General features: G+C 58.0%; 56 protein-coding genes and 1 tRNA gene (1 of these 57 running past the window's edge). 20 read left to right on the top strand and 37 right to left on the bottom strand.

The annotated features are described in order from the left end of the window. The 4 genes from NT137_06615 to NT137_06600 all read right to left on the bottom strand — a co-directional run. Positions 1–530, bottom strand: partial view of an ABC transporter permease gene (locus NT137_06615; protein MCX6653007.1) — the 5' portion only. 487 nt of this gene lie to the left of the window's left edge; only the first 530 of its 1,017 coding nucleotides appear in the window; its start codon is at positions 528–530; its stop codon lies off the left edge, out of view. 494 nt (positions 531–1,024) lie between these two features. Then, positions 1,025–2,902 (bottom strand): ABC transporter substrate-binding protein, encoded by a 1,878-nt coding sequence (locus tag NT137_06610; GenBank protein ID MCX6653006.1) that lies wholly within the window; start codon positions 2,900–2,902, stop codon positions 1,025–1,027. A gap of 545 nt (positions 2,903–3,447) precedes the next feature. Continuing rightward, positions 3,448–4,113 carry a DUF115 domain-containing protein gene (locus tag NT137_06605; GenBank protein ID MCX6653005.1) on the bottom strand — a complete coding sequence of 222 codons (666 nt, stop codon included), beginning with the start codon at positions 4,111–4,113 and terminating at the stop codon, positions 3,448–3,450. A 9-nt stretch (positions 4,114–4,122) separates the two neighbouring features. Continuing rightward, complete coding sequence (locus NT137_06600; protein MCX6653004.1) at positions 4,123–5,271, bottom strand: DUF373 family protein; 1,149 nt, start codon at positions 5,269–5,271, stop codon at positions 4,123–4,125. A 242-nt stretch (positions 5,272–5,513) separates the two neighbouring features. Between NT137_06600 and NT137_06595 the strand changes: the two genes are divergently transcribed. Together NT137_06595 and NT137_06590 are read left to right on the top strand one after the other, a co-directional pair. Next, positions 5,514–6,353, top strand: coding sequence for a zinc ribbon domain-containing protein (locus tag NT137_06595; protein ID MCX6653003.1), 840 nt, complete (start codon positions 5,514–5,516; stop codon positions 6,351–6,353). A gap of 16 nt (positions 6,354–6,369) precedes the next feature. After that, positions 6,370–7,005 (top strand): MBL fold metallo-hydrolase, encoded by a 636-nt coding sequence (locus NT137_06590; protein MCX6653002.1) that lies wholly within the window; start codon positions 6,370–6,372, stop codon positions 7,003–7,005. A gap of 38 nt (positions 7,006–7,043) precedes the next feature. On the opposite strand, the gene NT137_06585 is transcribed toward NT137_06590, so the two are convergent. Genes NT137_06585 through NT137_06565 form a run of 5 tightly spaced genes read right to left on the bottom strand, consistent with a single transcriptional unit; the run spans position 7,044 to position 8,913 of the window. Beyond that, complete coding sequence (locus tag NT137_06585) at positions 7,044–7,703, bottom strand: translation initiation factor IF-6 (GenBank protein MCX6653001.1); 660 nt, start codon at positions 7,701–7,703, stop codon at positions 7,044–7,046. Positions 7,704–7,714: 11 nt separating this feature from the next. Then, positions 7,715–7,978 (bottom strand): 50S ribosomal protein L31e, encoded by a 264-nt coding sequence (locus tag NT137_06580; GenBank protein ID MCX6653000.1) that lies wholly within the window; start codon positions 7,976–7,978, stop codon positions 7,715–7,717. Positions 7,979–7,983: 5 nt separating this feature from the next. Beyond that, positions 7,984–8,139 (bottom strand): 50S ribosomal protein L39e, encoded by a 156-nt coding sequence (locus tag NT137_06575; GenBank protein MCX6652999.1) that lies wholly within the window; start codon positions 8,137–8,139, stop codon positions 7,984–7,986. Between the two features lie 5 nt (positions 8,140–8,144). Beyond that, positions 8,145–8,474 (bottom strand): DNA-binding protein, encoded by a 330-nt coding sequence (locus NT137_06570; GenBank protein ID MCX6652998.1) that lies wholly within the window; start codon positions 8,472–8,474, stop codon positions 8,145–8,147. A 10-nt stretch (positions 8,475–8,484) separates the two neighbouring features. Beyond that, positions 8,485–8,913, bottom strand: coding sequence for a 30S ribosomal protein S19e (locus tag NT137_06565; protein ID MCX6652997.1), 429 nt, complete (start codon positions 8,911–8,913; stop codon positions 8,485–8,487). Between the two features lie 120 nt (positions 8,914–9,033). Between NT137_06565 and NT137_06560 the strand changes: the two genes are divergently transcribed. Together NT137_06560 and NT137_06555 are read left to right on the top strand one after the other, a co-directional pair. Next, complete coding sequence (locus NT137_06560; GenBank protein MCX6652996.1) at positions 9,034–9,183, top strand: hypothetical protein; 150 nt, start codon at positions 9,034–9,036, stop codon at positions 9,181–9,183. Positions 9,184–9,236: 53 nt separating this feature from the next. After that, the gene (locus tag NT137_06555) at positions 9,237–9,779 is read left to right on the top strand and encodes a UbiX family flavin prenyltransferase (GenBank protein MCX6652995.1); all 543 of its coding nucleotides are present in this window, start codon (positions 9,237–9,239) and stop codon (positions 9,777–9,779) included. Between the two features lie 49 nt (positions 9,780–9,828). Here NT137_06555 and NT137_06550 read toward each other — a convergent pair whose 3' ends face one another. Both NT137_06550 and leuS read right to left on the bottom strand, forming a co-directional pair. Further along, positions 9,829–13,089, bottom strand: coding sequence for an MMPL family transporter (locus NT137_06550; protein ID MCX6652994.1), 3,261 nt, complete (start codon positions 13,087–13,089; stop codon positions 9,829–9,831). Between the two features lie 148 nt (positions 13,090–13,237). Continuing rightward, entirely contained in the window at positions 13,238–16,120 is a 2,883-nt protein-coding gene (leuS, locus tag NT137_06545) for a leucine--tRNA ligase (GenBank protein MCX6652993.1), read from the bottom strand. A 202-nt stretch (positions 16,121–16,322) separates the two neighbouring features. Here leuS and NT137_06540 point away from each other — a divergent pair, with 202 nt between their 5' ends. From NT137_06540 to NT137_06530, 3 genes are all read left to right on the top strand, one after another. Further along, positions 16,323–16,682 (top strand): ribbon-helix-helix domain-containing protein, encoded by a 360-nt coding sequence (locus tag NT137_06540; protein ID MCX6652992.1) that lies wholly within the window; start codon positions 16,323–16,325, stop codon positions 16,680–16,682. Between the two features lie 120 nt (positions 16,683–16,802). After that, positions 16,803–17,612: a hypothetical protein gene (locus NT137_06535; GenBank protein ID MCX6652991.1), complete on the top strand. Its 810-nt coding sequence runs from the start codon at positions 16,803–16,805 to the stop codon at positions 17,610–17,612. Between the two features lie 135 nt (positions 17,613–17,747). Continuing rightward, positions 17,748–18,848 carry an ATP-NAD kinase family protein gene (locus tag NT137_06530; protein MCX6652990.1) on the top strand — a complete coding sequence of 367 codons (1,101 nt, stop codon included), beginning with the start codon at positions 17,748–17,750 and terminating at the stop codon, positions 18,846–18,848. Between the two features lies 1 nt (position 18,849). On the opposite strand, the gene NT137_06525 is transcribed toward NT137_06530, so the two are convergent. From NT137_06525 to NT137_06500, 6 genes are read right to left on the bottom strand one after another with little or no spacing between them, the layout of a single operon-like run. Further along, entirely contained in the window at positions 18,850–19,455 is a 606-nt protein-coding gene (locus NT137_06525) for an indolepyruvate oxidoreductase subunit beta (protein MCX6652989.1), read from the bottom strand. After that, positions 19,452–21,251, bottom strand: a complete 1,800-nt coding sequence (gene iorA, locus NT137_06520; protein ID MCX6652988.1) for an indolepyruvate ferredoxin oxidoreductase subunit alpha — start codon at positions 21,249–21,251, stop codon at positions 19,452–19,454. The genes NT137_06525 and iorA overlap by 4 nt, the downstream gene beginning before the upstream one ends. Positions 21,252–21,273: 22 nt before the next feature. Continuing rightward, entirely contained in the window at positions 21,274–22,155 is an 882-nt protein-coding gene (locus tag NT137_06515; GenBank protein MCX6652987.1) for a thiamine pyrophosphate-dependent enzyme, read from the bottom strand. Position 22,156: 1 nt separating this feature from the next. Further along, positions 22,157–23,344 carry a pyruvate ferredoxin oxidoreductase gene (porA, locus tag NT137_06510; GenBank protein ID MCX6652986.1) on the bottom strand — a complete coding sequence of 396 codons (1,188 nt, stop codon included), beginning with the start codon at positions 23,342–23,344 and terminating at the stop codon, positions 22,157–22,159. Next, positions 23,338–23,616, bottom strand: a complete 279-nt coding sequence (locus NT137_06505; protein ID MCX6652985.1) for a 4Fe-4S binding protein — start codon at positions 23,614–23,616, stop codon at positions 23,338–23,340. The genes porA and NT137_06505 overlap by 7 nt, the downstream gene beginning before the upstream one ends. Then, positions 23,616–24,206 carry a 2-oxoacid:acceptor oxidoreductase family protein gene (locus tag NT137_06500; protein ID MCX6652984.1) on the bottom strand — a complete coding sequence of 197 codons (591 nt, stop codon included), beginning with the start codon at positions 24,204–24,206 and terminating at the stop codon, positions 23,616–23,618. Before NT137_06500 ends, NT137_06505 begins: the two co-directional genes overlap by 1 nt. Positions 24,207–24,328: 122 nt before the next feature. On the opposite strand from NT137_06500, the gene NT137_06495 reads away from it, so the two are divergent. Together NT137_06495 and NT137_06490 are read left to right on the top strand one after the other, a co-directional pair. Further along, complete coding sequence (locus tag NT137_06495; GenBank protein MCX6652983.1) at positions 24,329–24,772, top strand: hypothetical protein; 444 nt, start codon at positions 24,329–24,331, stop codon at positions 24,770–24,772. Between the two features lie 53 nt (positions 24,773–24,825). Further along, a tRNA-Leu gene (locus tag NT137_06490) sits at positions 24,826–24,909 on the top strand. 70 nt (positions 24,910–24,979) lie between these two features. Here the strand turns inward: NT137_06490 and NT137_06485 are convergent. Beyond that, the gene (locus tag NT137_06485) at positions 24,980–25,189 is read right to left on the bottom strand and encodes a PF20097 family protein (protein MCX6652982.1); all 210 of its coding nucleotides are present in this window, start codon (positions 25,187–25,189) and stop codon (positions 24,980–24,982) included. A gap of 238 nt (positions 25,190–25,427) precedes the next feature. Between NT137_06485 and NT137_06480 the strand changes: the two genes are divergently transcribed. From NT137_06480 to NT137_06470, 3 genes are all read left to right on the top strand, one after another. After that, entirely contained in the window at positions 25,428–25,802 is a 375-nt protein-coding gene (locus NT137_06480) for a hypothetical protein (protein ID MCX6652981.1), read from the top strand. A 49-nt stretch (positions 25,803–25,851) separates the two neighbouring features. After that, positions 25,852–27,081, top strand: a complete 1,230-nt coding sequence (locus tag NT137_06475) for a 2,3-bisphosphoglycerate-independent phosphoglycerate mutase (GenBank protein ID MCX6652980.1) — start codon at positions 25,852–25,854, stop codon at positions 27,079–27,081. Positions 27,082–27,150: 69 nt separating this feature from the next. Further along, positions 27,151–27,534: a hypothetical protein gene (locus NT137_06470; protein ID MCX6652979.1), complete on the top strand. Its 384-nt coding sequence runs from the start codon at positions 27,151–27,153 to the stop codon at positions 27,532–27,534. Here NT137_06470 and NT137_06465 read toward each other — a convergent pair. From NT137_06465 to NT137_06455, 3 genes are read right to left on the bottom strand one after another with little or no spacing between them, the layout of a single operon-like run. Then, positions 27,514–28,017 carry a hypothetical protein gene (locus tag NT137_06465; GenBank protein MCX6652978.1) on the bottom strand — a complete coding sequence of 168 codons (504 nt, stop codon included), beginning with the start codon at positions 28,015–28,017 and terminating at the stop codon, positions 27,514–27,516. The two genes, NT137_06470 and NT137_06465, sit on opposite strands and share 21 nt — an antisense overlap. Continuing rightward, entirely contained in the window at positions 28,011–28,481 is a 471-nt protein-coding gene (locus NT137_06460) for a hypothetical protein (GenBank protein MCX6652977.1), read from the bottom strand. Before NT137_06460 ends, NT137_06465 begins: the two co-directional genes overlap by 7 nt. Positions 28,482–28,535: 54 nt before the next feature. Next, the gene (locus tag NT137_06455; protein ID MCX6652976.1) at positions 28,536–30,452 is read right to left on the bottom strand and encodes a U32 family peptidase; all 1,917 of its coding nucleotides are present in this window, start codon (positions 30,450–30,452) and stop codon (positions 28,536–28,538) included. A 106-nt stretch (positions 30,453–30,558) separates the two neighbouring features. Here NT137_06455 and NT137_06450 point away from each other — a divergent pair, with 106 nt between their 5' ends. From NT137_06450 to NT137_06440, 3 genes are all read left to right on the top strand, one after another. Further along, positions 30,559–31,161 (top strand): hypothetical protein, encoded by a 603-nt coding sequence (locus tag NT137_06450; GenBank protein MCX6652975.1) that lies wholly within the window; start codon positions 30,559–30,561, stop codon positions 31,159–31,161. A 139-nt stretch (positions 31,162–31,300) separates the two neighbouring features. Next, positions 31,301–32,830, top strand: coding sequence for a type II/IV secretion system ATPase subunit (locus tag NT137_06445; protein MCX6652974.1), 1,530 nt, complete (start codon positions 31,301–31,303; stop codon positions 32,828–32,830). Between the two features lie 2 nt (positions 32,831–32,832). Next, positions 32,833–34,605 carry a hypothetical protein gene (locus NT137_06440; protein MCX6652973.1) on the top strand — a complete coding sequence of 591 codons (1,773 nt, stop codon included), beginning with the start codon at positions 32,833–32,835 and terminating at the stop codon, positions 34,603–34,605. Here the strand turns inward: NT137_06440 and NT137_06435 are convergent. Further along, positions 34,556–34,993: a formylmethanofuran dehydrogenase subunit E family protein gene (locus tag NT137_06435; GenBank protein MCX6652972.1), complete on the bottom strand. Its 438-nt coding sequence runs from the start codon at positions 34,991–34,993 to the stop codon at positions 34,556–34,558. The two genes, NT137_06440 and NT137_06435, sit on opposite strands and share 50 nt — an antisense overlap. Positions 34,994–35,115: 122 nt before the next feature. On the opposite strand from NT137_06435, the gene NT137_06430 reads away from it, so the two are divergent. From NT137_06430 to NT137_06420, 3 genes are all read left to right on the top strand, one after another. Further along, the gene (locus NT137_06430; protein ID MCX6652971.1) at positions 35,116–35,661 is read left to right on the top strand and encodes a DUF2085 domain-containing protein; all 546 of its coding nucleotides are present in this window, start codon (positions 35,116–35,118) and stop codon (positions 35,659–35,661) included. 114 nt (positions 35,662–35,775) lie between these two features. Beyond that, positions 35,776–36,435: an archaeal proteasome endopeptidase complex subunit beta gene (psmB, locus tag NT137_06425; protein MCX6652970.1), complete on the top strand. Its 660-nt coding sequence runs from the start codon at positions 35,776–35,778 to the stop codon at positions 36,433–36,435. Positions 36,436–36,510: 75 nt separating this feature from the next. Continuing rightward, the gene (locus tag NT137_06420) at positions 36,511–38,427 is read left to right on the top strand and encodes a beta-CASP ribonuclease aCPSF1 (GenBank protein ID MCX6652969.1); all 1,917 of its coding nucleotides are present in this window, start codon (positions 36,511–36,513) and stop codon (positions 38,425–38,427) included. 10 nt (positions 38,428–38,437) lie between these two features. On the opposite strand, the gene twy1 is transcribed toward NT137_06420, so the two are convergent. Continuing rightward, positions 38,438–39,364: a 4-demethylwyosine synthase TYW1 gene (gene twy1 / locus NT137_06415; GenBank protein ID MCX6652968.1), complete on the bottom strand. Its 927-nt coding sequence runs from the start codon at positions 39,362–39,364 to the stop codon at positions 38,438–38,440. A 9-nt stretch (positions 39,365–39,373) separates the two neighbouring features. Next, positions 39,374–40,807: a replication factor C large subunit gene (locus tag NT137_06410; protein MCX6652967.1), complete on the bottom strand. Its 1,434-nt coding sequence runs from the start codon at positions 40,805–40,807 to the stop codon at positions 39,374–39,376. 152 nt (positions 40,808–40,959) lie between these two features. Between NT137_06410 and NT137_06405 the strand changes: the two genes are divergently transcribed. After that, the gene (locus NT137_06405) at positions 40,960–41,625 is read left to right on the top strand and encodes an HAD-IB family phosphatase (protein MCX6652966.1); all 666 of its coding nucleotides are present in this window, start codon (positions 40,960–40,962) and stop codon (positions 41,623–41,625) included. Position 41,626: 1 nt separating this feature from the next. Here NT137_06405 and NT137_06400 read toward each other — a convergent pair whose 3' ends face one another. From NT137_06400 to NT137_06370, 7 genes are all read right to left on the bottom strand, one after another. Then, positions 41,627–42,460, bottom strand: a complete 834-nt coding sequence (locus tag NT137_06400) for a DUF6159 family protein (protein MCX6652965.1) — start codon at positions 42,458–42,460, stop codon at positions 41,627–41,629. Between the two features lie 290 nt (positions 42,461–42,750). Further along, positions 42,751–45,285 (bottom strand): fibronectin type III domain-containing protein, encoded by a 2,535-nt coding sequence (locus tag NT137_06395; protein MCX6652964.1) that lies wholly within the window; start codon positions 45,283–45,285, stop codon positions 42,751–42,753. A 1,043-nt stretch (positions 45,286–46,328) separates the two neighbouring features. Beyond that, positions 46,329–46,466: a hypothetical protein gene (locus NT137_06390; protein MCX6652963.1), complete on the bottom strand. Its 138-nt coding sequence runs from the start codon at positions 46,464–46,466 to the stop codon at positions 46,329–46,331. 318 nt (positions 46,467–46,784) lie between these two features. Next, on the bottom strand, positions 46,785–46,907 hold the full coding sequence (locus NT137_06385; protein MCX6652962.1) for a hypothetical protein: 123 nt from the start codon (positions 46,905–46,907) through the stop codon (positions 46,785–46,787). Positions 46,908–46,983: 76 nt separating this feature from the next. Further along, positions 46,984–47,565: a hypothetical protein gene (locus NT137_06380; GenBank protein ID MCX6652961.1), complete on the bottom strand. Its 582-nt coding sequence runs from the start codon at positions 47,563–47,565 to the stop codon at positions 46,984–46,986. A 404-nt stretch (positions 47,566–47,969) separates the two neighbouring features. Next, the gene (locus tag NT137_06375) at positions 47,970–48,854 is read right to left on the bottom strand and encodes a recombinase family protein (protein ID MCX6652960.1); all 885 of its coding nucleotides are present in this window, start codon (positions 48,852–48,854) and stop codon (positions 47,970–47,972) included. Beyond that, positions 48,847–49,680, bottom strand: coding sequence for a recombinase family protein (locus NT137_06370; protein ID MCX6652959.1), 834 nt, complete (start codon positions 49,678–49,680; stop codon positions 48,847–48,849). The genes NT137_06375 and NT137_06370 overlap by 8 nt, the downstream gene beginning before the upstream one ends. A 235-nt stretch (positions 49,681–49,915) precedes the next feature. On the opposite strand from NT137_06370, the gene NT137_06365 reads away from it, so the two are divergent. Continuing rightward, entirely contained in the window at positions 49,916–50,350 is a 435-nt protein-coding gene (locus NT137_06365; protein MCX6652958.1) for a hypothetical protein, read from the top strand. Between the two features lie 225 nt (positions 50,351–50,575). On the opposite strand, the gene thsA is transcribed toward NT137_06365, so the two are convergent. From thsA to larB, 6 genes are all read right to left on the bottom strand, one after another. Continuing rightward, positions 50,576–52,213 carry a thermosome subunit alpha gene (gene thsA, locus NT137_06360; protein ID MCX6652957.1) on the bottom strand — a complete coding sequence of 546 codons (1,638 nt, stop codon included), beginning with the start codon at positions 52,211–52,213 and terminating at the stop codon, positions 50,576–50,578. 121 nt (positions 52,214–52,334) lie between these two features. Next, complete coding sequence (locus NT137_06355) at positions 52,335–53,717, bottom strand: aldehyde dehydrogenase family protein (protein MCX6652956.1); 1,383 nt, start codon at positions 53,715–53,717, stop codon at positions 52,335–52,337. A 53-nt stretch (positions 53,718–53,770) separates the two neighbouring features. Next, a complete protein-coding gene (locus tag NT137_06350) occupies positions 53,771–54,616 on the bottom strand; it encodes a radical SAM protein (GenBank protein ID MCX6652955.1) in 846 nt (281 codons plus the stop codon). Further along, the gene (locus NT137_06345) at positions 54,603–55,892 is read right to left on the bottom strand and encodes an Nre family DNA repair protein (GenBank protein ID MCX6652954.1); all 1,290 of its coding nucleotides are present in this window, start codon (positions 55,890–55,892) and stop codon (positions 54,603–54,605) included. Before NT137_06345 ends, NT137_06350 begins: the two co-directional genes overlap by 14 nt. Before the next feature lie 65 nt (positions 55,893–55,957). After that, the gene (locus NT137_06340; protein MCX6652953.1) at positions 55,958–56,896 is read right to left on the bottom strand and encodes a GNAT family N-acetyltransferase; all 939 of its coding nucleotides are present in this window, start codon (positions 56,894–56,896) and stop codon (positions 55,958–55,960) included. A 10-nt stretch (positions 56,897–56,906) separates the two neighbouring features. Continuing rightward, positions 56,907–57,671 (bottom strand): nickel pincer cofactor biosynthesis protein LarB (gene larB / locus NT137_06335; GenBank protein MCX6652952.1); only part of this gene is annotated, 765 nt, incomplete at its 5' end.

The raw sequence follows: 57,671 nt of genomic DNA, 5'->3' as shown, positions 1-57,671 counted from the left end.
CCTCCGGCCTCGAATATGTATGTGTTGCTGACCCTTCCGCCGTCCGGGAACCATCCGAGGTTGAAACTGAACACGTAAAGCAGGAGGAGTCCGAGAACGAATATCGGGAGCGAAACGCCGATAAGGGAAACCACCCTCGTCACGTGATCGAACGGCTTGTTCCTCTTGACGGCCGCGGTGGTGCCCAGCGCGATCCCGACGACGATCGCGATGACCATGCTCACCGCCGCGAGTTCAAATGTTGCCGCAAATTTCTCCCCGATCGCCTTGGTGACCGGCTCATCCGCAGAAGTGGACCATCCCCAGTCACCCTGGAACAGGCCATTGAGCCAGTAAAAATATTGGTTTATCGCCGACTGGTCGAAGTGGTATTTCGCGTAGACCTGTTGTATCTGGCTCTCTGACATCTTCGGGTTGATGTAGGCGGCGCCGGGATCGCCAGTGAATCTTGTCAACGCGAAAACGATGATCGAAACACCAATCAGCACCGGAATGAGTAGGAAAAGCCTTCTGATCACAAACTGGTACATCCTCATTTACAGATCCCCCTTCCGAAGAGCCCACTCCTATCGCGCTTCGATAATGCAGGGCAATTTCTTGAACGCGATGCCGCTAGATAAACCATAGCCAAACCCTGCCTGACTTACTGTTTCTGAACACGGCGCCGCTATTTAAACAATGTGCGTTCAGCGGGCGCGCCACACGGAAGAATCGTTGCCGCGAGCGGCTCCGCCCTGCATACGTTGAGCCGGGCTCTCGAAGCCGAAACCGACATCACAGTGGCTCGGGCTTTGCCTCGCCTTTCCACGCAGGCGTCGAGCGGCCACTGAATGCACGGCGTAGTCCGCTTTCAGTGGTCAGTGCCAGTCCGCCGGAAATGGTCTGTGATCCGAGGAACGCTAAAGGAACGGAATAATCGGCTAGAATTAGGCTTTCGCATCGGTTGGAATCGGCGGAACCCGGACGGATGGGTTGAGCAAGCGAGAGGCAAGAAAAAAATGAGATATGAGGGCCAGAAGCCCTCTCAAATTGATAGCGTTTGGTCCCTGGCGATAAGCTCAGCGAGAATCGAGATCTCGAACTGACTATCTGTCGGAATCTTCGTGCCCTTCAACATCGCCGCCGCTTTCACGAGGTCGAACTCGTACGCGGGGACGTCGTCGAAGTAGCCAAACATGCCCTTCGGCACCACACCGTTCGGTTGGATTGCCATGCCCTTCATCACCTGGTCGTTGTAGGTGTCGAAGTCGAACGCATACGCGAACGCCTTCCTGACGGTCAGGTCGCGGAAGAAGTCAGCCGGGATGTTGTTCAGCTCCTTGTTGAGTCCAGTTGTGTTGATGTTCTGGTTCAGACCCAAGAAGTTCACGTTGAACGTCGAACTGTTAATCAGTTCTATATTAGTGTGGCTGTACAGTGTCTCCTGGATCGCCCTTGGGATGATCGCCGCGTCCAATGTGCCCGCGATCAGGCCACTGGCCCTCGCGTTGTCGGTCGGTACCTGCAGGACCAGAACGTTCTTGATCTTAGCAGGCGCGCGCCAGTATCCGTCCCAGCGGTCCATGGCCACGTGATCGTTCGATATGAACTCCAAGAACTTGTAGGCACCAGTGCCGATCGGGTTGGTGTTGACCCAGTCGAACGCGTCTTCCGAGAAGGGCAGGTCCGACGAGTGCGCCTTCGTGTTGTTCAGCGAAAGGACAGAGGCCGAGTTGAACGCCAGCCTGGAGACAAACGCCGGGTCGTTGACCGTCAGGTTGATCATGATGGTGTGGTCGTCCATGACCCACATGGCGTTGTCGAAGATCGACTGGTCGCTGATTCCGCCTGTCATAGTGCCGCTGCTGTCGAAGATCGCTGAGCCGTAGTCGTAGTAGTCCGGAATCATCACTTCACCGAGGATCCAAGCCGGCCCGGCACCGTCGTTCAGGCGCAGCTCCCTTTCGAAGCTGAACTTCACGTCCTGCGCGATGAGGTCGCTGCCGTCGTGGAACTTCACGCCGTCCCGGATGTGGAACGTGTAGTGCAGGCCGTCTGCGCTGATGCCCCCATTCGCCACCGTTGGTATTTCAGTGGCGAGCATTGGGATGAACTCCGAAGCGTGGGACCCGTTGTAGAACACCAGGGTCTCGAACACGTTCTGGAGTACCTCGCCGCCCGCCGTCTCGTAGTCCTGAGCCGGGTCGAGGTAGTCGGGGTTGCCTGCGATCGTACCAAAGGTGAAGGTGTCGATCGGGTTAGCGGGTATGCTAGAGGTCTTGTTGAGCAGGTAGTAGTACAGGTTGGAGTACATTGGGTTGAACTCAAAGCCGGTGATCCACTTGTTGCCCGCGTACAGGTTCGCACCCTGAGCCATCCAGACGTACAGGCATTCCTTCTGCACCGCCAGGGCTATCTCGTGCAGCTGGTTTGAACGCACCGTCTCGTTGAGTTCGGTCGCGCTCTGCCTCACCATGGAGTCCAGGAATGGGCTCGAGTAGCCAAGGCTGCGCAGGTACGTACCCTGGGAGAGTAAGAACGGCACAGTGTAGTCGTTCGGGTCCGCGTAGTCAGGCGCCCATCCTAGGAAGAAGAGCGGCATGGCGCCTGACCTCTGCAACGCTAGGTATTGGGACCATTCAAGGCCGGTGACCGTGATGTGGATCTTCCCGGGGTTGAGGCTCTCTAGGTTCGTCTTCATCAGTTGACATCCGGTCTGTCTTGCAGTGTTGCCACTGTTGTAATAGATTTCCAAGCTGAAGCCCCTGTCCAACCAGTTGTTGGGCTTCTTTTCGGTGGTACTCGACTGGGTAAGCATCACTGCTGCTGCGGCGGCGATGAGGATTATCACGATAACGGCGGCGATAATCATCGTCCTTCCGCTGCGGGCAGGCTTAGCACCAGCGTTTGAACTGCCTTCCATTTGCTTTCCTCCTTTCTTCTCCCACACTCAAACGGTAGGGAAAACTGGTCCAGAATAGAGGTTTGTTGCTATATATAACTTATCGGCACCCAGATGGTTAGCCAGCAGGTCAAAGGTCAATTGCCTAGCCACTCCTTTGACGAACCTCTGGTTCCTCATGTGGTGTTCGGCCTTTGGGGGCGGACGTCCTGCGATGATCCAACGGGGTGCTCAAGTACGAAGGTTCTAGAGCAGGCGGTTCTAGCTGGTAGAAGATACGTCACGATATCGGTCACCACCCCTCCTCCAATGAATCGGTCGTAAGGACGATCGTCCGCGACCTAGTCAAGAGGCGCGTCGCGGCTTGCGCGAACCGATTCCGCGTCCGTTCGCTCCACCGCTGGAAGCAAGATATCGAACAGACCGATGAGGTCAGCGTCCTGTCAAAAACATGGTCCTCCGATTCCTTCCGAGTGACGAATGCTATGGCCAGCATGTATCCGGGTGGAGCGCCTTGCATCGTGAGACATGGTATCTCGAGGGATTTCGCCCATTTCCGGACTGGATCAGGGCATCCACAGAACGACATGCGTAGGGTTTCTATCGAAGATGATCTTCCGGGCCCACTTGAGCTTGCGCCTCTTCCTTTCCAGGTCCTTGCCCTCCGCCCTGCGTGGGTTCTCGAAATCGAACCCCAGGAGGTTCACCCTCCGCGCCCCGAAATGACGAGCGAGCTCCACCGCTCGGTCGCCGTCCGTGAACCCACCATAATTCTTCCGTCCACCAAAAGGGGTCGATTGCGTCGTACCGACGATCGGCCCTCGGAAACGCGGTACGATCTCCTTCACCCTCGCTGTGTTATCTCCATGAGCGAGGATCACGGCCACCGCCCCCGCTCCATTGGCCATGAGCTGAGGTTCCACCTCGCCATCAAGATCGGTGACGATGATGTCCGGCCAGAGGCGACGGTGCATCAGAGTGCTCGTAGCCCCATCAGCCGAGATTAGCGTGCCGCGAGGTGAGAGCGCGTCCAGGTCGGAATCGAGGTTCGGACCGTCGCCGCATACCGTCGCCTCCCAGCCAACGATCCTCTCCAGGCAGATGTCGTCGCACTCCTCCTTTCCGGCTAAGAGGGAGTCGAGAATGGCGGCCGATTCCTCATCCTTCTGGCGAGAGAGACCGAACTCCCGCACGATTTCCAGATAAATGGGCTCCCATTCCGTGAATTGCACTCCAACCACCTAGTTGGAGGACTCCACGCCCTCCGGCGATTCGCTCTCCGCCAAGGCTTGAGGGGATTGCGCCCGCATGGCGAAGTTCAGCAGGCCCCCGAATGTCGCCAGTAGGAAACCGGTCACGATCTCCAGGACGATGAATGCCTCGTTGTAGTGACGGTAGTTCAGGAAGTACATGGTGGCGTCGATCGCACCTTGGCTGATGAACCCTATGGCAAACACCGAGAGAGTGACAACGATGAATGTCCAGTGCACCTTGCCAGTGAGGAAATATTGGTTGACGAACTTGCCGGTGGTATAGGAGAAAACGGCGAATATGCCGAGCCATAGCATCGCGCCCAGGAAGAGCAACACCTGAAGCGTCAGGTCGTTGGACTGTGCGCTCCGCGCCGCATCCAGACCGTAGGTGATCCCTCCGATGAGGAGGATGACGGACAACACCGCAAAGGGGATCATCTGCGAGCCTGAACGGATGGCCCGCCCCGTGCGCAGGAAGCCTTGCTCCATCTTCTCGCCCACCTTGTAGGCGTAGAAGATGAGATACAGGCCAAGCACTATGGCGATGGCCCCCAGCCCCATTTCCGATATCAAACCGAAAGCGGGAGTGGCCATGTACTGGAAGAACTTGGGGAAGACCGCGAACATGCCCAGGACCGTCAGCACCAGACCAATGGGCGGGAGCACCCGCTTGCGCACCTTGTCGTCCTGGAACATCTTCAGGAGGATGTAGTAGGTGCCTTCCACGGTCGGCGCCTGTTTCACGAAGACCCGCTTGACCGAGTCGACCTTGACCCGGGAGGCGACCATGGGGAAGATGTATTCGTCCTCGGCCCCGTCGCTGACCAGCACCACTCGGTCGGGCTTGATCATCTCGAGCACGTTCTCCAGCTGAGTGGCGAGCACCAAATCCGATTCGTAGCCGACCTTGACATCGCCGCAGATGGTCGCAATCTCGGCGTCGATGCCCTTCTTGACCATCTCCTCGTAGATGCTGATGGCCGCCAGGATGGTGTTCACGTCCGAGTCCTCGGGGTCCTTGAGACCCAGCCCCAGGGCTGCGTCCAGGTTCTCCTGCCTGCCCACGAACGGGCTGTTGAGACCGGCTTTGGACCCGAAATCGTCGTCCCGATCAACGCTGAGGACCAGTATCTTCATCCGCTTCTCTATCCAGTATTGCCATATTTTAATCTTTTTGTTACCAAAGATGTCCCCGGCCCCATCCAGGTCGTCTCGGTGCAGGCCCTTTATCCCCCTTTCCCATAGGAAACACATCCTATGAAGACGCAAGCCAGCGACCAAGCCTCCAGATCTGTTCCAGGAGCATGGAAGCCATCCTCAATCCGGACCATCCGGGCGAAAAAGATTATTATCATGTACGGGGGTTCTTGATAGATTGGATGGAGAGAAAACCGGGATTCAAGGAGTGCCCTCGATGCGGACTGAGGAACAAACCCTCGGTTGCCCAGTGCGATTTCTGCGGCTGGGAGTTCCAGGGCGCCTCCGATGAATGGTCCTCCCATGTGAAAGTACTGGAGACGCTCAACCGAGAGACCGATTCCATAGTCCTGGGCGACGAGCTCTCCAAGAAGATCGAGTCTACCATCGTTCACGCCAGTCGGGAAGTGGTGGCGGCCCAGCGCACCGAGCCTCGAGGATTGGCGAATACCGACTCGCCAGTGAGCGAGGAAGAGCTTCAGTCAGCGGGTAAGAAATGGACGGCGGACCACATGACCCCGGTGGACATGCCTTCGGCGGAGATGCGCGAGGTCAAGGCCTTCGTAGACACCATGATCGGCCAGCCGGTCTCTGAGCCACCCGCCCCCTCACTGATGGCCGAGAAGCAGGTGGTCGAGGCCCCGGTCAGTCCGATCGGGGAGCTTCGCTCGGAGCTACCTGTGGCCAAGGCGAGCAGATTCGGCAAGAGCATGAGGCTGCCAGTGGGGATCATGGCTGCGGGCGTAGTGGTGTATTTGGTCGCCTTGGAGCTCTATTCCATCACCGCCTTGGATACGTCTGTGGGATGGGGAGTGGCCATCGCCAGTGCCTTCACCATCACCCTGGGGGCGGGCTTCGCTTACGAAGCTCGGGAAATAGGGAGGGGTCCGATCGAACCGGTCATCGGCACGGTCGAAAGTGCCCCCAACGAGGTGGTCATCTGTCCCAAATGTAACGAACTGGTGAGCGAGAGAGCGGACTCCTGTCCCAACTGCGGGGCCAGGTTCCACGACATGGACTGAGGTAGGAGTAGGTGCAATGAAGATCATCTGGCATGGCCATTCCTGTTTCGAGGTCTCCGACAAGGTCACGGTGGTCATCGACCCCCATGACGGAAAATCCCTGGGCATCAAGACACCCTCGGTCAGGGCGGACGTATTGTTGATCAGCCACGATCATTTCGATCACAACTGCTCCCGCATCGTGAAAGGCGATTTTGTCACTATGAGGGAGCCGGGAAAGAAGGAGCTGAAAGGGATCAAGGTGCTGGGACTGTCGGCCTACCACGACGACGCGGAGGGGACGAAACGAGGCAAGGTCACCCTATTCAGATTCGACATCGGAGGCATACGTTTCTGCCACTGCGGCGATCTTGGGCAAGACCTAGGTGATCAGCAGGTGCAGGCGTTGGGGAAGGTGGACGTGCTTTTCGTTCCGGTGGGCGGGGTCTTCACCTTGGATGGGGAAGGGGCGCAAAGGCTCGTGGACCGGCTCCAACCGAAGGTGGTGGTCCCCATGCACTTCCGCATCGGAGGGCTTTCGCTCTCGATTCAGACGGTGGATGGGTTCCTGGCTGGCGTTCCTGAGAATAGAGTGAGGCGGGTGGGCAACGAGGTCGATCTTGAGAAGGAGGACCTGCCGGAGGACACGGAGTATTGGGTCTTCTCGCCGTGAGCGCCAATATCAGCAACAAAGGGTTCTATTGAGGGCTTCTAGATGAGGTAGAGAGCATCCTCGACCCGGCCGAGCTCGATGGGGGTGCTCTTGTTGCCTACCACCCCCCCTTTGGAGTTGGCGATCATGCAGGCCCCGATCAGGGGCGCTCCATAGTTGAGCGTGCCGATGGCGGCCGGGACCTTGAAGACGCTTCGAACGAGTTCCATCTCGGCCGGCGTGCTCGCTGGGTGGCACAACGCTCCTTTGTCAGTGACGATACAGGCCGAACCGACCGTCTTGTGCTCGGCGATCGTTCCCTGATGCAGCTCGACCTGGAGCGTGTCCTCGATAGCCTTGAGGGTCTTGCGTCCCAGATCGGGGTTGGCCAGCGCCCCATGGTCATTGACCAGGATGTTGTTGCCCGAAGCGTTGATCTTGTCCGCGATGCGGTACACCGGGAAGAATCGGGAGAGATGCTCCACCTCGGCATTGGTGGCCATGTTCGTGACCACCGCTCCGTAGGAGTTCAGAGAGAGAAGCGAACCGATGAGGTTAGTGCTGCCTACGGTGACGCGCTCCACCTTCACTTGCAGAACTTCGGTGATATCCCTGATCAATGAATCGGGGGCGTCACGCGGAACGAAAGCGTACTCGTTGTTTGCCGCACAATGAACCCCGACGTAGGGATTACCGAGGTAATGGGAAAGGCGCAACATTCGCTATGCCATCACTCTTCGGGCAGGGAGACCTCGACCAGTCCGTCCTCGAACTTGACCGCTTTCACCCTGACCTTCGCCGGCGGCTTCTGTATGCCCCTGGCCCAGACCAACTCGTTGAGCTTCTGGTCAATCCAAACGTCCTCAGGCTTCGCCTTCATATGCTTGGCCACATGCACGCGGATCTCGTTCACCGCCTTCCTCGATTTCTTGGAGCGGGGTGAGGCCTTGGCCGTCAGCAAGGGAATGATCATGATCTGCTCTTCTTCGGCCATGCGCATCACTCCTTCAGCTTGTTGCGCCGCCAGGTCCTCCGCTTTGGATGGCGGAGGAAGGTGCGGTTGGTACGCATCATGACCCAGGCAGGAACTCTGCGGTTCTGCTTGACCTTTCGAAGTAGGCGCGATTTCATCGCCGGGGGTTTGTTCCTAGTCATAACTGTCACTTCCTCTCTATGCTGATCTCTCTCTTCTGGGGTGCTACCTTGCGCAGGATGGTCTTAAGCATGGCATCGTCCACCTGCTGACTGATCCTTCCCGCCTGCACGAGCGCAATGAGCTGGTCCTCCACCGAGCGAGCAATCTCTGGATAGGCCATCTTCAGGGTGGCCAACCGGTCCCTTGCCTCGTTGGTGAGTATCTGACGCATGATCGCCTGCTTCTGCTGGTCGACCTGGCGTTGCTGCTCCGCGGCCATCATCTGCTGCTCCTGTTGATGTTGCAGTTGGGCCATCTTGCGGCGCCGCAGTCCCTCCAGCTCGTTGTCTTCCATTTCGCTCCCCTCATTTCTTCTGTGAATCCGTGATCTCCTTGGCCAGCGCGTCCAGCATCTTCTGCCCTTTGGGCGTTATGACGCGGCCCTTGTTCTTGTTCTTCGCCACCAGACCGCTTGCCTCCAGCTGCATGATGCACTTGCGAGCGATGTTGCGCGAGCCCTTGACCGCCTTGTTCGGTCTCGAACCGCGATCAGCGAAGCCGCCGTATTCCTCGGCCAAACGGGAGCTTCCGATGGGCCCCATGATGTACACCTTGCGCAGAATCGAGGCTGCGCGCGTGTGCCACCAGTCTCGTTGTGCCGGTGCCTTTTCAGTATGCCTTCCCGTGCGTGCGAACTCCGCCCATTCAGGCGGCTTGATCGTGTCGATCTCCCGCAGCTTTATCGCTGTCTTCTCGATCAGCTTATCCGCGGGGACGTCGTAGACTGTGACCATTCTGACCTACCTCTGATTGAGTGTAACTCGTCTCAATCGTCGGACAACTCAGGCCGCCTAACTAGGTCCCATTATAAAAGTGTTTTCCTGGTAGGGAGCTTGATCGGGAGCTGCTGGTGCGTGCGGCGTGCGAGAACCGGCCTCATCTGTGTGTTCCTAGGGGTCTGCCGCCCTCGACCGAGATGTGAGCGATCCTATTCGTTCCTGCAACGATGCATCGACACCAGGAAGGCCATTATCGCCATGGCCGCGATGGTCATCAATGCGTGAGGGGTAGGTCGCGGGAGCAGTCTTGAAGTATGCCTTCCGTCGTTCCTTGACCCGTGAAGACGATCATCGCCATGACCGGCTCCTCAGGCTCGATCTATGGGATCAGATTGCTCAGGACATTGACCGGAGAGAAGGTGCTCATCGTCTCGGACACTGGTAAGCGGATCCTTGAGTACGAGACGCACCTGAGAATGGAGGAGGTCGTGGCCTTGGCGGACCGGACCTATGAGGACTCCGACCTCTTTGCCGCCCCCGCATCGGGCAGCTACTTGTTCGACTCAATGGTCATCATCCCCTGTTCGGAGAGCACCTTGGCCAAGATCGCGAACGGGATCGCTGACACCTTGATCACCAGGACGGCGGCCGTGGCTCTCAAGGAAGGGCGGAGGTTCATCCTCGTGCCTCGCGAGACACCAGTAAGCGCGATAATGTTGGAGAACGAACTGAAGCTCGCTCGTCTGGGCGTCGCCATACTGCCAGCATCTCCGGGCTTCTATCCTCGCCCAGAGAGCGTGGAGGACATGGTCGATTTCGTGGTGGGCAAGGTGCTGGACCGGCTCGGTGTCGGGCATGAGCTTTTCAAGCGCTGGGAATGAACGAAGAGGGATGGAAGGCGTTCCCCCATTGGTCCACGGATCATAGAGCTTATTCTTTCTTCTTGCCCTCGGCCTTCTCCTTCGCCTTGGCGGACATCTTCTCCTCGCGGCCTACGCGCTGCAGCCGACCGGGCGCCCACCAGTTCCACTTGCCCAGCAACGAGACTATGGCTGGCACCAGGTAGATGCGGACGACGGTCGCGTCCACCAGAATAGCGAACATGAGGGCGAAGCCGAACTCTTGTAGCAGCGAACCCTGAGAGAGCATCAACGTGCCGAAAGCTCCGGCCATGATCAGGCCGCAGGCGGTGATGACCCCACCGGTGTGCTCCATGGCATGGACGATGGCGTCATTGGTCTCCCTGCCCTTGGACGCCTCTTCCCGTATGCGGGTGGTGATGAAGATGTCGTAGTCCATGCCGATGCCCAGGCATATGACCAGGAGGATCATGGGTATCATCCAAAGAACCGGTACCCCTTGGCCGTACTGGAACACCACCATGGTGGCGGCGATGGTCCAGGAAAGGCTCAGCAATATGGTGATGATGGACCTCAGGGGACTGATCATCGATCCCAGGACGATCATGAGCACGAGGTATATGCCCACGACCACCACCACCCCGATGAGGTTGAAGTCGCCCTGCACCATGTTCGAGATGTCGTACATGGAGGCGGTCGCACCTCCCACGTAGGTTGCTAGGATGCGCGAATCCTGCCTGTCCAGGTTGGCCGCGATGACCCTGATCTGGTTGATGGAGTCGATGGACTCCTTGGCAAATGGCTCGGCCTTGAAGACCACGGTCATGAGCACGGCGTGAGTGTCGTTCTTGCCCACCATGCCCCGCATGATCCCCTTGAACACCTCTTGCTGCTGCAGCGGATAGTGGCTCAGGTTCCACCATTGGAAGCTCGGATCTCCCAATGGACGGGTAGGGCTGAGAACGCTCTGCACGTTCGTCAGGTTGCCAAGTTGCATGGTGACGTTGTCGATGGAGCGCATCTCGGCGACCGAGAAGTTGTTGCTCACCACCACTGGATAGGTCATGTTCAGGGCCACCTGAGTGGGGGTGGTCTTGCCTGCTCCAAAGCCGTGACTCAGGACCTCCAGGCCCTGCTTGCTCTCCGTGTCGGGCATGGCGCTTATGAAATCGTAGGAGGTGTCCAACGTCAGCACCATGTAGGTGGTGGGGATGGAGACGAGCACCGCTGCCACTACGAGGATTTTAGCGTGCTTGATGGAGGCCTTGGCGGCCCTAACGAAGTAGCCATCCTTCAAGGACCTCTTTATCTTGGGGATGAGCTTCGAAGGCCAGAATATCCTGTCGCCCAGGAGCATGAGGACCGAAGGAAGAAGGGTCAATGAGGCCAACAGCGCGACGGTAATCCCGAACGCCAGCCCGATCCCCATGGACTTGAGCATGGAGAAGCGGCCGATGGCGAGGACGCCGAATCCGATTATCACGGTTGCGCCGGAAGTGGCGATGGACTCGCCCGCCCAGGTGACTGAGGTTCGGACGGCATCCTCCTTGTTCAGGCCCCTCAACCTTTCCTCACGGTAGCGCGAGAGGATGAAAATGCAGTAGTCGCACCCTGCCCCCATCATCGAGGTGATGAGCAGCATGAGCACGCTGTAGTGCACCGACATCAGGTAGGAGAGGAAGAAGATCGCCGCGTAGCTCATGCCTAGTGCCACTCCGATGACCATGGGAGGAATGGAGGAGGCGACAAAGGAACGGAAGAAGACCCCGATCAAGACCAGGACCAATAGAATGGTGAAGGGGTCGACGCGGCCTACGTCCTCGTTGGTCGCGTTCTGGATATCCACGCCGAGGGGATCGTTGCCGGTGACATACACCCTTATTCCGACCTTTCCAGCGGTGGCCTGTTTCACGATATCTCGAACGATCGGCACCGCCTTGGCCCCGGCGGTTGAGTCCTTGAAAAGCAGGGGGATGAGCATGGTGGTGTTCTGCGGGGTGTTCACGAAGCCGCTGACCACGGCCTCGATGGGAGGGATGGGGAACTCGGGTATGGTGTAGTTCTCCACCAAAGATCTGGCCATGTCATTCCAGAACTTCTGTGGCATGTTGGTGGGATACTGCCCTACCTCGGCCACCAACCAGGCTTTGGCGCCGGTCTGAGAGACGATCAGCCCGGTCACGAACTGGCTGATGGCCTCCGGATTCCTGAAACTCTGCCAGCCCAGCTGTTGATAGATGGCCAGGACGAGCTGCCCTTGCGCGCCGCCGATGGCGGTGGCGAAGTCTTGGACCGAGAGACCGACCATGAGCCGAAAGTCGGCCTCATTCGGCGCTTGAGCGGTGGTGTTGTTCCAACGGCCGTGGAAGATGTCGAAGTAGAGATGCACCAACTGTCTCTCCTGCGCGGTCACGTTGGGAAGGAGGATGTCGATGGCCACGGAGAACAATGCCTTGTCCACCTGGTTGATGAAGTGATAGTCAGCGAAATCGCCAAGGTCGAAGCTGAACCGGACCAGGGTGAGGAAGATGCGCATCTCTTCGTCGAAGAAAGGCATCTGGACGAAGCCGTTGAACGCCTGGCTGATCGAATGGCCCGCTCTGATGTCCGGATTGGTCGTGGCTATGCTCGCGTTCCAGGCCTCGGTATAGTTGCCGAACCATGTCTGCGCGATCGTCCTTTCCGTGGCGTTCATCCTTGCATATATCGGCTGCAACGCCAGCACTGTCTGGTCATAGGCCAAGGAATCGACCACATGCGGAGGCAGGGGCGCGCTCGCGTTGATCTGCTTCCAGATGCTTAGGTGGATCGATGGGATCCCATAGAGCACGAAGGCCGTCACATTGGTCTCGTTGAACAGCGTCCTGTATTCCAGGGGCAGCTCGAAGAGCATGAAGGCGGTGAGATTGGTGGTGTTCCAGGCGATGTGATATCCTTGGTTCATGGCCCCGAGCAAGGGCGCGGTGAGCGTGGCCGTCACGTTGTAGATGGAGGAAGCGATGGCTGTCGCTCCGATTTGGGACTTGATCTGAGAAGCGGTCCGATTGAGGATATCCAGGGTCGCTTTCTTGGTGGCGTTGTCGAATACGTTCGGGCTGGTGATGACGATGATGGTAGAAGCGGACTCGACCCCGCTGGTGAAATGCTTGTTGATGAAAGCCGTGGCTTCGGAGGAAGGCAGATCCGCCGGGGCCATGTCCGTCTCCTCGTACTGCACCGCATCGAAGGCCTTCGGGGCGAAATAGGCCGCCGGAAGCAACAGGATGATCCATATTGCTATGATCAGTTTGTAACGCTTGATGACCGTGTTCGCTATCTTCTTGAAGACCATGCCGGACCAACCTTCGAATCGATCACCGCCGATCGCGCAGGGGATGCATTCGCGACCGATTCCCGCCGCGTCTCCTCGGACCGATTTGGGCAAATACTAGCGGATTGGAATAAAAAACCTTGGCCATTGATTTCTGATTAGGGACACTTCACTCGATGTAGATCGCAGGGCGTCTGGGCTGCGCTCCCCTGGCCTTGCGCTGCGGGTCCGGAGCCTCAGGATCGTCCGCTCTGTGAACGAGAATGTCACAGCCAATTTCCGCCGCCAGGAATGGGGCCGCCTCCATGAGATAGCGTACCTCGTCGAAGAGAACGCTCAGCCTTTCCAGCTCTGCCGAAGAACGCTTCATGAGGTCCTCGGCCTTTCGGCGGGCGAAGTCTGCCGCCTCCTTGCCCCGCTTCTTGATCTCCTCGTCGCTCATGACCGCCTTCGTGAGATTGGGCACGTTGAGATGCTTCCCTCTGGCCATGTCAAGCGCTTTGAGGCATACCCTTGATTTCCATTCTGGGGAGGTGTAGAGGTGCACGATCTTTGGCTTGATGCCCGTGACCTTGAGGATCTCGTTGATGTCATCTAAGACCGAACGAAGGAACTCCTCCGCCTCCTCCGCCTGGCGATCCACTTCACCTAGACGAACTCGTGGAAATTCCTCCGCAGAGACCAGTCCTTTCGATCCGATTCTCGACCACAGCTCCTCCGCCAGGTGTGGGGTTATCGGGGTCATGCAGCGCACCCATATGTCCAGGACGCGTTTTGCGACCTCGCCGTTGCAGCCCCCCCGCCGGGAATACCAGCGCACGTCGTTGAACATCTCGAAATAGATGGTATTGGCCAGGGTGCGCAGGTCGTAGTCCTTCATGCAGTCGTGGATTTCCACGATGCGAGTGTTAGCCCGGGAGAGCAACCAGCGATCGGCATCCGTGAGCTCCTCCAGGCACTCAAGGCGATCCAGTTCGGCGACCGTGGACATGATCCGGTCGATCCGCCCCTTGTAGTTCTCGACCGCCTCCTCCTCCCATTCCACATCCGCGAAGGGAGAGGCGATGTGCGTGTAGTAGAAGCGCATGGAGTCCACGCCGAAGCGCTCGGCCGCACCAGGTATCGGTTGAGCTCCGCCCTTGGACTTGGATATCTTCCCCCCCTTTCCAACGATGTACCAATGGACCAGTATCCCCTGGGGCCAATGCCTCTTGTCCATGATCGCTACATGATTCATGAGGAAGGCGGGGAAATGCACCGTCATGTGCTCCTTGCCACCCAGATTGATGTCCAGCGGGTACCAGTACTCCACTTCTGCCCGCATGGCCTCCAGAGTGGTGCTGGCGATGCCGCTTCGCTCTGCCACCTCCTCCCTCAGCCCCCTTCCCAGATAGACATGGTCCAAGACCTCTTCCGTCAGCTGTTCCGCTTGCACCTCGCCCCTGGAAACGAAATGGGATATCAGGTAGAATGCAGGGTATAGCGTGGAATCGGAAATGGCCTCGATGATCCACTTCTCGTCGAATGGGAAATGTGTGCCGAGCCAGTTGCCCTGTCTCACGCAGGCTCTCTCCCGGAACCAATCCAACACCCCGCCGATGTTCTGAGAGTATTCTTGGGGCATGATGTGCATGTTCTTGGCCTGCTCCTTGCTCTCCAAGGTAAGCAGGGGATTGGCATAGTCGATGAACCATTGGTCAGGGACTTTACGGATGACGACCTTGCCCCCGCAACGGCATATGACCTCCTCCGAAAGGTCGTAGAACAGGGCCGCTTCGCCAGCCGAGAGCATCATCGCACGGATCTTCTCCTTGGCCGTCTCCACGGGCATGCCCGCGAACTCCTGGCAATTGGAATTCATCTTCCCGGTGTGGAAGCCAGCCTTGTATATCTCCTTCTTCGCCTCCAGGAGCTGAAGGTCCCCCGACCTCTTGATGCCCATCCTCTCCACGATCTCCACGGCCGGCAGGGGCTCCCATCCTTTGGTCTCGATGATGGCGATGGGAACGATTGCCCGAACCTCAGAAGGGTCGAGTCCGAACTTGGCCATGGTTTCTGGGTCGTCCTGGATGTTCTTGAGAGCGATCCAATCGTCCGGTGCGTCGGAGGGCACGCTCGTCACCAGTCCCGTCCCCACGTTGGGGTCGCAGAAGGAAGCAGGAAGCACCATGATCTCGCGGTGGATGACCGGCGCGATGCATTTCATCCCGACCAGATCACGGCCATTGACTGTGCCCACTTGTTCTAGATCGTCCATCTGATAGCGAAGCTTGTCCAGCGCCGGTTGGCTGATGACCCAGGTATCGTCCCCTTTCCTCACTTTGGCGTAATAGACGTCCGGATTGATCCAGAAGTTGGTCTGTCCGTAGACCGTCTCCGGACGCAGGGTGGCCGCCATGAGGTACATGTCGCCGCATCTGAACTTGAGCAGGGTGTATTCCTGCGTCTCGGCATTGCCTCCACGTTGAAGGTCGGTCTCGGAAGCATCGATAGCCACCGGTCCGCAGGACACGCAGGCTGGCGCAAAATACGGTTTCTGGATGAGAAGTCCTTTCTCCATCAACTTGCGGAACTGCCATTGGATGAACTTGCCATATTCTGGATAGATGGTAGAGGTGAAGCGACGCCAATCGGCCAGGAATCCAAAGCGACGCCAGTAGTCGTTCACGTAGACCTCGTTGAAGAACTTGACCACCTTGATGGGGTCCTGCAGTTCCTCCAGTCTGTCCTCGGGGCAGCCGTTGTAAAGGAGGTACTCGATGGTTTGCCGGTCGTTGTTGCGCACGCGCTTGGCCAGACTTATGGCGCCGTTGCCTGTGGCATGAGTGCCAACCGGGAAGAGCACGTTGAATCCGGTCATTCGCTTGTATCGGGCGATTGAATCCACATAGGTGTATCCCCGCATGTGGCCGACGTGCAAATAGCCGGTCACGCCTGGATAGGCGAAGATGATCATGAACTTGGGGCGACCGTCTGGGTTCGACTCGTTGAGTTTGGCGGAATACCATTGCTCCTGCCATTTTGCCTCGATGTGAGACCAGTCGTCAGCCATCAGATTACCTTTCCCCGGTTATGAGGGTGGCTGATAAATAGGGTTTCGGTGGTCGTTTTTCATCCCGTGACGTGATTTTGGTGATTGTGCCGGGAGGCTAATGTTCGGCTCAGTATGACTTCGTATGACAATGACGCAAATATTTATATATTCGGGTAAGACATTCATATGACAGTCTGCGCTGCGGACACTGGTGAGAACAATGGACGGAGAGAGAATAACCCTTCGGCTAGAGCCGGAAGACCTCGAGCTTCTGGACAGCTTCATAGAGAAGCGTCCGGAATTCGCTTCGAGATCGCAGCTCGCCCGAATGGCGATCCGCGCGTTCATTGAAGGGGCACAAGTATCATCGGTGTCAGAGGAGATGGGCAACCGTGTGACGGTGGAGCTGCCAAGGGCTGCGCTCTTCGTCGTCCAAGCGATGGTGCGAGAAGGCGTCTACAACTCCGTCGGTGGGGCGATCGAGGAGACGGTCCGGAAGGAGTTCCTCAAGCCGGAGTACCTGGAAGAGATGAAGAAGAGGGTGCTCGAGGCGCGGGACGCGGTCAAGATGCTCCCCTAGAGCGGCAAGGACGAAAGTTGGGCTGTCTGGCAGGTTGCTGGGCAGAAGGGATGGGGTGCACGGTTTCAACGAACCGTTAGGTCACCTGTTCCTGAAAGATAGACCGGGAGGCCTGGGGACATGGACAAGAGCGCAAGAACTGAGCAGATCGTGACGATGCTCAGCAAGGGCATGATCGAGCCCAAGATTACGGTAGTTGGGTGCGGTGGTGCCGGGAACAACGTGGTGCAAAGGATATACGAGGACTGCAGGACCAGAGTGGAGACCGTCGCTGTCAATACCGACGAGAAGAAGCTGGATAGTATCGAAGCGAGCAAGAAGGTATTGATAGGAAAGGACATCACTCAAGGCTTGGGCGCTTGCGGCTTCCCCGAGGTGGGGGAGTACTGCGCCGAGAGGGCGAGGGACGCCTTCAAGCAGGTCCTGGATGGCAGTGACATCGTCATCATAGTGGCAGGGATGGGCGGCGGCACCGGGACCGGGGCAGCGCCAATCATCGCCGAGGTGTCCAAGGAGCTTGATGCGGTGACGTTCGCGATCGCCATCAACCCGTTCTCATACGAGACCGAGAGGTTGAAGAAGGCGAGCGAGGGCATTCGCAGGCTGCGTGAGGTCACCGAGACCACGGTGGTGCTTGACAACGATCGTCTGCTGCAGTTCGCGGGAGACAGTCCGATCTCGGAGGCCTTTGCGGTGATGGAGCGTTCCATCATCAAGATCATTGACTCGCTTTGCCTGCAGATTGGTGAGTCGTTCATCAGTCAGATCACCCCGGAGATCGAGGAGATGGTGCAGAAGATCGACGAGGAGGATATGTGCGGACTATCGCCGCTCGCCACCCCCGAAGCAGAGCTCATCCACGCCTCCATCGGTGAGATGGATGACAAGGACGTGGGTGGAGGGTTGGGCGATCCGTTGATGCTGCGCTAGAGAGAAACACCTGCCTTTCAGACCTCCGCGGGCCCATTCCGGCCCGCGCACCCTACCTTTTCTGATCTGAACGACGTCGGACAGAGACAGCTTTCGCGGCTGCACACTTATTACATACCAAGGGAATCAAGCCGCATGCGTTTGGCCGTCCTCATCAATCCCATCGCGGGCATGGGCGGGAGCGTGGGGCTCAAAGGAACCGATGGAGACGATGTCATACGCGAAGCTGTCCATAGAGGTGCGAAGCCAATGGCGGAGGACCGTATGCGAACAGCATTGGCGTCCGCCGGGGACCTAACGCAAGCGGAGATCATCACGTGCGGAGGGCCAATGGGGGAGAATGCGCTCAGCTCCCTGGGCATTGGTCATGAAGTGGTCTATATCACTCCAGATGATCCCAGTGCCAAGGACACGATGCAGGCTTGCGGACGGTTCTTGGATAGAAAGGCGGAGTTGCTTCTGTTCGCAGGAGGGGATGGCACGGCCAGAGATCTGCTCGATGCTATCGGCACGTCGATGCCGGTGATAGGCGTGCCTTCCGGGGTCAAGATGCATTCCGCGGTCTTCGCCAACTCTGCTAGGGACGCTGGTGCCCTGCTCTCTAACCACCTGAGAACCAAGCTCCAGCTCCGGGAAGCGGAGGTCATGGACATTGACGAGGAAGCCTATCGTCAGGGAAGGCTGAGCGCCAAGCTCTATGGGTATCTCCTCATGCCCTATGACCGCAGACTGGTCCAGCCGATCAAAGGGGAGGTGGAAGGGCTCAGCGTGGAGGAGGAGAAGGAGGAGATAGCGGAGTATTTCGTCGAAAAGCTTGATCCTTCCGCCCTCTACGTTCTCGGACCTGGCACGACCTTGGCTGCCGTGGCGCAGCGCATCGGCCTGGAGAAGACGCTTCTGGGTGTCGATCTCATCCAGAATAGGCGAATGCTGGCGAAGGACGTCACAGAAACGGACATCCTGCGGGCGCTCGACAGACATCCTCAGAGCAAGATAGTTGTCACGCCGATCGGCTCCCAAGGGTTCATCTTAGGAAGGGGGAACCAACAGATCTCCCCTGCGGTCATCAAGATGACCGGACAAGACAACTTGGTCGTGCTCTCCGCGCCGAGCAAGCTCGCCACCATTCGGACGTTGAGAGTGGACACCGGGGACCCTCAACTCGACATTTCTCTTCGCGGTCACCGGAAGGTCCTGGTAGGCCGGGGAAGATGGAAGATGATGCGGGTCGAATAGGTCATCGTTCTTTCGAAGCGCCACGGGCGTATTCGAAGCCTTTGTCGAACGCCTCGCCGTTCATGTCGCGGGACTTCTCACGCACGCTCTCCTGCAGGACCGCCCTTACCAGCTTTGGCTCCAGAGGCAGAGCGCGAGAACCGCATAGCGCTCCGAGCAGCACTGAGTTGGTGGCGAGCTTGCTGCCTGCTCGCAGCGCTTCGCCGCTCGCATCGAAGGAATACAACTTGACCTGGGCGTGTCTGATGGCGCTCATGATGTCCTCCACGGCCGGGTACACCTCCTTCCCGCTGACCACTCCAGCGGGCAGGATGGGAGCCAGGTCGGTGATGACGGTCGTGCCTTGATGAGCGTAGTTCATGGCCCGGTAGGTCTCCAGGGGCTCGAAGCCCAGGATGACGTCCGCCCCGGCCAAAGGTATGAGGGGGCTGATCACGCCCTCTCCGAAGCGTACCACGGACGTGACGCTCCCTCCCCTTTGCGCCATGCCATGCACCTCGCTGATGACGACCTCTTCTCCAGAACGCAAAGCTGCTTCACCCAGCACGCGAGAGGCGAGCAGCACGCCTTGCCCTCCCACGCCCACGATGAGCACATTGTACTTCACTGCCTCACCCCGATGGCGTTCTTGGGACAGACGGCCACGCAGGCGCCGCAACCGATGCAGAGAGAACTATCGATCATCGCCTTGTCCCCGTCAGCGCGCATGGCCGGGCAGGCGAATTTGGAGAAGCAGGTCCTGCAGAACACGCACTTCTCCCTATCAACGCGATATGACGATCTCTCTTCCTTCCCCTTCTTCTTGATGGCCAGAGGACACGCCCGGCGGGCCACGATGACCGTTAGCTCGTTCTTGGCCAGGGCCTCCTTGGCAGCGGCCGTGGTGCTCCTGATGTCGTAGGGATCGACGGTCGTCACGCTCTTGACGCCACATCCGCGGACCAACGTCTCGATGTCCAGCGGTTGCGTCTGCCGCCCGCCGCTCCTTCCCGTCCCGGGATTAGGTTGGTGGCCGGTCATGGCGGTGGTGCGGTTGTCCAGTATGACGAGCAAGTAGCGGTGATCGTTGAAGACCGCGTTGATTATGCCCGGTATGCCCGAATGGAATAGGGTCGAATCCCCGATGAACGCCACCACCTTCTGGTCCGTGGCCTCGGCGAAGCCTCCGGCGGCCCCTACGCTCGATCCCATGCACAGCAGGTAGTCTGCCATGTTCATGGGGGGATTGAGGCCGAGGGTGTAGCAGCCGATGTCCGTGCTGACCACCGCTTCCTGACCCCCTAGCGCACATTTGACGGCGTAGAAAGAAGCTCGGTGAGGACAGCCGGCGCAAAGCACCGGTGGTCGAGAGGGAGCGGTCAACTGACCCGTTTCTACCGGTCTCTGACCTTTCGTCACCTCCACCAGCTCGGCCAAGGGTAGCAGCGTCTCCGGCGTATACTCGAACGCCTTAGGCAGATGACCGGAGCGTTTGCCGATGACCTCGACGGCTGGATTGGCATCCTTGGCGATGCACAACACATCGTTCTCCAAGAGGGGTTCCAGTTCCTCCAGAACGATCACCCTCTTCTTGCCCCCGAGGAACTCCGCTATCATCTTCTCCGGCAACGGGTTGGTCATGCCCAGCTTGAGGATCTCTGAGCCGTAGATGAACTCGCGGGCGTAGGCATAGGCTATCCCGCTCGCCACCACCCCCACCTTTCCGGAACCGTGAGCGAAGTTGAAACGGCACCTCTCGGTGAGCAGCCGGGCCTGCGCCATCCGTTCCAGCAGCTGCAATCTCATCTTCCTGGCGAAGCTGGGCACGGGCACGAAGCGCTGAGGGTCCTTGTCGAAATGGCCTTTCCTCTTCACTGGTGCGGCCGAACCTATGGGCACCACTCCCCGGGTGTGGTTCACCCTGGTGGTGGTGCGCAGGAAGACCGGGCAGCCCAGCTCCTCGGAGATCTCGAAACCCGCAATGGCCATCTCCTTCGCCTCGGCCGGTGTGGAAGGCTCAAGCATCGGGAGATTCGCTAGACGAGCATAGTAGCGGTTGTCCTGTTCGTTCTGGCTGGAGTGGAGCGAGGGGTCGTCAGCGCTCAGCACCACCATGCCTCCGCGCACGCCGGTGTATCCCAGGCTCATCAAAGCATCGCTGGCGACGTTCACTCCCACGTGCTTCATGAACACGAAGGAACGCAGTCCGCTAGCTGCCGCGGCGGCCGCGGTCTCCATGGCCACTTTCTCGTTGGTGGAATATTCGAAGTAGAACCCGAACTCTTCAGAGGTCTCGTCCATGATCAGGCCGATCTCGGAGGATGGCGCTCCCGGATAGGTGGTGGCCACCGATACTCCGGCTTCCACGCACCCCCTGGCGATCGCTTCGTTCCCGAGGAGCAGCTTGCGGTCTATCTCATTCATATCCGGCAGCGGTCGTCCTCCCCTACTCGCACTTCGATTTGAGCGCGGCGTAATCCTCGTCGGCCTTCTTCTGGATTTCGGCTATCATCTCGGGGGTGAGGTGTTTGAACCTTCCCTGAGGTTTCAGGTATTCCTCCACCGGCTTCGATTTCAGGTCCTTGGACAGAGCGTACTTGCCGTGCTCGACCTCGTAGAGAGGGAAGATGCCTGTGAGCGTGGCCAGGCGGGCCATCTCTATGGATTTCGAGGGATCGATCTTCCAGCCGGACGGACAAGAAGAAAGGGCGTGGATGAACTTCGGCCCCTTGATCTGCTTAGCTTTGCGCAGCTTGGCGATGAGGTCCTCGGGATAGGCGATGCTCACCGTCGCCCCGTAGACTATGCCGTTCGCGACCAGCATCTCCATGATGCGTTTCTTGGGCACCAGGTTCCATTCGCCGTTCGGACCGCCGGGAGTGGTGTTCGTCCAGGCGTACAAGGGTGTGCAGCCGCTCCTCTGGATGCCGGTGTTCATGTAGGCCTCGTTGTCGTACATGATGTAGATCATGTCCGTGCCCCGGTCCACAGCCCCTGAAAGCGCTTGCAACCCGATGTCCACCGTGCCTCCGTCCCCGGCCCAGCCGACCACGTTGACGTCCTCGATGCCTTTGATGTCCAGCGCTGCTCTGATGCCCGATGACACCGCCCCCGTGCATTCGAAAGCGTGGTCGATGACCGGCACCTTAAGCGCCGCTCGAGGCCATACGCCCTGCACCACCGACCAGCAGCAGGCGGGGACGTTGATGATGGTCCTCGGCCCCAGGGCCTTCAGGGTGTAGCGGGCCAGAAGGGTGGCGCCGCATCCGGCGCAGCCGCTGTGGCCCTTGCACTCCAGCTCTTCCTTGGGAATGGTGAACTTGGGCATCTCACCACCTCAGGCTGCCGTCCCGCAGCGCGATCCATTGCATATCTCGGTCCACCTTGCCTTGGTGAGATATCGCTAGAAGGTCGTCGAAGATGCGTTCTAGGTCAGCTTCGGTGATATCTCTACCACCCAGACCGCCGATGTATCCCTTGACGTGCACGTCCTTGGCCAGGGAGAAGAGCGAATTGCGCACCTCTCCGCATATCGTCCCGCTCTCGGCGTAGGTATAGCTGCGGTCGAAGACCCCGATGGTGCACACAGTACTAGCGATCTGTCTGAACTCCTCAGAAGGGAAGGGGCGGAAGACTCGTAACTTGATCACGCCCACCTTCCTTCCCCGCTCTCGCATGCGGTCCGCCGCGACCTTGGCCGTGCCAGCCGCGGAACCGGCGATGACCAACGCCACCTCGGCATCATCGCATCTGTAAGCCTCCAGCAGCGAGCAGTAGTCGCGCCCGAAGGCCTTCTTGAAAGCCACCCCCGCCTCGACGATCTTCTTCTTCGCCCGGTCCATGGCCAGGCCGTTATTGTAGCGGAACTCCATGGCCCAATCGGGCATCACCAGACTGCCATACCTACGGGGCTTGCGGAAGTTCACTTTGACGTCCGGATTGAAGGCATGGAGATAGAAATCCACTTCCTCTATCGCCGGAACGTCCACCTTCTCGAAGGTATGGGAGAGGATGAAGCCATCCTCGATGATCATGGCCGGGAGCATGATGTCCTTGTCTTCGGCCACCCTGTATGCCAGAAGGATGAGGTCCAGCGTCTCCTGGTTGTTCTCGCAGAAGAACTGCAGCCAGCCGGTGTCTCTCTCCCCCATGACGTCCATGTGATCGGTCCAAATGTTCCAGGGCGGCCCGAGCGCCCGGGAGACCACCGGCATGACCACGGGCCTGCGAGCTCCCGCCGCCCAGTAGAGCATCTCGTGCATGAGCGCCAGACCCTGTGACGAGGTGGCGGTGAACGTTCTCGCTCCTATGTAGGAAGCGCCTATGAGAGCGGCCATGGCGCTGTGCTCGCTCTCCACCTTGATGTACTTGGCCTTGAGCTCGCCGTTGGCCACCATCTCCGCCAGCTTCTCCGAAATGCTCGTTTGCGGCGTGATGGGATAGGCGGCTATGACCTCCACTCGGGCGAGCATGGCCGCTTTGGCCGCGGCCGCGTTGGCGGTCATCAGGTCTAGCATCGGCTCTCCTCCCTTACCATGGTGATCGCTCCGGTGGGACATTCGTTGGAGCAGATGCCACATCCCTTGCAGTGCTCGTAGTCGAAGGAAGGATAGTCGCCCTCCTCCTTCACCTCCGCGCTCATGTCGGGACAGAACTTCCAGCAGTTGTAACAGCGCACGCACTTGGATCTGTCCAGGACTGGCCGTACCGTGCGCCAGGTGCCTGTACGAACGCTCTCCGTCGTCTGCAAGGTATAGGTCGATTGAGGCAGATCCCGATACGTCTCCATCAGGCCACCCCCTTGACCGCTTCGAAGGCCTCCCGGGCGGCCGCGGCGTTCTCCTCTTTCTTGCTCGGCGCGGCCTTCATGATGCTCTCCACCACCGACTCCAGTGGCACTTGTGGACACAATCTAGTGAAAGCTCCGATGATGGCCGTGTTGACTATCGGTGCGACCTCCGTTCCCAGACCATGCTTGATGGCGATCCCCGTGGCATCCACGGTGGCCACCGAGTGCCAACGGACCGATTGCAGATCGCAAGGTTCCTTGGTGGTGTTGATGAGCAAGCTGCCATCCGGTTTCAGGCCATGGAGCACGTCGGTCATGCCCAGAAGGCTTGCGTCCAGTACCACCACATAGTCTGGGAAATAGATCTCGGAATGGGTGCGGATGGGGCGGAGGTCGATGCGGCAAAAGGCGGTCACCGGCGCCCCTCTTCGCTCCACCCCGAAGAAAGGAAAAGCGGAGGCGTGCAGGCGGTTCATGACCGCGGCCCTGGCCAATAGCTCGGAGGCTACCACCGCGCCTTGGCCTCCGCGTCCGTGGAATCTGATCTCTATCATGCCCTCTACCAGTTGAAATAAGGGCACTGCGCTCATATAAACCCCTTTGGCCAGCGTGCTAAGGAGTAACATCGAGCATGACCGAAGACGGTCGTTTGAACGGTATGTCATCGCCACGCGCGAAGGAAGAGGCGAAGCATACAAATCGTGGCGCTCCGTTGGATGAGGAGATGGGCTTTCATTCCCTCTCCTTCCGGGCGTTCGCTCAGGCCACCGAGGACGATGAAAGGGTCGCGGAAGCGCTGCGTTGCGCTTCTGCTGCCAAAGAGGTCGAACGCCAGTCATCCGATGGCTTCCACGGCAACCGGATCGTCATCCTTGAGACCAAGCTCCGTTCGAAGAGAGAGATGGAGGCTTTCTTCCGCAGACTCAAGAAGGACGAGGTCGCCCTCCTGTTGAGCACGTTGGAGAAGCGCGTGGATGAGGATTGCACCTTCTTCCTTCGCCTGGACAAGCAGAAAGCCTACCTGGGCGAGCTTGCGCTGACGGACCAGGATGACGTCATATCGGTCAGGGGCAAGATCAAGTCATACCCAAAGAGGCGCGAGGCGGCCTTGGATGCGACCCGGGACTTCCTTGCATCCCTCCTAGATGCTCAATGATCCTCCTTCGGGAACGAAGGCTTTATCCAAAATCCTGTCATTAGGCTGGGTACGCAGGGGTAGCCAAGCTTGGCCAACGGCGCAGGACTTAGGATCCTGTCCTTAGTGGTCCGTGCGTTCAAATCGCACCCCCTGCACTCCGTCCCCCTTCCACCCAATATCGGTCGTGCCTAGAGGCGCCAACCAAGGAATAAATGCAGGCGGGATTCAATAATTGTGGATCAACAGGCGGCACTTGGGACACCTATCTGCTTTGATATGCACGATGCCCCACATGTTCGATTCGTAGATCCTATCGCCCCCGATGCCGATCCTGCTCATAGAGGTGATCTCCTTTCTCCATTTGACCCCAGAAACCAAGCTCTCGGTCTCTATGAATCCTTCCTCCATGGGGGAACCGCAGGATGGACAGTTCATTGGAAAGGTTCATTCTCATGCACAATATAAATATTGAACTGAGAGACCGATTAGGCAGTGTCGATGGTGGACTAGGCGCCCAATCCCTTGATTTCCACGATTCGTACCTTTCCTGCCAAGCCTTATATCGCGCTCTCTCCCGTTCTATCACTAGAAGCACTCAGAACACGCCTGAACGCTGGAAGCCGATTAGGAACGTATTTATAGATGTATAAACACATCCAAGGAAGTGAGGAAGATGCAAGGGAACTTTGACCAGCATAGATACGACCTGCTCAAGGCAGCCATCGCGAGGAGAGTAGGGGTGGAGGACGAGATGGCAGGTCAGCTCGCTCTTCGGGTACTGAACTACTTCGGCTTCGAGAACGACATCATCGACAACAAGCTGGACCAGGAAGATAGGAAGATGTTCTACTTCATGCAGGACGTCGGGCTGATGAAGACCGCCTGGGAAGAGGCGCTGCTGGCCAACGGGCGCACGTGGAGAATATTCTATTGGTTCCTCAACGTGGAGCACATCGAGGAGTATGCTGGCGAAATCGAGCATTTCGGGCCGGAGCCAGAGCTGTACGATTCCCTTCCGGAGTCCGTATGGACCCGAGAGGAAGCCTGAACCACAGATGATTATTTAATCGCCAGGACGATTCTCATCTGGTGGCAAGGTGAGCAAGCGAAAGATCCTCGTCGTGGTCATGGACGGGTTGGGCGACCGCTCCATCAAGGAGCTTGGAGATAGGACCCCTCTACAGGCGGCCCACACGCCCAACCTTGATTGGTTCGCCAAGAACGGCGCGAGCGGCATGGTGGACATCATCTCGCCCGGTGTGAGGCCCGGAAGCGACACCTCTCATCTAGCGATCCTAGGGTATGACCCATACCAAGTGTACACCGGCCGGGGACCTTTCGAGGCGGCTGGAGTGGGGTTGGTGGGAAAGAAGGGCGATGTGGCATTCCGCTGCAACTTCGCCACCGTGGACGAGGAGCTGAAGGTCATCGACCGCCGGGCCGGGCGCATCAAGGAGCCGGACACCACCGAGCTGGTGAAAGCGCTCGCTGGCTGGAACATCGAGGGCGTTGAGGTCATCGTCAAAGAGGCGACCGAGCACAGAGCGGTGCTGTTGCTGCGCGGGGAAGGCCTCTCCGCGGCGGTCTCGGACGTCGACCCTCATGATGAGACGTCGATCCATGATGCGAAGGCGCTTGGACCAGAAGCGAAGAGGACGGCCGACGTCGTCAACGCCTTCGTGCGCAAGTCGTACGAGACGTTGCATTCCCACCCAGTGAATCTGAGACGGGAGAAGGAAGGAAAGCCTCCAGCGAACATACTGCTGCCTCGGGGGGCAGGTGTGTTCCCGGACATCGAGCCCTTCGAATCGAGATATCGGATGAAAGGGGCATGCGTAGCTGGCGTTTCGCTCATAAAGGGCATCTGCCGGGTCTGCGGTCTGGACGTGATCGAGGTCGAAGGGGCGACTGGTGGTCTGGACACGAACATGGGGGCCAAGGCCAGGGCTGCGCTTCGCCTTTTCGAAGACCACGATTTCGTGCTGCTGAACATAAAGGCCACGGACATTGTATCCCACGATGGTGATGCCAAGGGCAAAGTGCAGATCATCGAAAGACTGGATGATATGGTGGGCATACTGCGGCAAGGCAGGACACCGGAAACGGTGTTGGCCTTCTTGGCTGACCATTGCACACCCGTGGAGATCAAGGACCATTCCGGGGACCCGGTCCCATTGGTCATCTACTGCGCGGACATGGTGCGGGATGGTCTGACCAATTATGACGAGGTTTCGTCATCCAAGGGCGGGTTGGGGAGGCTCAGGGGCATGGACATCCTTCCCATCCTCATGGACAAGGCGAACAGGTCGGAGAAGTTCGGAGCCTAGACGGTCTGAATTCGTCCTGAGAAACGTCCGGTGCAAACGATTTATTATGTAAGCGCCATCAGTACAGGCGTGAGATTCTACTATTGCCCGAAGTGCAAGAAGATCCATCCTCGGAACTGGCATTCGCGGCGGAGATGCGAGGTCTGCGACACGGAGTGCATAACCTTCACGGTCGACCGGAGCATCTACGGATGGCTGATGTACGCCCTCGATGCCGTGGCGTTCGTTCTGATCCTTTTCTATGCATTGCACTATCAGTTCAGCGTGTCCTGGGCATCATTCTTCGGGGCGTTCCCCGCCGATCTGGCAGTGATCCTCATCTTCGGATTGATCCTGGTCTCCTTCGTCTTCGCCTCTATGGACCTGTCTAAGACCATCAAGGCCGCCGAGGAACGGGTCCGCTCGGGAAAGATCGTCGTGACAGCGCCGCAGTCAAAGGCGCCAGACCAGTAGCCTGGACTCTATCGCCGGTTCGGCAGAGATGACGAAGGAGGAGGAATACACATCCACCCCTTTCGCTTCCTGGACGTCCTGACCGAGACTAACCTCGACCGTAGGGGTATGCAGGACCCATGTCCAACCTTGGGGCGCGGGGAAGAGCTTGTCAAGGACCTCGCAGGCGCATCGCCGCACTAGCTCAGGGACCTCTCTCACCTGCCTTCCTTCCCGGTCGAACAAGGAGTTCATCGCAGAGGCGATGCTGGCACCAGGAAGATAGCTCTGGATAGAACCCGTGGAAGATGATGGCAGGTCGCAGTCCAGAAGCACCCTGTGAGCTCGATGAACGTAGTCCTGCAGGCGATCATCCTCCTGCGAGGGTGGCCTGCAAAGGGCAGCGGTCAAGGAAACGGAGACGACCGAGGCCAAGGTTAGGAAGACCAGGGCATCGATCAGGGCGATCTGCGCTCGTTTGCAGAACTTCAGATCGATCACCATACCAAGACCGTCAGCAGGCCGGCTGTCATTTGGTCAGCTGAAATCCTCACGCTCACGGGCAGCTTGATGACTTGGACATCCAGCACTTCCGAAGGCAGCTCGCCCCAGAATGCAACCTCTACGGCTGGGCCTTCGTCCAGAAATCGGTCGAAAATAACCTGTATTCCCTGAACACCTCCATCCAGATCCACGCTCATATTCCTCATATGAGGGAGCGAGCTCATCTCCAACTGGCCTTCGGGATTGAAGAGATCGCTTTCCTGCAGACGCTCTACCACGCGGATCGCTGTCCTTTCCTTCCCCTCCTGCCCCAGACCTTCTTCTCGCTGCACCAGGACCGAACCGATACCGGCCAAGAAGATGCCTGCGGCAACGGTGATGACAAGCGCAGCAACGAGAGATTCCTGGAAGCCGCCGACCGCCTCGTCATCGTTGCGTAGGTCCGAACGGGGGGCGAATGACATCACCGACGCCCAAGGACGGGTCGGGGATTGACCTGCTCTCTTACAATCAGGCTTCTAGTCCACTCCGCGAAGGTAATGCCCAGAGGTAATCGCCCCTACCTTTCGCTTGATCGCTCCCTTCTTTTTGATATCCCTCTCCTGGAAAGCCTTGGCCACCATCGCCGCCAGCTCGGCGTTCTTCTTCCTCAGGTCCAATCCCAACGAATCCACGCCCAGGCCCTCGATCTCCTCCAGGAAATCAAGGAGGAAGAGGTCTGCCGAGTTCAATATGTGCGCGTATCCAGCTCGATCGCGGTACACGGGGAAGGCTGCTCCTCGCTCATCCACCAGCGTCCCTTGGCGGATCGAGGGGTCCTTGGTGACCATGAGCTCCACCCGACCGAAGACCAGCACTTCGAGACGATGAGGATAGTGCTCGGCCAGGCTCTTCAGCTCGTCACGTGCCAGTTCTACCGAGGCGCAGCACTGGTACATGTCCGGCAGGGCGAGGCCGTTGTAAAGGTTCATGGAGTAGTGCCCGAAGACCGTTCTATCCTCGAACCTCTTGGCCTGGTCCACGGAGCACACCATCACCCTCTCCTCGTTCGTCTCTGGTATTCGAGGAGAGACCCGTGGCAGCATGGGCACGAATTCCGCTCCCGCTCGTTTGCACATCGAACAAGCCTCGTCCATCCTTTCCGTCCACTCGAAGTACACGCGATCCACGAAAGGCAACGCCTTCTCCAGGGTCTTCAGGGAAGAGACGTAGGCAGCCACCTCCGCCCTTTTTGGCGAGCGTGGCACCGATGGCAGATCTAGGTCCAGATGGCGGTGCTCCGCGGGCATGGGGTGAAGCTTCAGTTTCCGTATGCTCCCGTCGAGGGCTTCGAATTCACGGTCCCTGGTCTTGTAAACATGATAGGTGCCGTCCGGCAGCGGGAACGGGATGCGATAGCCTTCATCGGATCTCTTGCTCGGGACCGCGAAGCCTCCGATTTTGCGCTCCTCGCTGTACAAAGTGATGCCATCCCCCGCTAGCACACTGGAGGACCGCACGGAAAGCTCTCCGCCCGCCACGGTCCCGGTCCCGACCAGCAGGCCCCGGGATTCGGGGTGGCACTTCTGCATCGGGTCGTCCCCTAGCATGTGCCCTCCGGAGAAGCCCCGGTTGAAGGCCACGAGCATCAGCTCCTTCTCCCTCTCCCCCACCAACGGCTCCTCGCCATTCTCCAGTCTTAGGATCGCCTGCTTGTAGGCCTTGGTCACGAAATGAACGTAGGCAGGGGAGCGCATCCTGCCCTCGATCTTGACGGCCGCTATTCCCATGCGGGCGAGTTCGGGCAAGGCATCCGCACAGTACATGTCCGCCGTGCTCAGCAGATAGCCAGTGTCATTTCCAAGCGCATAGCGTTTCCGGCAAGGCTGCGCGCACATTCCCCGATTCCCACTTCGTCCACCGACCATGCTGGAGAAGAGGCATTGCCCCGAGAACGAGTAGCACAGCGCTCCATGGACGAACACCTCGAGCCCGATGTCCGCGCTCCCGGCGATGATCTCGATCTCCTCCAGGGTGAGCTCGCGGGAAAGGATCACCCGGTCCAGACCGTTCTCCTTGGCCCATAGGACACCTTCCGGAGTGTGAATTCCCATCTGGGTGGAGGCATGCATGGGCATTCCCACCTCATCCCTGATCAATCGCACCAGTCCTCGATCCTGGACGATGACGGCGTCGACGTCGATGCGCTTCAGGAGGTCCAGGTAGTCAAGAACCTCCCCTAGCTCGGACTGCTTCACCAAGGTGTTGACGGTGACATACACTCTTACATTCCTATCGTGAGCGAGAGCCACCGCCCCCCGCAGCTCCGCATCGGTGAAGTTCTCCGCGAACCTCCTAGCTCCGAAGCGCTTACCTCCAAGGTATATGGCATCCGCTCCTGCCAGTAGGGCCGCTTTGAACGCCTCCACAGAGCCAGCCGGGGCCAAGACCTCCATGAGCATTGGATGTCCCACGGGCCTAATAACCGCTGGGGTTTGAGAGAGTAGGCTGCAGTTAGGGTCAGCGGGGATTACCCCCCAACCCCTGTCTAGAACGAGGAGGATGAGGCTGAAGATCGGATCAGTGTCACCAGTTCTGACCAAGAGGAAGAAGGATGTCACCGGTTGCCGCGCTGACTGCATCCGGCACACGCTGAAAGTGGATTGCCTGGACTGTCCGTCTCCCCAGGATCTGGTGGACCAAAGGTGCCTGAAGGGAGTGCTACGACAGATGCGGGATCATCCTTCGGCGAGGTCGATCGTTCTCTCGGGCGGTTGGGAGGTGCGCTACGAAGGGGAGGTGGTAGCAGACCTCCACATGCTGGCATCCATACTCTGCACCTTGGACGAGGCGGCTCGACTGCCTTTGCCGGAGAAGAGCTGCGCCCAATGCCCATCCTCTCCTCGGCCGCTTTTTGAGAACCTGGTGGAAAGGTTCCCATCTCGCAACGGGACCAAGCAGCGGATGGGACAGAGCCCGATAGCATTGAAAGGGGATTGCGCCGACTGCCATGTGCGGACGCGCTCCATCATTGAAACCGTGGACCGGCGGATGAGCGAGCTGGAGGCGAGGCTCACCCGCAGGGCGTTCTTGATCGTGGAGGGAGGGAAGGTTGAGAAGGTTATTGACGCCAGGCCAGAGAACAGCCGCATCGCAGGGCGCTGATGGACTGAACCTACGGGGACTGGAGCGCCTGCTTCGTCGGGAGCAGAAGCGTCGACCAGCGTTCTCTCGGTTCTGGATTAGTGACTATCTGCCGAGGGGCTCCACATGCATATGCGAGTACAGAGTGGAGGAGGCGGAGGTGAGAATATTCCACAGCGAGGAGGAGATGCTCACCTACTACGTATTGAAGCCATGGGAGCATTCGCTTCCGCCCGATCTCTTCGGGCTGGTGGGCTCCGTCATCGATCATATCTCCTCGCATCCTCCGGCCCGTCTCGATTTGAGCCAGGAGGAATTGAGGGAAGAGATGCTTGAGACGTCGAAAAACGAGCTGTTCCGCTTGGCGAGGAACACTGGCATACGCATAGCCCGTGAGGGCAATGGCTCCCCAGATATCATCGATCGAATCTCAGCCTGCGTGGTCCGCAACACCGTGGGGCTCGGCCTATTCGAGATACTGCTTGCCGACGAGCACGTGGAGGATATCTACGTGGACGCTCCCGCCTCCCGCAACCCCATCTTCCTCACGCTCAACGGCATTGGAGGAAAGCCGACGATGATGCGCGCCACCACCAATGTGCTCTCCTCCTTGGAAGAGATCAACGGTCTGGTATCTCGCATACGCTACTACAGCGGCCGACCTTTTTCCGAAGCCTTCCCCATCCTAGAAGCGGACTTGGGAGAGCTCAACGCTCGCGCCACCGTCATCGGACCCCCTCTTAGCCAAGAGGGTGTAGCATTGGCCCTGCGCCGTCATTCTGACATACCCTGGACGCTGCCCCGTCTGGTTTCTAATGGCACCATCGACCCTTTTGCCGCAGGTCTCATCTCCTTCCTCATCGACGGCCACAGCACCATCCTCATCTGCGGGGCAAGGGGCGCCGGAAAATCTGCCCTCCTGTCCGCCGCCATGTTCGAATTCCCCGTGGCCCATCGCATCCTGGCCATCGAGGACACTCCCGAACTCCCCATCCAACGAATGCAGTCCCTGGGATACAACGTGCAATCGCTGGTAGTGCAACCGTCCATGGGCGAGGACCGAGAGTCCAAGAGCGAGGAAGCGCTCCGCGTATCCCTTAGACTCGGGGAATCGGCCATCGTCGTGGGCGAGGTCCGAGGACGGGAGGCTCGGGTCCTCTACGACAGCATGCGCACCGGAAAGGCAGGGTCCAGTGTTCTTGGCACCATCCACGGGGATTCCCCCGAATCGGTGCTGGACCGGGTGGTGCACGAGATGGGCATCCCCAAACGGGCCTTCCTGGCCACGGACATCATCATCAATATCGGTTTACACAGGCCACGCGGTTCCCAGACGCCGGAAAGGCGACTCCTGCAGATCGTGGAGAGTCCCGAGGACGAGGAAGGAGGTTTCAGAGCGCTGATGGACTTCGACTATGGCGCGGGCCTGTTGACCGAGCGCATGACCTCCCCTTCGCGCATCATTTCCCGGATCGCCGGCACCTGGAACATGGACTATCTGGAGGCGCTGCAGAACATACAGGCCCGGGTGGAGATGCGTTCTCTGCTGATCCAGGCGGCCTGCCGGTCAGGGAACGAATATCTGGGGCCGGAATGGGTGTGCCGGGCAAACGCGTTCTTCTGGCAGAGGGTGGAGAAAGGAAAAGGCTATGGCGACATCGTGGACGAGTTCCGACGATTGGTGAGCTGAACATGAGGCGCCAGCCGACCTTCTCCCTGGCAACGCTGGACCGTCTTGGTTCTCCCCCACCATCCGTGATGGCCAAGGTCCTCAGACCCAAGATGACCCCTGAACTGGAAGCGTTCATGGAGCGAAGACATCTCACCATCGAGGATATTCTGTCCAGGGCCTGGGGGGCGTTCAAGCTCTGCCTGATCATCTCCTTGCCATTGGACCTCTTTCTCATATTGACGCTTCACTGGCACGGCCTGGCCTATGCCATCGCTGCAAGCCTGGGCCTGCCGCTTCTGATCTCCTCATGGATCGCGAACCTGCCCAAGGCCGAGTGCCTTGCCGAGGAAACGAGCATTCTGCGCGAGTCCCCCTCGGTCGTGGGGATGATGATCATGAGCATACACCTCCGTCCTTCGCTGGAGGTGGCTATCGCCTTCGCCTCCTCGCAACCCGGAGCGCTTCAGGGCCGTTTGCGCGAGGCGGCCTGGAGGGCCCTCACCAAGGCGAGCGAGGGCATGGAGACATCTCTGCTGGAACTGACCGCTTCGTTGTCGGATGCCAATGACTGCGTCCGCCAGGCCTTTCACCTTCTCCTTGCCGCCATGCATGAATCGGGCCGAGAGGGGCTCCAGCGACTTCTTGACCGCGCTAACGCGGTGGTGCTTCAAGGGGTGCGCGATTCCACAGAGCTCTATGTGTCCAGCTTGAGTACGCCCACCATGGTGCTCTTCGCGGTGGGCATTCTTGTACCCGTCCTCCTCTTCTCAATGATGCCTTTGCAGGCCATAGGCGGGGCGAGTTCCGTTCAAGGGTCCACAGGCTCTGCGGCCATTCCTGTGGCAGAGATGGCCGCTCTGCTCCTTGTCATCCTTCCTCTCTTCGCGTTCGCATATTCACGTTCCATCCTGGTCAAGAATCCAGTCGGACAGAAGGCGGAAAGGCCTGAGGTGGTCAAGGTTGATCTGCTGGCGGGCGGGATATGGGCCGCCTCCTTGCTCACCCTCCTCATCCTATTCCCTCTGGAAGAGCATCCGTACGAAATACTGTTCATCCTGGGAATCCCTCCAGCGCTCTACTTGGTCTGGCGCAGCAATGCCTCGCATAGAACGACGCTGAAGGACCGGGGGGCGGAGGTTGATCTCATCTCTGCCTTGTTCCAGGTCGGCAATCGAATGGCGGGGGGCGCATCCTTTGAGAAAGCATTGGAACAGACCGCCAGCTCCCGCGGTGATGGCTTCTTCGAATCCCGAGCTCGCGTCCTACTGCATCGAACTCGGGTGTCCAGGATGACAGTGGACGTGGCGTTGGCCGAGGACGATGTGTTCCGTTCCCGCTTCCCTCTTATATGGAGCGCATTTTTGACCGTGGCCGAGAGCTCGTCAAGGGACGCTCGGGCGGCCGGAAAGGTGGCCTTGAACCTTGCCAGCAACCTGGACGATATCCGCAAGTGCCGCACGAAGACGGATGAGACGCTAAGGAGCACCGTGGAGATGATGCAGGCCACCAGCACCTATTTCGCTCCCATCATATTGGGCGTGACCGCGAGCCTGTTCAGCCTCACGGAGAACATTAGCGCCCTCGGCCTGCAACAGACGGGCGTGCTCACGGCTCTCACCGGAGCCTACATCCTGGAGCTTGTGCTGCTCATCACTTACTTCACCACCTTCCTCCGCGGAGATGGCCGATGGGATGAGATGCTCTATCGCTTCGGCACCCGAGCCCCGGTGGCGCTGGCGCTCTTCACTTTAGTTTCACTTTTCTCTCGCGCGACAATGACTCAACTACTATGATGCTGAAGATCGCTTCCTCAGGCTCATTGAAAAGCCCGATGGCCATTAGCTCCTCCGTCTCGTGGCTCATGGAGGCGTCGATGTGCTCGCGGACCTCGTCCAGGAGCTTGATCTCCAGCAACTGCTTCTCATTGACGAAATGCGCCTTGGCCTCCCGCTTGTCCTGGATAGAGATGTTGCCCTTTCCCAAAGTGCAGGAAGAGGAGAACTGGATGCCGTCCACGATGCAGGACAGGGGAACCTGGGTACCGGTGAAGGATATCGCCCACAACCGCCCTTCCATTCTCTGTCGGGCTATCGACCCCATGCGATAGCCCACCACCACATAGGGACCGAGGTGGCCGTGGAATCGCTTGAGCTGCCGGAGCTCCTCGGGCATCATTTCCATGAATATTCATTAGCTCGAGGCGACTTATTATTCTTTCTGCCATATTATGCATCCAGGTTTGCACGGCCGCTCGGATTCCGAGAGAGGAAGGGTTATCTAGAGCCTCCGACTTGGCAGGGTGTGTGTGGCATCCGCGAGGGGCTCTCCAGAGGGCAGAGAGCACGATGCTGGCATTCTTCCTGTTCTTCACTCTCTTAGTATTCCTGGTGCCGTTCACATTGACCCCAGGCCAGGTCACCGACCTCTCGGGTCGGGTGGGCAACGTCGACAATGGAGACCAGCTCTCCTCAATGAACCCGTTGGCGGCCGCCGTCTATTGGCTGGGAGATGCCAATTGCCATCAGATAGCGGAGAGGTCTTTCTTCTTGAACGGTAATCAGATGCCCTTCTGTGCTCGGGATGTGAGCATATTCGCGGGGTTGGTGATCGGTTTGGCCCTGGCGCTCTTCGCGAATCCGCGGCCGAACCTTTGGTTGGTGATGCTGGGCTTCGTTCCGATCGCTCTAGACGGCGGAGCGCAGATCATGCTGGACTATCAATCCAGCAATTTGCTTCGGGCGGTCACCGGGCTCTTGGCGGGATTGTGTGTAGCCATGCTGCTTCATCTTTTCGCGACCAAGACCCTTGGGAAAAGCGACCTCGCCCAGCCCTCGCCAGACGATCTGTGAATCATCCGATGGAACATTAGCCATTCAGGAAAAGGTATATATAGCCTCAACTTTATGAGAGGCGCAAATCTAAGACCCCCATCTTTTCGATGTGTTTTATGAGGGTGTGATGGAATGGTGGAAAACCAGCAACTCAAGACAGGCACGACCACAATCGGTATCGTAAATAGGGACGGTGTAGTGCTCGCTTCCGAGCACAGAGCCACGATGGGAAACATCATCGCTCACAAGGACGTTCAGAAAATATTCAAGATCGACGAGAACTTGGGCCTCACGACAGCGGGTCTGGTGGGCGACGCCCAGCTTCTGGCCCGCTACATAAAGGCCGAGGTGGAGCTCTACCGCCTGAAGCGCGGAACGGCCATCACCATCAAATCCGCATCCACGCTGCTATCCAACATACTGCACCGCGGAGGCGGTGCTGGCGGATACTACTACGTGGGCCTGATCATGGGCGGCGTAGACAAAACCGGTGGGCATGTCTATGGCATCGACGCTGCGGGAGGCTCGATCCGGGATGATTACGTGTCCGTGGGCTCGGGATCGCTCTTCGCCTATGGTGTGCTCGAGGACAGCTATGAGAAGGGAATGTCCATGGAGCAGAGCGCCGACCTGGCCATCCGCTCGCTCAACGCGGCCATGAAACGCGATTCCGCCAGCGGCGACGGCATGGCCATCATCTGCATCTCAGATAGCGGGTTCCGCGAGCTGACCGATGACGAGGTAAGAAAGAGGGCGGCAAAACTGGGCATTGATTACCCCAAAGCCCGCTAAACCATTTATCATTATGATATATTCGGTTTATATAACTACATTTGAATGTAATTTGCATCGAAGTGTGAACGATTCATGAGCGCTGATAGAATACTGGAAGAAGCACGGGAACAAGTGCGCAAGATCGTACCGTCGACCGTCAACATCACGTCCATCGATTTCGAAGGACCGCTGGTGGTCGTCTACACCCGAGATCTGGAGGCCTTCGCTTCGAACAACGACATCATCAGGCAGTTGGCGCAGGGCATGCGACGTCGGGTGGCCATTCGACCAGACCCGGAGATGCTAGCCGATCCCGAGAGCGTGGAGAAGCGCATCCGGGAGATCATCCCCGCTGAAGCGGAGATCACCGACATCTACTTCGAGCATGATACGGGCGAGGTTACGATCGAAGCGCTCTCCCCTGGCCTGGTCATCGGACGACAAGGCTCTATCCTGAACGAGATCAAGAAGGAGGTGGGCTGGGCACCTAAGGTTGCACGAGCTCCTCCCATCCCCTCAAAGACCGTTTCGGAGATACGTAACTACCTGCGCCACGTGCACGACGATCGCCGGGAGTTCCTGAATAAAGTGGGACGCAAGCTCTACCGGCAGAAGGCCGAAGGAGACTCCTGGCTAAGGATGACCGCCTTGGGCGGGTTCCGAGAGGTCGGTCGGAGTTGCAGCCTGCTTTCCACCAGGGAGAGCAAGATCCTCATCGATTGCGGTGCCCTTCCCGGAGCCGGAGGCAGTGGCCAGGATACGCCCTATTTCGCTGCGCCCGAACTGCAGCCGCTCGACTCCCTCGACGCTATCGTCATCACGCATGCGCACTTGGACCACTGCGGCCTGGTGCCCGTGCTCTTCAAGTACGGCTACACAGGCCCGATCTACTGCACACCGCCGACCCGCGATCTCATGTCGCTCATGCTCCTGGACGCGCTCAAAGTGTCCTTCGGGGAGGCGAAGAAGGCATCTTACGAATCGTCGCATGTCCGGGAGGCGATCATGCGCACCATCCCCCTGAAATACGGGGAGACGACGGACATCTCTCCGGACATCCGCTTGACATTCCAGAACGCTGGTCATATCCTGGGCTCGGCCGTCTGCCACTTCCACGTTGGGGACGGCCTCTACAACGTGGCTTTCACCGGCGACATGAAGTTCGAACGCACCTGGCTTTTCAACGCCACGGTCAACAAGTTCCCCCGGTTGGAGACTCTGGTCATCGAGTCGACCTACGGTGGCTACCACGACATCCAGCCCAGCCGCACCGATGCCGCCAACCAGCTGAAGTCGGTGGTGGAGCGCGCCTTGCAGCGTCGGGGCAAGATAATCATCCCCGTCTTTGCCGTGGGGCGTTCCCAAGAGGTCATGCTGGTGCTGGAGGAGCTCATGCGCACGGGCAAGATCGAGACGGTGCCCATCTACCTGGACGGAATGATCTGGGAAGCTACCGCCATCCACACTGCCTATCCTGAGTATCTCAATTCCCAGCTGCGGACCCAGATCTTCCAGATGGGACAGAATCCATTCCTATCCAACATCTTCAAGCGGGTGGACTCCTCGGAGATGAGGGAGCGGATCTGCCATGACCCCGATCCTGCCATTGTGCTTGCCACGAGCGGCATGATGAACGGCGGCCCGGTCATGGAATACGTCAAGTCCTGGGCGGACGATGTCAACAGTGCCTTGGTGTTCGTAGGTTACCAGGCCGAAGGAACGCTAGGAAGGAAGATCCAGAAAGGGGTGAGCGACCTCACCTTGATGGAGAAAGGTAAGCCCGTAACGGTCACGTTCAAGATGGCCATAGAGACGGTGGATGGGTTCTCCGGGCACTCCGACCGCCGGCAGCTCATCAACTACATCGCCACCCTGGAGCCTAAGCCGGAGAGGATCATCATAGGCCATGGCGAAGAGCACAAGTGCATTGACCTGGCCAGCGCCCTCTACAAGAAGTTCAACGTGGAGACCAGGGCCCCGATGAACCTTGAGACCATCAGGATGAAGTGAGCTCGCCCGCTCAAAGGTCCAGCTCGACCTTGACGGTCTTCTCCCCCAGCAACACCACTCGGCTGTCCGCTTTCTCCTTCAGAAGATCGAGTCCCAGCATCTCCCCCAGCCTCAACCCGAACTCCACGATGCTCTGATGTGAGGGCATGTTGTCGATGCTCAGTCTTTCCCGGGACGAACCGACGAACACGAAGCCTTTGGGTTCGATGAAGGTCGGATCTGCCTTCCTATCCAAATCCGCGTATTCCGCCTCGTAGCCAAGGTTGTGTCCGGCAACCAGGGTGTGGCGGATTACCGTTCGGGTGCTCAGCGAGGGCAGAATTTCCAGGGTGCGCATGAGCCGCTCCCATCCATCGGCCATCCTAGGCTGGCATACCTCACGGTAGATGGACTTGTTCGGCGCGGCCAATGTGACGTACAACTGCGTCGGCAGAGGATCCAGGTTCTCGATCACCTCGGGCATGGTGCCGTTGGTCACCAGGAAGGTGCTCATTCCCCTGCGGTGGCATTCGCCGATCAGCTCGCTCAGGTGCGGATACAATGTGGGCTCTCCGGCCAGCGAAATGGCCACGTGCTTGGGCTCCTTCGCCTGCTCGTACTTCTTCAGGTCGCAGCGCGGGTCGCCCGGGAAGCCGGTGATCAGCAGCCGCTGCTGTCTGATGAGCTCGCCCAGCATCTCCTTGGGTTCGTCCCAGGCGTCGTCCTGGCCTTCGAAACCCCGCACCCTCCAGCAGAAGATGCATTCTTGGTTGCAGTCCTGCACCACCGGGGTCATCTGCAGGCAGCGATGCGAGCTGATGCCGTAGAACGCCTGCTTGTAGCACATTCGGCCCTTGAGCATGGACTGCCTCATCCAATGGCAGAGCTTGACCGCCCCGTGGTTGCCCACCAGCCGATATTGCTGCTTCTCCAGCTTCCTCTTGAGCTCCGGCCTCATGCCGCTCCCTCAGTACTCGAACAGGCTTTTCTGCTTGAGCGCATCGTCCTCGTTCCTCTTCTCTTCCGGAGCATGGTCAGCGATCTCCTCGATCTTGACCGATCTCAGATCGTGGTCGTCCCTCTCCTCGCCCCTGAGCTTCCGTTGTACCTCCTGCATGAGATGCTTGACGGTATTGGAATCGACCTTGTCATCCAGCAAGAAGGCAGCTTCCTCTTCGCCGAAGCCGAAGCTGATGGTCGTCTCCAGTCGGAACTCGCGGTCGGTGGCGTACATCTTCACGAAGTAAGGGAGGATGTCCGATATGGCCTGGCTGGAGGAAACGTGACAGGCAGCGCCGATCTTCAGCCCGATGGACTTCCTGGTGCTGCGCATAGACTTCGTTCGGGAGAGCTTGCTCAGTATCAGGGGGAATTGCAGGCGGGCGTACTCGTGGTACTGGCGCCCTTTGGCCGCGCATACTCCATAGGACGTAAGGTCGGTCACATATGACCGGAGGCCGAAGTACTGCCTGCGGGTAACCCGGCTAAGAAAGACGTCCGCCCGGGAAAGTACCTGGTACGCCCGCTTCAGATCCTCTGGGTCCCGGTAGACGATGGGCACGTTCTCGTCCACCCATTTCATGATCGTGTCTGGATCCTCCGAGATGTCCAACATCATGGAACGGGCTCGCTGCGGGCTTGAGCCGTGGAGTATCTCCGCCATGAGGTCATAGTTGGACTTGGATGTGAGCCTATTGTCCAGGATGAGCGGCTGCTCTTCACGCACCTGCTCAGCACCGAGGCTGAGCGCCTGCAGGTCGCGGATGGCCGCCCTCAGGTCGCCGTTGCTGTTCTTGGATACCAGCTCCAAGGCTCGGTCAGGTATCGCCACCCCTTGCTCCTTGGCAATGCGTTTGATCACCCCCCTAATGGTGAGCGCCTGTATCTTGCCAAAGCGTATCTGCAGGGTCTTGGATTTGATGACAGAGCTCTTTCGGCTCAGGGCATAGAAGTCGTTGACGATGAGCACCACGGGCTGCCTTGTCAGGGCGATCAACTCCACGATGGCCTGCACGCCACCGTGGTCCTCGCGGCCGAAGATGTTGTCCGCCTCGTCCAGGACGATAAGCTTCTTCCTTCCCTCCTTCGAGGAAAGGAATGTTCCGTCATCAGTGAAAGTCTCCGTCAGTGCCCCGCGCAATGCCACATTCCTGATCGCCTCTCCGCTCCGGTGGTCAGAGGCGTTCATCTCGATCAGGCCCCAGCCGAACTCGTTCGCTAGGGCGAGAGCTGCGCTGGTCTTCCCCACCCCTGGTGGACCCATGAGGACCGCCACCGGTTTTGCCGGTCTACCCGATTCCCAGGCGATGGCCCAGTTCTTGAGCTCCTTCACCGCCTTGGGGTTGCCCACAACTTCCGCCAGGTTCTTGGGACGGTATAGCTCGGTCCAATCGTCGGGCATCGTGCATACCTATCCCCCGCTTCGATATAAAATTGCGCCATGGCGTTTCGCAAGTGGCCACCAGCAGCATGGTTTATGAACGAAAAGCGCCCATCCTATCGCTGGTGATCGGCAGTGATTTCATCTGCGCCTGAACAGGGAGCTTTGCAGGAATGACGAAGAGCAAGCTCTCGGTGATTTGCGACTTCGATTGCACGATCACCACGGTGGACACGGTCGAATACATACTGGAACATTTCGCAGATGGGGACTGGAGAGAACCGGACCGGCTTCTCCTGCAGGGCAAGATCGGCCTGGAGGAGTGCATGCGACGTCAGTTCGCCATGGTCCACCTCGACCAAGATGCTATCCTCGAGGAGCTAGAAGGAAAGATAGGCATGAGGGCAGGGCTGATCGAGCTTCTAGGGTTTTGCCGCGAAGCCGAGGTCGAATTCATGATAGCGAGCGCCGGCCTGGATTTCGTCATTCATCACTACCTGGAGAGGATGGCGATTGAAGGCCAGGTATCCGTGCACGCCGCTATTGCCTCCTACGATGATGAGGCGATAAGGCTACGCTTCCCTGCTCTGAAGCACGCCGAGGCGCACAGTTTCAAAGACGATCTGGTGCTTTCCGAGCGCGATCTGAGTCGACGAGTGGCCTATCTGGGCGATGGCCTCTCGGACATCGATGCCGCCCGTATCGCCGACGAACGCTTCGCCGTGAAGGGACGACCGCTCCTGGGCATGCTCGTGCACGAGGGCTTAAAGACCCATGCCTTCAGCGACTTCCACGAAGTGACGAAACTACTGGTTCACATTCTGCAATCCCGTAGGTAGTCTAGTTCCGTCCTCCATACTGCCAGGGGTTCTTGACCATGAGCGGGGGCAACAGGTCAGGTACCTGACCGGTCTTCGCGTAGCGGTAGAGGGCTGCCATGAGGACCTGGTTGGCGGCCGTGGCTAGAACAGCCAGGATTATCCAGTAGATGACGACAGCAACCACGGTGACTATGATCAATTCCACAGATCCCATGACAATGGCAATGAATATCGGAAGGATGCCCACGATTCCCAGCAGTATGAACACCAATCCCAATCCCAGGTTGGAGATGAGCGCCTCGCCCCAGGTGCCCCTCAGCAACTTCAGGCTGCTCTTGATCGCCTTCAGCGGTCCGACCTCCTCGAAGGCGATGATCGGCACTACGAAGTAGGTGGCTATGGACCAGGCCGCTCCCACCAGGCCGATGATGAGCTTGCCTAGGAAACCCGCCTTCTCGCTCAGAGCCCTAAGGATCAAGCCCACCGTGGCGGCGAACAGTGCCCATTGCACGATGTACTTCAACCGGCCAGCGGCGAAGCCCAGGCCATAGCGGACGGTCGGATCGCCCCCTTCCAGCCGCTTCGTGGCACAGGCCACCATGGCCACGTTGAAGAAGATGACCACGAAGTAGCCCACGAAATAGAACGCGATCCAGAAAATGTAGAAGGTCCAGTCCGATATTATGTTCGAGAACTGAAATCCATTGAGGAAGAGCCACGAGCCCATGAACGATGCCAACAGAGAGATGAGCACCAACCCAGATATCACTGGGAACAGGAGTATCTCCTTGTCCTTCTTGATCACCCTGAAGCTGAGCTTGGTGAGCTGCCAGCCCCTTCCTAGCCTCCCCATTTCCCGCACCTCTGAAAAGTGATTCGTAATTGATGTCTTAAACTTAACCCCCTTTGACTTTGTAGACAGAGAGGGGGGGCTGGCTTCATCGGACGGCCAGACTCAGGAACGGATCTCTCGGATCTCCTTTCTCGACCTCGCTCAGACAGTAACAACGATGATCAATGTCAACGAACAGGGCGATGGGGGGGTCCTACAGGCGCCTGCCTCTGCGACCTCGGGTAAGATGTAACCGTGCGTCCGAAGTAAGGAAAAATGAGAAGAGATGAAAGGGTTTGAGGCTCCGCTCTTCACCGGCGCCGCATGAACACATAGACCGCTGCCGCTGCCACCAGGACCACCAAGGCGACGACACCGATGAGTAGTAAGGTGTCATCCGCCGTCGGCGAAGCAGAGACGGTCGTGGAGTTGGCTCCTTCGTCCACATCGTTGACCGCCGTCACGTGGTAGTAGTAGGTCTTGCCGTTCTCGACCGACCTGTCAGTGTAGCTCGTGCCGGCCGTCACATTGGCGACCCATGCCAAGCTTGTCTGGACAGTGCCCCGGTAGACCTTGTACATAGTCACGGGAATGCCTCCTGTCGAAGAAGGTGGGTCCCATGAAAGCTGTACCTGGCCCGCGCCTGGGACTGCCTTGAGATTGAGAGGTTGAGATGGCAAGGTCGCTGGGACGGAGCTGATGACCGCTGATCTAGCTCCTTGACCCTCGACGTTCACCGCGGCCACGGCGTAGTACATGCGCACGCCATTGGTCAGGCCCGTCTCTGTGTAGCTGTAGGTGCTGCCATTGACGGTCGCGACTAGTGTCAGGTTGTTCTGGTTGGTACCGTGGAATACCCTATAGCTGCCAATGGTCGCACCACCTTTGTTCGCCGGTGCTAACCAGGTCACCTCGACAATTTGATTGCCCCGGACCCCCGCTATTTGTGCTGGCCCTGAGGGCAATGTGACGAGCTGTGCCGCGCGCAGATCCTGGTCTACATAGTCATAGAAGCTCATCCATGGCCTTCCGAATCGGTCCAATGCCATTTGACCGTAGTTTCCCACTTCATCGACGCCCAGGGTCTGCTTCATCCAAATGCCCTCGGGCTTTGCCTTGTAGAGGATTCTGCCTTCTGAGTTGTCTTGATATGCTATTCGGACCACTCTGTCCGAGCCGACCCCTACCGAGCACCAGCCGCCAACGAAGCCTGGCCCCTCGATCACCTTGAGTTGCCAGGTCCCAGTGGAATTGGTGTTGTAGATCAGGTAGCCTCCATTACTTACATAGTAGACTGCGTGCAGATGCCCGAGGCTGTCCATGGTCAGAGAGATGCCACTCCCCAAGGAGGAGCTATCCCCGTCCACCGTGGAGGTGACCCAGGAACCGCCCATGTCCGTTGCATACTTGACCTCTGTGTTGGTGAAGTACAAGACATGCAACTTGCCATTCTTGTCGATCAAGGCGCTCGGACCTCCCGAGACGGTTCCAGAGTTGTCTATGGTTTGCGTGTCCCAGCTGCCACCCTTATTCGTGGCATATTTGAGGTGGTTCACACCGCCGAGGTAATAGAACACGTGCGCATGCCCGTCGGCATCCAGGACAATGGAGCTGAGAACCGCGGGCCCCGAAGCGATCGTCTGGTTTATCCAGGTCCCGCCCTCGTTGGTGGCGAATTTCAAGGTGTTGCTGGAGGCATCTGAATAGGCGATTCGCGCCCTCCCACTGGAATCGACGGCTATCGAAGTCCCTAATTCGCCGATTTCATGGAATGGGTCAGCAACTTCCTTCGTCCAGCCGCTTCCCTCAACCTTCTTGGCGTACATAAGATGGCCGTTCGCAGTATCCGCATAGCTGATGTGCACTGTGCCCTGCGTATCGATGGCAATAGCATTCAAAGTGCCAGCGGAACCAGCTGTGTCCACATCGTCGAAGTACCAGCCTGCCCCCGCATTTGTGGCGTAGAGCAAGTGGCCGAGTCCCCCTCCTTCATAGACGATATGCACCTTATCATTGGCATCGACGCCGATGGAGGAGAAATACCCTACCGCGGACGTCGAGTCCACCGTAAGGTGATACCAAGTCGAGGTGCCTTTCGCTGCATAGTGAAGGGTCTGGCTAGCGAAATCCTGATATGTGATCAGTGTCGCATCATGCTGGTCGATAACCATGGATGGAAATCCGTTGACCTCCGGCGCACCTTCTACTGGAGCAACCGTCCAGACGCCTTCATCACAGCTTGCGTAGCGAAGGATGCGATCGTTTGTCCAGAAAAGGATTCGGGGCGCACCTGTTGAATTGAGTGCCAGGTCGTTCGCGCCTTCGGCGTTGGCGGTGTCATCCAGGACTCCCCCTGCCCAGCTCCCGCCCATGTTTGTCACATACTTCAACTTGTTCTGGGTGGAATCGAAGTAGGCTATGCGGACATTGCCCTGGACATCGATCGCTAGGTGAGTGTAAGACCCTACGTTCTCCAATGGATCATCGACCGTCTGGTTGACCCAATGACCAGCGGTGTTGTTCGCAATCTTGAGCGACTCGTGATCCCAGTCATAGTAGCTGATGAACGCTTTGCCCGTGGAGTCAAGAGCTATCGATGTGTATTGGCCCACTGCGCCCTGTCTATCGACAGTCACGTTCGTCCAAGTACCACCTGAATTGGTGGCGAACTTAAGTGCGTGATTCGTGAGGTCGTAGTAGCTGATGTACGCCTTTCCCTGAGGATCAAGAGCAAGAGAACAGTGCAGGCCTACCTGCCCAATGCTATCCACCGTAGTGAACGTCCAGTTTCCCGGGGCATTCGTGGCATACTTCAAATCTTGCTGTACGGAGTCATAGTAACTCACGTGCTGCTTCCCCGAATTGTCGACTGCGATCGAGGGGTACCATCCGGCTCCTCCACTTGAATCGAGGGTGGCCTTCTGCCAACCTGCGATTGGAAGAGGAACGATGATGAGTCCCTGAGCCTGGCTACTCGCGAAGACCCCCGCAAAAAGAATTGGAGCGAGGAACATGAGTGTCAGCACTAACGCTCTGCGTGCATTTCCCATCCTTTCATCCTCCAGGTTTCCCTGAGTGAATTAAGTATGTGTCGGCTCATATATAAACTAATAGACGATTAGCACCTCATCCAGATGGGGATAGTCGGACCCCTTGAATCCGAGCGAAATGCGCCTAATTTCGAGATGCTTGGGATTGGGCACCATTCTTGTCGCTGCTATTAGATAATATTTAATTATTATCATATGTTGCGATATCACTAAATATTTAATAACATACGAATACGTGAAATCTGCGACAGATGGGACGGCTTGTCTTATTTCCGTAGGTGTTCCTATCACATCTAATTATTTTAAGCTGCTTACGCATCTTAAGCAATATATTAAGCAATAAGCTATGATGTCCAAATCCGTGCACGAATAGAGGACGCAGTTCCAATCGACGATATGAGGCCAGGGGCTGATGATATACATCCAGACGATGGCAGGAATGAATGTGGTGAACGCTATGTGGGTATCTGTCTTGGTTATGGCTTCCAGCAACAGCCCTCTCTAGTGTGAATAAAGCGATGCTGGTGAAGTGAAAGAAATGATGATGGCTCCTTAGAGCTCTACCGATCATCGAAGCAATTCTCGATGAGGGATGTCAGCGGAGACTGAGGAGAGAGAAGAAACACCGAGAATGTACATTCGTCAAGAAGCAGATTTAATTTTAGCTCAAAACGCTAATAGCTAAATAATTTCTGCAATTGTGTATATTGAACGAATTCGTTCATTGGACGAATAAATGATCCTTGTTTGCTTGATTGGGAAGCTGGCTAGAGCGTTTCGTGGTTCAATCTGTCTGAGGGTATATGGGGCCTCAGTCATTCGTTCCTCCTCTCCAATTCTCAACTGCCTTCGTTCTCTCTCTCGTACATTTCACACAGCTCGTTGAGGAACTGGTCATATGTCCTTCTGAACTTCAGCTTGTAGAGCCGATCCCTTGTCCGCGGCGTTACTTGTATCGTCGTCTTCTCGTCGACCATCCTGATCCCTTCCTTATTACGTTGATCCATATACTGCAATAGAACTATATTTTCTATTGCACATCTTATAATTATACATAACAATATCAATATATTAAATATTGTGATTAACCAATTATATAATTCAAATACCGCTATCAAGATTAGTCATTTCAATAGTTCAATGTCCGATATTATCCATTAAAGTCAACGACGGTCTCCCAAATATCAACTTGGAAACGACGCAAAACGGGGAAGAAGCGGGTAGTTGAGGATGAAGGGGCGGCTCCCCGACGTAGGAAGCTAAGGTGCCGTGGTCCACCCGAGTCTCTCGATGTCTTATAGGTATGTTCGGCGCCTTTCTTCGTAGGCCAACCGGTTCGGGCCGAAAGGAACGTACTCCGAGACCCGCCACTCGTTCTTGATGAGATCGAGCTTAAGAATGCTAGCTCCTAGCATCATCAGCTGGACTGTTCTTGAGCATTGATAAAAGAGGAATATGTAAAGGGTTTCAGGGTTCTGGCTGCAATCCTCTTCCTTACTTCGTTATCAGTAGTGGGAGGACCGGCTTGCCCTTCATTGTCAGCAGGCCAATCGCCGCTGCCATGTATACCGAAATCAGGAATACAAGCAGCGAGAAGATGCCAACGATCATGCGCATGTCCGACGTGTTCAGCTTAGCTGGCTCGTTCAGCCATGCGCCCAACACGAAGAACAATATCGCCGCGACGAGCAGCAATATTGGCAGCAATTTCACTGGTTGCATGAACGCTACCACTGTGAGTAGCAATAGGGCAATGCCAACGAAGATTGTGGCATACATCGCAGCTGCCCCAGTTGTTGCGAAACCAGGGAACGCGAGGAAGAAGAATGCCAGAATTCCAAACGCGGCAGTCAACAGCATATTCTCATTCAAGAATGAGACCAGTGTAGCTAGCAATAGACCGACGCCGACATATGTGCTAACAGTGGCAACCATCGCAAGGGTCGCACCGAGAGCATCAAAATCGATCACTTTTAACCCTATCATCGCAACCACGAAGGTGGCCCAGGCAATCATTATGAGACCTAGTACCTCGGCCCCGGCCAACTTCAGGTGCAGATTTCTTTCTTCAGCCATTTGTTTCTCTCCTCCTTTGTAGACAACGGAAAAGAATGAGATCAGGTTCAATTCCCCAGTTGATGTACTCTAGCCACTGGATTGACCCAATGGTGTTGCACATCACCCCCATTGTAATCCCCTTTCCCTTCCAGTCATGTCTCGGGATTGCGCTTAGCAGTCCCAACGGGCCTATCATCCCGACCCGAGAATATAAGCTTTTTCTACTTCCAGGAGGCAGAACGATGCTCCTAGGCACATTTGTGAGCCATTGAAGGATCATGGCCACAAAGAGGGCGATTCTCCGTAACACTTATATATCTTCTATCTGGATAGCATGGGCCCCCAGTGGAGGCGTCCTGGGAATCCAATGCCAGAGGGGTTTTCGACAGGTATCATCATGCAGTGCTCTCTATCGACAAATGTCAGATAGTGGTGGATTCCGAGAGAACAGCGACACTCGCTTCTCCTTGCATGTGCGCACCCGCGCTCCTTTCCAGTAGCTGGATAGACCTCTTATGACGAGGATCCTTGATCTTCGATGTGATCATCAACTGGACCCTGTTGAAATCCTCTACGGTTACGACCGATTCATGATCGGAGGGAATGATCAGGCCATCCCATCTCAGATAACCAGCGTACAGAGGATTGCGGAGCATCCTGCTTATGGACCAGACCGACCATTTTCCATCCCTCTTGGTCCCAAGGGAATTGTTGTTCAGATCCCAGGCCATCCAGTTCATGGTCTTGCCGCTCTGATAGGATGCGTAGACATACCTGACTAGAGCAGCTTCTTGCTCGACTGGCACCAGTTTTCCGCATTCGAACCGATAGCCGAAAGGTATGTTGAACCCCAGTAGTCCTGAACCGGATTCCGCCTTCTGCCTCATGCCCATATAGGTCCTCTCGCCTATCTGCTCGCTCTCCAGCTGGGCGATGCGCTGGATGATGTCGACCACGAACCGACCGACGGCGGTAGAGGTGTCCAACGACTCGTTCATGCTGGTGAACTTCTTCCCCCATTTCTCTAGGTCTTCCATCATGATCATGAAGTTCTTGCTGTTGCGGTGTATGCGGTCCATCTTCATGACCAGAATGATGTCCCAGGTATCCCTTTCCTGCAGCATCCTCTGATATGCTGGACGCTTGGTGTTGCGTCCGGAATGCCCGTCTTCTTGGTAGAAACATGCGAATTCCCAGCCCTGCGCGTCGCAATAGGCCAAGAGGCGTTCCTTCTGTGCCTCGAGCGAGAAGCCTTCCTTCGCCTGGTCCTCGGTGGAGACCCGAGTGTAGATGGCCACTCTAGGCATTGGCCACGGCCTCCTCCGGTTCTAGGTGAATGTGATCTTGGCCGATGTTTCTGGCCTTCGATGTCATCAACGTCTGAACGGCATTGAAATCTGAGACGCTCACCAAAAGCTGGTGCTTGCCCCGCCGCAATATGCCATCCCAGAGCACGTAGCCGCAGTAGATAGGATTGGTGAGCAGATTGGCGATGGTGCCCTTCTGCCATTTCGCGCCCTTCTTGGTGGGAACGCATTCTTCGTTCAACCAATCAGCAATCTCCTGGACGGTCATGCCATCCAGATAGCAGGTGTAGATGCGTTGGACCACCTCCGCCTCTCGGTCGATGACAGAGAGCTTTCGTTCAGCATACTGATATCCATATGGCTGCCCGAAGCCCAGGTATCCCGCTCCCTTCTTCGCCTTCTGGGTCATGCCGACCTTGACCCTCTCGCCGATCTGTTCGCTCTCCAGCTGCGCGATGCGCTGGATGATGTCCATGACGAAGCGACCGATGGCGGTGGTGGTGTCGAAGGACTCCTGCATGGAATTGAACTCCTTGTTCCATTCCTCCAGGTGGTCCATCATCACCGCGAAGTTGCGACTGTTGCGATGTATGCGGTCCATCTTCATGACCAGCAGCACGTCCCAGTTGTCCTTCTCCAGCATCATCCTCTGGTAGGCGGGCCTCTTGACGTCGCGGCCGCTGTAGCCATCGTCCACGTATTCCGCCGATGGCTGCCAGTTCCTTGCCTTGCAGTAGGCATTGAGGCGCTTGAGCTGGGCAGGTAAGCTGAAACCCTCCTTGGCCTGGTCCTCGGTGGACACCCTGGCATAAAGCGCAGCTCTCATCGCGGAACCTCCCGCTAAGCGTCCAGATGCTGCTGGCGGAGTGCTACCCATCCCTCAGCCGACAACTGTCTGACATAAGTCTATGAACTGTATATATATATGTCGTACAAGTGAACATTTATGTGCATTGGATGAACTAAGTATAATAGTAAATGCGATAGCGATACATATTATTTAATGTTAGCATGACGCGAAGTATAGGTTTATGACACCCAATCCGATGCACTCTCCACCGATGCAACCGCAGGATGACCTTGAATCAAGGATCGCCCAACTGAGAAAGGAATTCGGCGACCTGATTGAGGACGATACCTTACGCAGGATTGCGCTGGACGAGAAGGGATTACCTATGATTCCGACAAGCAATGCGAAGAAAGTGGCGGACCTCAAGGACCGAGAGGAAGTGACGATCGAGCTAGAGGTGGTCAAGGTCAGTGACACCAGGCAGTTCGAGAAGCGCACCGGCGGACAAGGAAGGGTTCGCAATCTCAACGTGCGCGATGACACCGGCAGCTGCCGACTGGCCTTGTGGGATGACGACGTCGACCTGGTGGAAACGTTGGAGATCCAGCCGGGCACCAAATTGCGCTGCGTGAACTGCTACGTGAAGAAGAGCGACTTCGGCACCGACGTCAGCAAGGGCAAGAAGGGCAAGATCGAGAAGATCTGAGCTCTTCGATGGGGACCCTCCTAACGCCCCAATCCATTCTACTCTCGTTTCCCTCTAGGAGCGTTCGCTCTTTTGGGGCCTGAGATCAATGAGGCAACCTGTCAGGCTTCTTTCGATTCTCGAGGATCGGGAGGAGACACTGAAATCGGGACTTCTCTCGGAGACTTACCTGAAGAAAGATGAAGAATGGAAGGGGTTTGATCGTCAGGTTTCGCTTTCGAGCGCTTAACCCATCATGCCCGGGGGCATACCGCCGCCCGGTCCGCCCTGAGGCATGGGGGGCGCCTTGCGCGAAGCGATGACGTCATCGATCCTCAGAATCATGTTGGCGACCTCTGTGGCCGACTTCACAGCCTGAGTCTTGACCCGCAGGGGCTCGATGACGTTCTCTTTGAGCATATCGATTGGCTCTCCGGTGACCAGGTCTAGGCCCACGTTCTTGTTCGCCTTCTTGCCCTCGTGCGCGGACTTGAGCTTGATGACGACGTCCATCGCGTCCAGACCGGCGTTCTCCGCCAGGGCCCAGGGGACGACCTCCATCGCTTGTGCGAAGGCCTCGATGGCCAGCTGCTCCCGGCCGCCGACGCTCGACGCGTAATTGGCCAGGCGCAATGAGAGCTCGATCTCCGGTGCACCGCCGCCGGGAACGGCCTTGCCGTCCTCCAGGGTGATGCCGACCACGCGCAAAGCGTCATGCAGGGCGCGCTCGACTTCCTCGATCACGTGCTCAGTCCCGCCTCGGATCATGATGCTGATGGCCTTGGGGTTCTTGCAACCGGTGATGTAGGTGAGGTTGTCGTCGCCGATCTTCTTCTCTTCCACCATTGCAGAGCAGCCCAGGTCGCCCTTCTCGATATCCATGACGCTGCTGATCATCTTCGCGCCGGAAGCCTTGGCGATCTTCTCCATGTCGCTCTCCTTGAGCCTGCGGCAGGCGTAGATGTTGTGCTTCGCCAGGTAATGCTGGACGAGATCATCGATGCCCTTCTGGCAGAAGACGACCGTCGCCCCGACCTCTTTCAAGCGGTCCGCCATCTTCCTCAGGGTGCCCTCTTCCTCGTCGAGGAAGCGCTGCATGGCCTGGGGGTCGCGGATCTGGATCTTGGCCTCGACCTGCGTCTTGGCGATCTCCATGGAACCGGTAACCAGGGCGATCTTGGCGTCCTTCACGGTCTTAGGCATGCGCGGATGCACACGTTCCTTGTCGATGACTACGCCCTCGATCATACTGGTGTCGGAGATGGATCCCCCGGGCTTCTTCTCCACCTTGATGTTCTCTACGTCGACCTCGAACCCGCCGTTCTTCTCCTCGGCCACTGCCTTCACTGCCCTGACCGAAAGCCCGGCGAGGAAGTCCCTCTGGCCGCCCACGCTCTTGCCGGTCATGGCGGTGCGGGCGATCTGCTTCAGCGTCTCCTCGTCCTTGGGGGTGATCTTGATCGCGATGGTCTCCAAGATCTCTAGGGACTTGGTCGCGGCCATGCGGTATCCGTTCGCCAGGATGGTGGGGTGGATGCCTTGCTCGATCAGTCCCTCGGCCTTCTTCAGCAGCTCGCCTGCCATGATGACCGCGGTGGTCGTGCCGTCTCCGCACTCGTTGTCCTGCGTCTTAGCGACTTCCACCACCATCTTGGCGGCGGGGTGCTGGATATCGATCTCCTTCAAAATGGTAACGCCATCGTTCGTGATCACGACATCGCCCAACGAGTCCACGAGCATCTTGTCCATGCCCTTCGGACCGAGGGTCGAGCGAACCGCGTCAGCGACTGCTCGGGCGGCGGCAATGTTGTTCGATTGCGCCTCCCGGTTCTTTGACCTTTCCGTGCCTTCCCTCAGCACGATGATAGGCTGTTGTCCTCCCATTGAATAACCCATGTAAACACCGTTGCCCCGGTATTTCTGTGCTTCTATATAAGCATATCTCAGGATGATAACCCCTCTGGAATGCCTCCACCCCGGAACCCCCGTCCCGAACCGAACGTGCTCAGGAGAACCAGGACTTCCTTGGCTCGCTCGTGGTATGAGCGATGACGGTCTTCTTCTTGAGGAACATCATCAGGCGCTCCTGCGAGCTGGCGATCCCGCTGGACTTGCATCCTTGGAAGTACTCGCCACAGTTGAGGGTCCGGCCGAATTCGTTGATCCAGACGTTGCCGACCTGCAACCTCGACGCAAGCTGAGCGGCCCGTTCCATGCTCGTGCTCCAGATAGTGGCACCTAGACCGTAATCCGAATCGTTGGCCAGCCTCAGGGCTTCCTCTTCGTTCTGCACCACTCGCACCGAGCACACTGGTCCGAGCGTCTCCTTGCGAATGACCTCTGCCTGGTCGTCTGTCAGCAGAAGGACAGTCGGTTCGTAGAAGAACCCTGGCCCCTCCATCTTTCTTCCACCGATCAACGCCTTGGCTCCTTGGACGATAGCTTCCTGCACCAGCTTATCCACCCTGATCCTGGCCTCCTCGCGGATGAGGGGGCCGATCTGTTCTCGGACGTTCAGGCGGGACGTGATATCGACCAATCTCTTCAGGAAAGGCTCAGCGACGTGATGATGGACATAGACCCGTTTGATGCGTATGCATACTTGTCCAGCTCGGGAGAAGGTGCCCGAGGCGATGCCCCTGGCCGCCTGTTCTATGTTGGCATCCTCGCACACCAATCCCGCATCGTTTCCGGAGAGCTCGAGGACGAGCGGCTTGACGCCAGCGTGCTTGATGATGTGCTGGCCAGTGCTTATGCTGCCGGTGAACACGATGGCGTCGCAGTCAGACCGCACCAGCGCCTTTCCTACCGATGGACCGCCAATTACCGGCACAAAGACATCCTTGGGAATGCCCGCCTCGTGCACCAGCTGGGCGACCCTCAGCCCGGTCATGGTGGCCAGCTCGGAGGGCTTGAAGATGATGGAGTTGCCGGTGAGGAGCGCGGGGATGGCCGTGATCATCGTCTGCCAGAACGGGTAGTTCCAGACGCCGATGTGCCCGATGACCCCGTGAGGCTCAAAATGAATGATGGCGTTGGTCTCCTGCCACAAAGCCTGGTCCAATGGAAATGGCTTGTCCTGGAGCGCTTCATAGCGGCCGATGTAGTAGGAGAAACCGCGCATAGCGCTATCGAAGCTCGCTGCCACGGATGCCTGAGGGATGCCCGTCTCCAGACAGGCGGTCTTCACCACCTCCGACTTGTTCCGGGCCAGCACGGATTCCAGAGCCCTCAGCCTCTCGATCCGCTCCTCCTTTCTCAGTTCCAGCCACCATCTCTGCTGGCCTTTCCGGGCCCTTTCCACCGCGCCCAGCACCTCGGAGGCCCTGGCGGCCTGAAAGCTGGCGATTATCTCGCCAGTGCGGGGATCGATGGAGGTGACCTTCATGCTCTCGGAATCTTGACGGAGGCACATTAAGCTTGCCTGCTCCATCGTCGGGTTCAGAAAGCGCTCTCGACCACGAGACCTTTCTTCCGCGCCACGCTTTCCACCTTCGAAACTACCTCTCTGAGGTAGCCCGGAGACCGAGCCAGTGTGTGGAACCGCGCCCAGGCATCCCCTTTCATAGCTGGCAGCTGGCCGAACAGCTCGAGCATGCCTGGACGAAGGCGCAAACGATCGGTCATGACCCGCTTCACTCCCGTGTCCGCGATGGCCTGGAGGAAAAGCTCCGTATCCTTCTCCACCACCGTGGGAATGACCGGTCCGATGAGCACGTAGGCATCGACGCCAGACGACACCAGTTGCCGAACTGCCTCCAACCTCCGCCTTGGAGAGGGGGCATGGGGCTCAAAGGTGCTAGCTGCCCATTCATCGATGGTTGTTACAGTGACCCCGACTTCCGATCCAGGACAGCGCTTGATCAGATCCAGGTCGCGCAGCACCAGGTCCGACTTGGTTAGAATGCTGAACCGGATTCGCTTGGCAGCGAGCACTTCCAGGCATCTGCGCGTGAGACCGGTCTCCTTCTCCATCGGCTGGTAAGGGTCTGTGACCGTTCCCACGCCCACTGTGCCTTTCACCTTCTGCGCCTCCTCGGCCAGAAGGCGAGGAATGTTGCTCTTGGCCGCGATGTCCGCACCCCACTTCGCTCGCTCTATTCCCAGGATGAATGGTGCGTAGCAATAGACGCAGTCGTGCGCGCATCCCACGTAGGGGTTGAGGGCGAAATCCAGGCCGGGGAGCTTCGAGCGGGAGAGGGCCGTCCGGCACTCTACGCATCTGTACTCATCAGACTGCGGCTTCGGCGCATCACCAGAGAACGAGTCCAGATCACGCGTAGTCATCGATCCTCCTCTGCCTCAGGTAGTCGGTGAGGATGGCGCTGCTCCTGATCCAGCGTGGTATGGAGATATCCATGCGGGTGGCGATGTGCTCCAGAGCCTCCTCCAGCTTGCTGAACCTGAGGGGCGTCTGCCGGAGGGCGGTGCGCACGTTCTCTCGGACGTTCCAGACCCCCACCGGCATCACGTAGCCAGGATGAGCTTCGCGCAATATCACCGCCCCCGCCTGCCTGCGCTCCTTCTCCAGCAGCTCGTTGACAGCCAGTCTGGCGGCGTAGTAGCAGCCGCCGATCTCCGCGTATTCGGTCCTGCCATCATAGAACTCATGGCTGGAGATGATGTCTATCTGCTTGCCTAGGGGATTCCAGGCGGTGTTGGGGTACCAGGCCTCGATGAGTTCGTAGCGCCAGGAGGTGGGTAGGAAGAGGACGCTCCAGCGGTTGTCCAATTGGTCCCAATCATACACCCTGAACTCGTCCATCAGGGAAAAGGTCTTGGTCCTCTGCAGGAGCGACTTGCCCAGTATGTCATCGATCGCGGTGATGCTCCATCTGGTCGGCACGAGCTTGCGGTTCTTTTCCACGCCGAAGGCACCGACGCTGAAGGCCTTCTGGATCTTGGATATGAGCACCCCTTCTTTGTAGAGCCCCTTGACCGCCTCCGCGGCCCTGAGGTCCGTGTCGTAGAACGCTTTCTCCACTTTGTGATCGTACCTCGGATTGGTGATGTCCATCTGGGTGAGCCGGGCGGAAGGCCCGAACGGCTGGATCTCGTCGTCAAGGACTATCTTTCCGGCAGGCCTCTTCACGAAGCTCATCTCTACGTCAGGGCAATTGACGGCCAAGGCCAGCTCCCGCGTGTAGTCCATGACCTTGCCTGCGCTCTGGAACTCCTTCACGTCCACCCGATACTTGCCTCTGACCAGACGGAAACGGAAGTCGGTGATCTCCTCGATGCTCTTGCCCATCCATCTCTCCGGCGTGTCCATGATGGAGGTGTCGCCGAACTCCGGAGGGACCAAAGGACCGATGTCCACCTTGGGGTAGCCGAACCTTCCGATGAACACTCCGGGAGGGGAACTTCCAGCCATGTCCAAGGAATCGATGAGGCTCCGAGTTCGCTGTTGGGAATAGAACTTGATCGTGAGCGGGCAGCGGTCCTTGCCGCACAGCATCTTCGACCCTTTGCACAGGGAGCAAGGGCTGTTGCCCGTATGCGGCATGACGAATGTGTCCCTATCCTCTACTAGGCTCTCTGGCAATGAGCTGAGGAGTCCCATGCGCTTCTGTGCTTAACAACCAAGAACTCGCTATATGACCTTTGCCTCAATGGCCCCGAAACTGCCTACCCCGCCCACGCGCTCAGATGGTATCCGCCTTTCTCATGATACCTTCCTTTGACCAAGCGGATGTTCGCCCCTTCTAGCTTGTACGACCGACGACGTAACTCGTCGTATAGCAGCGGATGAGAAGCGGAGAATCGCGCGAACAGCCTCTTGCGACCCTCTTCCCTCACCGCATTCTCGCAGGCATCGAGCAGTGCCAGGAAAGCCTCCCTCATCTCCTTGATCCTGGGATTGACCAGTAGCAGGCGGAGGGAGGCGTGGTCCGCCTCTTCCTTTGGATAGTAGTCGTGGACGATGGCAGCACCTTGCAGGACCTTTCCCCGCCGGACGACGAAGCAACGCCCGACACCCGCCTTCAGAGTCATCTCGAACTCTCCGGAGTAGTCGAGGCCTGGAGCCAGTGAATTGCTCAGTCTCGCCATCGAGGAAGCGAGGATATCCCCCATCGGATGGTCAAGTTCCTCGACCTCCGCCCCCTCTTCCGAAGCAAGCTCCTTGTTCTCCGTGATGAACGTCAGTTCTCCAGGGGCATAGCCCAGACGCAAGTAGAAGTGCAGGTTGCGCATGAAATAGGGCATGGTCTCCAGGCCGAGCACGGAGCATCCTCGGGAAGCAAGGAAGTCCTCACAACGATGCATGAGCGACGTGCCTATGCCCTGGTTCTGCATCTCTGGCAGCACCTCGAACGGCCCGACCCAGCCTACCCGCCCCCAAGCATGACAGAAGGCGCTGGCGACGACCTCTCCTTTCCTCTCCGCCACCAGGCATCCCTGAGGCTCCTTCCACATGTAGGCTCGGACGATCTCCCTCGGTCGCAGAGGATAGCGGACCTTGTGCCCAGCATCGCGGGTAGCCACGTCGGACCAGGTCTGTTGCCCTACATTCCTGACCGATTCGATGTCCCCCTCTGTCATCTCTCGGATGATCACGTCCAGCATCTTTCCGCCTCTAAGGCGCTTTCGCCTGGTCCTTGCTCTGCCTAGCGTCGTGGCAGCGGCGACTGATGAGGGCGGCGGTGGCTCCGGCACCGATGCCGTTGTCGATGTTGACCACCACCAGGCCAGGGGAGCAGGTCTGCAGCATCCCTAGCAGAGCGGCCTCTCCCTTTCCACCCATGCCATAGCCTACCGATGTCGGCACGCCTATCACCGGAACGGAAGAGAAGCTCGAGACGATGGTCGGCAGCGCCCCTTCCATGCCCGCCACCACGATGATGACTGTCGCCTTGGCAAGGGCCTCGGTGTGCGCTAGTAACCGGTGGATGCCCGCGACACCGACATCGTAAAACGGTTCCGTCCTGCACCCCATGACCTCGGCCGTAACGCGGGCTTCCTCGGCAACGGGCTGATCGCTCGTGCCGGCTGAAACGACGGCCACCAGGCCTTCATGCCGCGGGCACCGCTGGCGGCCCTGAAGAACGATCGCGCGGGCCGCCTTGTGATAAATTGCCTCGGGATGAAGTGCGCGGACCGCCTCGTAGACTTCCGGCGCGGCCCGCGTCGCCAGGACGGCGTGGCCGTGGGCGGTCATGCGAGTGATGATCGTCACGATCTGCTCGGTGGTCTTGCCCTGGCAGAAAATCACTTCGGGGAAGCCGCAACGGATGGCGCGGTGGTGGTCGAGTTTGGCGAAGCCAAGGTCCTCGAACGGCATGTGGCGGAGGCGCTCGGCGGCCTCGTCGGGCGTGACGCGGCCCTCGCTGACCGACTTCAA

It is taken from the genome of Methanomassiliicoccales archaeon, from assembly GCA_026394375.1.
In the GTDB taxonomy this organism is placed as follows: Archaea; Thermoplasmatota; Thermoplasmata; order Methanomassiliicoccales; family UBA472; genus JAJRAL01.
The sequence above is the reverse complement of the archived record's forward strand: the minus strand, read 5'-3'. Positions and strand labels throughout refer to the sequence as shown.

Coding starts and splice junctions, on each gene's coding strand:
- NT137_06530 (MCX6652990.1), top strand. CDS start 17,748: ATGCGTTTGGCCGTCCTCATCAATCCCATCGCGGGCATGGGCGGGAGC.
- NT137_06455 (MCX6652976.1), bottom strand. CDS start 30,452: ATGGAGGTCTTGGCCCCGGCTGGCTCTGTGGAGGCGTTCAAAGCGGCC.
- NT137_06610 (MCX6653006.1), bottom strand. CDS start 2,902: ATGGAAGGCAGTTCAAACGCTGGTGCTAAGCCTGCCCGCAGCGGAAGG.
- NT137_06380 (MCX6652961.1), bottom strand. CDS start 47,565: ATGGCTGAAGAAAGAAATCTGCACCTGAAGTTGGCCGGGGCCGAGGTA.
- twy1 (MCX6652968.1), bottom strand. CDS start 39,364: ATGAGGCCGGAGCTCAAGAGGAAGCTGGAGAAGCAGCAATATCGGCTG.
- NT137_06515 (MCX6652987.1), bottom strand. CDS start 22,155: ATGCCCAAGTTCACCATTCCCAAGGAAGAGCTGGAGTGCAAGGGCCAC.
- psmB (MCX6652970.1), top strand. CDS start 35,776: ATGGTGGAAAACCAGCAACTCAAGACAGGCACGACCACAATCGGTATC.
- NT137_06600 (MCX6653004.1), bottom strand. CDS start 5,271: ATGAAGATACTGGTCCTCAGCGTTGATCGGGACGACGATTTCGGGTCC.
- NT137_06585 (MCX6653001.1), bottom strand. CDS start 7,703: ATGTTGCGCCTTTCCCATTACCTCGGTAATCCCTACGTCGGGGTTCAT.
- NT137_06460 (MCX6652977.1), bottom strand. CDS start 28,481: ATGTCATTCGCCCCCCGTTCGGACCTACGCAACGATGACGAGGCGGTC.
- NT137_06365 (MCX6652958.1), top strand. CDS start 49,916: ATGCAACCGCAGGATGACCTTGAATCAAGGATCGCCCAACTGAGAAAG.
- NT137_06355 (MCX6652956.1), bottom strand. CDS start 53,717: ATGAAGGTCACCTCCATCGATCCCCGCACTGGCGAGATAATCGCCAGC.
- NT137_06500 (MCX6652984.1), bottom strand. CDS start 24,206: ATGAGCGCAGTGCCCTTATTTCAACTGGTAGAGGGCATGATAGAGATC.
- NT137_06590 (MCX6653002.1), top strand. CDS start 6,370: ATGAAGATCATCTGGCATGGCCATTCCTGTTTCGAGGTCTCCGACAAG.
- NT137_06540 (MCX6652992.1), top strand. CDS start 16,323: ATGGACGGAGAGAGAATAACCCTTCGGCTAGAGCCGGAAGACCTCGAG.
- NT137_06440 (MCX6652973.1), top strand. CDS start 32,833: ATGAGGCGCCAGCCGACCTTCTCCCTGGCAACGCTGGACCGTCTTGGT.
- NT137_06370 (MCX6652959.1), bottom strand. CDS start 49,680: ATGAGAGCTGCGCTTTATGCCAGGGTGTCCACCGAGGACCAGGCCAAG.
- NT137_06595 (MCX6653003.1), top strand. CDS start 5,514: ATGGAGAGAAAACCGGGATTCAAGGAGTGCCCTCGATGCGGACTGAGG.
- NT137_06565 (MCX6652997.1), bottom strand. CDS start 8,913: ATGGTCACAGTCTACGACGTCCCCGCGGATAAGCTGATCGAGAAGACA.
- NT137_06340 (MCX6652953.1), bottom strand. CDS start 56,896: ATGCTGGACGTGATCATCCGAGAGATGACAGAGGGGGACATCGAATCG.
- NT137_06465 (MCX6652978.1), bottom strand. CDS start 28,017: ATGGTGATCGATCTGAAGTTCTGCAAACGAGCGCAGATCGCCCTGATC.
- NT137_06350 (MCX6652955.1), bottom strand. CDS start 54,616: ATGACTACGCGTGATCTGGACTCGTTCTCTGGTGATGCGCCGAAGCCG.
- NT137_06345 (MCX6652954.1), bottom strand. CDS start 55,892: ATGGGACTCCTCAGCTCATTGCCAGAGAGCCTAGTAGAGGATAGGGAC.
- NT137_06535 (MCX6652991.1), top strand. CDS start 16,803: ATGGACAAGAGCGCAAGAACTGAGCAGATCGTGACGATGCTCAGCAAG.
- NT137_06485 (MCX6652982.1), bottom strand. CDS start 25,189: ATGAACTGTCCATCCTGCGGTTCCCCCATGGAGGAAGGATTCATAGAG.
- NT137_06575 (MCX6652999.1), bottom strand. CDS start 8,139: ATGACTAGGAACAAACCCCCGGCGATGAAATCGCGCCTACTTCGAAAG.
- NT137_06550 (MCX6652994.1), bottom strand. CDS start 13,089: ATGGTCTTCAAGAAGATAGCGAACACGGTCATCAAGCGTTACAAACTG.
- NT137_06410 (MCX6652967.1), bottom strand. CDS start 40,807: ATGCCCGACGATTGGACCGAGCTATACCGTCCCAAGAACCTGGCGGAA.
- NT137_06375 (MCX6652960.1), bottom strand. CDS start 48,854: ATGCCTAGAGTGGCCATCTACACTCGGGTCTCCACCGAGGACCAGGCG.
- NT137_06390 (MCX6652963.1), bottom strand. CDS start 46,466: ATGGTCGACGAGAAGACGACGATACAAGTAACGCCGCGGACAAGGGAT.
- porA (MCX6652986.1), bottom strand. CDS start 23,344: ATGCTAGACCTGATGACCGCCAACGCGGCCGCGGCCAAAGCGGCCATG.
- NT137_06405 (MCX6652966.1), top strand. CDS start 40,960: ATGACGAAGAGCAAGCTCTCGGTGATTTGCGACTTCGATTGCACGATC.
- NT137_06580 (MCX6653000.1), bottom strand. CDS start 7,978: ATGGCCGAAGAAGAGCAGATCATGATCATTCCCTTGCTGACGGCCAAG.
- NT137_06570 (MCX6652998.1), bottom strand. CDS start 8,474: ATGGAAGACAACGAGCTGGAGGGACTGCGGCGCCGCAAGATGGCCCAA.
- NT137_06385 (MCX6652962.1), bottom strand. CDS start 46,907: ATGATGCTAGGAGCTAGCATTCTTAAGCTCGATCTCATCAAGAACGAG.
- leuS (MCX6652993.1), bottom strand. CDS start 16,120: ATGGCTGACGACTGGTCTCACATCGAGGCAAAATGGCAGGAGCAATGG.
- NT137_06480 (MCX6652981.1), top strand. CDS start 25,428: ATGCAAGGGAACTTTGACCAGCATAGATACGACCTGCTCAAGGCAGCC.
- NT137_06400 (MCX6652965.1), bottom strand. CDS start 42,460: ATGGGGAGGCTAGGAAGGGGCTGGCAGCTCACCAAGCTCAGCTTCAGG.
- iorA (MCX6652988.1), bottom strand. CDS start 21,251: ATGAATGAGATAGACCGCAAGCTGCTCCTCGGGAACGAAGCGATCGCC.
- NT137_06420 (MCX6652969.1), top strand. CDS start 36,511: ATGAGCGCTGATAGAATACTGGAAGAAGCACGGGAACAAGTGCGCAAG.
- thsA (MCX6652957.1), bottom strand. CDS start 52,213: ATGGGAGGACAACAGCCTATCATCGTGCTGAGGGAAGGCACGGAAAGG.
- NT137_06435 (MCX6652972.1), bottom strand. CDS start 34,993: ATGGAAATGATGCCCGAGGAGCTCCGGCAGCTCAAGCGATTCCACGGC.
- NT137_06505 (MCX6652985.1), bottom strand. CDS start 23,616: ATGGAGACGTATCGGGATCTGCCTCAATCGACCTATACCTTGCAGACG.
- NT137_06450 (MCX6652975.1), top strand. CDS start 30,559: ATGAGGCTGAAGATCGGATCAGTGTCACCAGTTCTGACCAAGAGGAAG.